General features: G+C 60.8%; 52 protein-coding genes and 1 tRNA gene (1 of these 53 cut by a window edge). 20 read left to right on the top strand and 33 right to left on the bottom strand.

What is annotated here, in order from left to right:
- Positions 1-14 precede the first annotated feature (14 nt).
- The 4 genes from ACVHNU_RS22580 to ACVHNU_RS22565 form a co-directional block, all read right to left on the bottom strand.
- Positions 15-398: a DUF3757 domain-containing protein gene (locus tag ACVHNU_RS22580; RefSeq protein ID WP_103521268.1), complete on the bottom strand. Its 384-nt coding sequence runs from the start codon at positions 396-398 to the stop codon at positions 15-17.
- 161 nt (positions 399-559) lie between these two features.
- Entirely contained in the window at positions 560-862 is a 303-nt protein-coding gene (locus ACVHNU_RS22575; RefSeq protein WP_473018333.1) for a hypothetical protein, read from the bottom strand.
- Between the two features lie 128 nt (positions 863-990).
- Positions 991-1,665: an anti-sigma factor gene (locus tag ACVHNU_RS22570; RefSeq protein ID WP_473018332.1), complete on the bottom strand. Its 675-nt coding sequence runs from the start codon at positions 1,663-1,665 to the stop codon at positions 991-993.
- Positions 1,662-2,297, bottom strand: coding sequence for an RNA polymerase sigma factor (locus ACVHNU_RS22565; protein WP_473018331.1), 636 nt, complete (start codon positions 2,295-2,297; stop codon positions 1,662-1,664). The genes ACVHNU_RS22570 and ACVHNU_RS22565 overlap by 4 nt, the downstream gene beginning before the upstream one ends.
- 148 nt (positions 2,298-2,445) lie before the next feature.
- Between ACVHNU_RS22565 and ACVHNU_RS22560 the strand changes: the two genes are divergently transcribed.
- Positions 2,446-3,003, top strand: a complete 558-nt coding sequence (locus tag ACVHNU_RS22560) for a DUF2780 domain-containing protein (protein ID WP_103521264.1) — start codon at positions 2,446-2,448, stop codon at positions 3,001-3,003.
- A gap of 1 nt (position 3,004) precedes the next feature.
- Here ACVHNU_RS22560 and ACVHNU_RS22555 read toward each other — a convergent pair whose 3' ends face one another.
- Positions 3,005-3,901, bottom strand: coding sequence for an acyltransferase (locus ACVHNU_RS22555; RefSeq protein ID WP_473018330.1), 897 nt, complete (start codon positions 3,899-3,901; stop codon positions 3,005-3,007).
- A 310-nt stretch (positions 3,902-4,211) separates the two neighbouring features.
- Between ACVHNU_RS22555 and rloA2 the strand changes: the two genes are divergently transcribed.
- The 4 genes from rloA2 (at position 4,212) to creD (ending at position 8,459) form a co-directional block, all read left to right on the top strand.
- Complete coding sequence (rloA2, locus tag ACVHNU_RS22550; RefSeq protein WP_003228948.1) at positions 4,212-4,718, top strand: retropepsin-like aspartic peptidase RloA2; 507 nt, start codon at positions 4,212-4,214, stop codon at positions 4,716-4,718.
- A gap of 68 nt (positions 4,719-4,786) precedes the next feature.
- Complete coding sequence (gene creB, locus ACVHNU_RS22545; RefSeq protein WP_103486457.1) at positions 4,787-5,467, top strand: two-component system response regulator CreB; 681 nt, start codon at positions 4,787-4,789, stop codon at positions 5,465-5,467.
- The gene (gene creC, locus ACVHNU_RS22540) at positions 5,467-6,885 is read left to right on the top strand and encodes a two-component system sensor histidine kinase CreC (protein ID WP_473018329.1); all 1,419 of its coding nucleotides are present in this window, start codon (positions 5,467-5,469) and stop codon (positions 6,883-6,885) included. The genes creB and creC overlap by 1 nt, the downstream gene beginning before the upstream one ends.
- 203 nt (positions 6,886-7,088) lie before the next feature.
- Positions 7,089-8,459: a cell envelope integrity protein CreD gene (gene creD, locus ACVHNU_RS22535; RefSeq protein ID WP_473018328.1), complete on the top strand. Its 1,371-nt coding sequence runs from the start codon at positions 7,089-7,091 to the stop codon at positions 8,457-8,459.
- 172 nt (positions 8,460-8,631) lie between these two features.
- Here creD and ACVHNU_RS22530 read toward each other — a convergent pair whose 3' ends face one another.
- From ACVHNU_RS22530 to ACVHNU_RS22495, 8 genes are all read right to left on the bottom strand, one after another.
- Entirely contained in the window at positions 8,632-9,261 is a 630-nt protein-coding gene (locus tag ACVHNU_RS22530; RefSeq protein WP_003228939.1) for a glutathione S-transferase, read from the bottom strand.
- 193 nt (positions 9,262-9,454) lie between these two features.
- The gene (locus ACVHNU_RS22525) at positions 9,455-9,634 is read right to left on the bottom strand and encodes a hypothetical protein (RefSeq protein WP_003228937.1); all 180 of its coding nucleotides are present in this window, start codon (positions 9,632-9,634) and stop codon (positions 9,455-9,457) included.
- Positions 9,631-10,755, bottom strand: a complete 1,125-nt coding sequence (locus ACVHNU_RS22520; protein ID WP_473018327.1) for a PepSY-associated TM helix domain-containing protein — start codon at positions 10,753-10,755, stop codon at positions 9,631-9,633. The genes ACVHNU_RS22525 and ACVHNU_RS22520 overlap by 4 nt, the downstream gene beginning before the upstream one ends.
- A 75-nt stretch (positions 10,756-10,830) precedes the next feature.
- Complete coding sequence (locus tag ACVHNU_RS22515; protein WP_226500953.1) at positions 10,831-13,257, bottom strand: TonB-dependent siderophore receptor; 2,427 nt, start codon at positions 13,255-13,257, stop codon at positions 10,831-10,833.
- Positions 13,258-13,503: 246 nt separating this feature from the next.
- Positions 13,504-14,475, bottom strand: a complete 972-nt coding sequence (locus ACVHNU_RS22510; RefSeq protein ID WP_473018326.1) for a FecR domain-containing protein — start codon at positions 14,473-14,475, stop codon at positions 13,504-13,506.
- Positions 14,472-14,990, bottom strand: a complete 519-nt coding sequence (locus ACVHNU_RS22505; RefSeq protein ID WP_262143362.1) for an RNA polymerase sigma factor — start codon at positions 14,988-14,990, stop codon at positions 14,472-14,474. The genes ACVHNU_RS22510 and ACVHNU_RS22505 overlap by 4 nt, the downstream gene beginning before the upstream one ends.
- A 207-nt stretch (positions 14,991-15,197) precedes the next feature.
- On the bottom strand, positions 15,198-15,905 hold the full coding sequence (locus ACVHNU_RS22500) for a 3'-5' exonuclease (RefSeq protein WP_338800166.1): 708 nt from the start codon (positions 15,903-15,905) through the stop codon (positions 15,198-15,200).
- The gene (locus ACVHNU_RS22495; protein WP_473018325.1) at positions 15,902-17,836 is read right to left on the bottom strand and encodes a DUF294 nucleotidyltransferase-like domain-containing protein; all 1,935 of its coding nucleotides are present in this window, start codon (positions 17,834-17,836) and stop codon (positions 15,902-15,904) included. The genes ACVHNU_RS22500 and ACVHNU_RS22495 overlap by 4 nt, the downstream gene beginning before the upstream one ends.
- Positions 17,837-18,095: 259 nt before the next feature.
- Between ACVHNU_RS22495 and ACVHNU_RS22490 the strand changes: the two genes are divergently transcribed.
- Positions 18,096-18,542, top strand: coding sequence for a response regulator (locus ACVHNU_RS22490; protein WP_003228923.1), 447 nt, complete (start codon positions 18,096-18,098; stop codon positions 18,540-18,542).
- Positions 18,543-18,784: 242 nt separating this feature from the next.
- Here ACVHNU_RS22490 and ACVHNU_RS22485 read toward each other — a convergent pair whose 3' ends face one another.
- Complete coding sequence (locus ACVHNU_RS22485) at positions 18,785-20,962, bottom strand: malate synthase G (RefSeq protein ID WP_473018324.1); 2,178 nt, start codon at positions 20,960-20,962, stop codon at positions 18,785-18,787.
- A 606-nt stretch (positions 20,963-21,568) separates the two neighbouring features.
- Between ACVHNU_RS22485 and ACVHNU_RS22480 the strand changes: the two genes are divergently transcribed.
- Positions 21,569-22,087 carry a glycine cleavage system transcriptional repressor gene (locus ACVHNU_RS22480; protein WP_003228919.1) on the top strand — a complete coding sequence of 173 codons (519 nt, stop codon included), beginning with the start codon at positions 21,569-21,571 and terminating at the stop codon, positions 22,085-22,087.
- A 222-nt stretch (positions 22,088-22,309) separates the two neighbouring features.
- On the opposite strand, the gene rarD is transcribed toward ACVHNU_RS22480, so the two are convergent.
- From rarD to ACVHNU_RS22455, 5 genes are all read right to left on the bottom strand, one after another.
- Complete coding sequence (gene rarD, locus ACVHNU_RS22475; protein WP_003228916.1) at positions 22,310-23,197, bottom strand: EamA family transporter RarD; 888 nt, start codon at positions 23,195-23,197, stop codon at positions 22,310-22,312.
- 193 nt (positions 23,198-23,390) lie between these two features.
- Positions 23,391-24,365, bottom strand: coding sequence for a serine/threonine protein kinase (locus tag ACVHNU_RS22470; RefSeq protein ID WP_027610685.1), 975 nt, complete (start codon positions 24,363-24,365; stop codon positions 23,391-23,393).
- A 209-nt stretch (positions 24,366-24,574) separates the two neighbouring features.
- Positions 24,575-26,476, bottom strand: coding sequence for a PhoX family protein (locus tag ACVHNU_RS22465; RefSeq protein ID WP_473018323.1), 1,902 nt, complete (start codon positions 26,474-26,476; stop codon positions 24,575-24,577).
- A gap of 71 nt (positions 26,477-26,547) precedes the next feature.
- A complete protein-coding gene (locus tag ACVHNU_RS22460; RefSeq protein ID WP_400497165.1) occupies positions 26,548-27,312 on the bottom strand; it encodes a TOBE domain-containing protein in 765 nt (254 codons plus the stop codon).
- A 189-nt stretch (positions 27,313-27,501) separates the two neighbouring features.
- Positions 27,502-28,236, bottom strand: coding sequence for a phosphoribosyltransferase family protein (locus tag ACVHNU_RS22455; protein ID WP_473018322.1), 735 nt, complete (start codon positions 28,234-28,236; stop codon positions 27,502-27,504).
- A 91-nt stretch (positions 28,237-28,327) separates the two neighbouring features.
- Here ACVHNU_RS22455 and bioB point away from each other — a divergent pair, with 91 nt between their 5' ends.
- The 9 genes from bioB to ACVHNU_RS22410 all read left to right on the top strand — a co-directional run bounded on the left by bioB (position 28,328) and on the right by ACVHNU_RS22410 (position 38,841).
- Positions 28,328-29,383, top strand: a complete 1,056-nt coding sequence (gene bioB / locus ACVHNU_RS22450) for a biotin synthase BioB (protein WP_103486447.1) — start codon at positions 28,328-28,330, stop codon at positions 29,381-29,383.
- 138 nt (positions 29,384-29,521) lie between these two features.
- Positions 29,522-30,700, top strand: a complete 1,179-nt coding sequence (bioF, locus tag ACVHNU_RS22445; protein ID WP_400497161.1) for an 8-amino-7-oxononanoate synthase — start codon at positions 29,522-29,524, stop codon at positions 30,698-30,700.
- Entirely contained in the window at positions 30,693-31,424 is a 732-nt protein-coding gene (locus tag ACVHNU_RS22440; RefSeq protein WP_473018321.1) for an alpha/beta fold hydrolase, read from the top strand. The genes bioF and ACVHNU_RS22440 overlap by 8 nt, the downstream gene beginning before the upstream one ends.
- Complete coding sequence (gene bioC / locus ACVHNU_RS22435) at positions 31,417-32,229, top strand: malonyl-ACP O-methyltransferase BioC (protein WP_003228902.1); 813 nt, start codon at positions 31,417-31,419, stop codon at positions 32,227-32,229. Before ACVHNU_RS22440 ends, bioC begins: the two co-directional genes overlap by 8 nt.
- The gene (gene bioD, locus ACVHNU_RS22430) at positions 32,226-32,906 is read left to right on the top strand and encodes a dethiobiotin synthase (RefSeq protein WP_003228900.1); all 681 of its coding nucleotides are present in this window, start codon (positions 32,226-32,228) and stop codon (positions 32,904-32,906) included. The genes bioC and bioD overlap by 4 nt, the downstream gene beginning before the upstream one ends.
- 108 nt (positions 32,907-33,014) lie before the next feature.
- Positions 33,015-33,311, top strand: coding sequence for a pyrroloquinoline quinone biosynthesis protein PqqE (locus ACVHNU_RS22425; RefSeq protein ID WP_473018320.1), 297 nt, complete (start codon positions 33,015-33,017; stop codon positions 33,309-33,311).
- Between the two features lie 276 nt (positions 33,312-33,587).
- Positions 33,588-35,393, top strand: coding sequence for a phenylacyl-CoA dehydrogenase (locus ACVHNU_RS22420; RefSeq protein WP_103486450.1), 1,806 nt, complete (start codon positions 33,588-33,590; stop codon positions 35,391-35,393).
- 191 nt (positions 35,394-35,584) lie between these two features.
- Positions 35,585-36,874, top strand: a complete 1,290-nt coding sequence (locus ACVHNU_RS22415) for a GGDEF domain-containing protein (protein WP_003228895.1) — start codon at positions 35,585-35,587, stop codon at positions 36,872-36,874.
- Between the two features lie 188 nt (positions 36,875-37,062).
- Positions 37,063-38,841, top strand: a complete 1,779-nt coding sequence (locus ACVHNU_RS22410) for an acyl-CoA dehydrogenase C-terminal domain-containing protein (protein ID WP_027610696.1) — start codon at positions 37,063-37,065, stop codon at positions 38,839-38,841.
- Between the two features lie 227 nt (positions 38,842-39,068).
- Here ACVHNU_RS22410 and ACVHNU_RS22405 read toward each other — a convergent pair whose 3' ends face one another.
- Positions 39,069-39,998, bottom strand: a complete 930-nt coding sequence (locus tag ACVHNU_RS22405; RefSeq protein WP_045122656.1) for a LysR family transcriptional regulator — start codon at positions 39,996-39,998, stop codon at positions 39,069-39,071.
- A gap of 169 nt (positions 39,999-40,167) precedes the next feature.
- On the opposite strand from ACVHNU_RS22405, the gene ACVHNU_RS22400 reads away from it, so the two are divergent.
- From ACVHNU_RS22400 to ACVHNU_RS22385, 4 genes are all read left to right on the top strand, one after another.
- Positions 40,168-41,451 (top strand): aspartate aminotransferase family protein, encoded by a 1,284-nt coding sequence (locus ACVHNU_RS22400; RefSeq protein WP_103486452.1) that lies wholly within the window; start codon positions 40,168-40,170, stop codon positions 41,449-41,451.
- 236 nt (positions 41,452-41,687) lie between these two features.
- Entirely contained in the window at positions 41,688-42,044 is a 357-nt protein-coding gene (locus ACVHNU_RS22395) for a type II toxin-antitoxin system RelE/ParE family toxin (RefSeq protein WP_226500968.1), read from the top strand.
- Positions 42,037-42,357, top strand: a complete 321-nt coding sequence (locus ACVHNU_RS22390; RefSeq protein WP_003228888.1) for a helix-turn-helix domain-containing protein — start codon at positions 42,037-42,039, stop codon at positions 42,355-42,357. Before ACVHNU_RS22395 ends, ACVHNU_RS22390 begins: the two co-directional genes overlap by 8 nt.
- Positions 42,358-42,466: 109 nt before the next feature.
- Entirely contained in the window at positions 42,467-42,625 is a 159-nt protein-coding gene (locus tag ACVHNU_RS22385) for a YqaE/Pmp3 family membrane protein (protein ID WP_003228885.1), read from the top strand.
- A 136-nt stretch (positions 42,626-42,761) separates the two neighbouring features.
- Here ACVHNU_RS22385 and ACVHNU_RS22380 read toward each other — a convergent pair whose 3' ends face one another.
- The 13 genes from ACVHNU_RS22380 to ACVHNU_RS22320 all read right to left on the bottom strand — a co-directional run.
- Positions 42,762-44,573, bottom strand: coding sequence for a S9 family peptidase (locus ACVHNU_RS22380; RefSeq protein WP_473018319.1), 1,812 nt, complete (start codon positions 44,571-44,573; stop codon positions 42,762-42,764).
- Positions 44,539-45,711 (bottom strand): pyrroloquinoline quinone biosynthesis protein PqqE, encoded by a 1,173-nt coding sequence (pqqE, locus tag ACVHNU_RS22375; RefSeq protein WP_473018318.1) that lies wholly within the window; start codon positions 45,709-45,711, stop codon positions 44,539-44,541. Before pqqE ends, ACVHNU_RS22380 begins: the two co-directional genes overlap by 35 nt.
- The gene (pqqD, locus tag ACVHNU_RS22370) at positions 45,683-45,958 is read right to left on the bottom strand and encodes a pyrroloquinoline quinone biosynthesis peptide chaperone PqqD (RefSeq protein ID WP_003228880.1); all 276 of its coding nucleotides are present in this window, start codon (positions 45,956-45,958) and stop codon (positions 45,683-45,685) included. Before pqqD ends, pqqE begins: the two co-directional genes overlap by 29 nt.
- The gene (pqqC, locus tag ACVHNU_RS22365; RefSeq protein ID WP_003228879.1) at positions 45,955-46,707 is read right to left on the bottom strand and encodes a pyrroloquinoline-quinone synthase PqqC; all 753 of its coding nucleotides are present in this window, start codon (positions 46,705-46,707) and stop codon (positions 45,955-45,957) included. Before pqqC ends, pqqD begins: the two co-directional genes overlap by 4 nt.
- A gap of 137 nt (positions 46,708-46,844) precedes the next feature.
- Complete coding sequence (gene pqqB, locus ACVHNU_RS22360) at positions 46,845-47,756, bottom strand: pyrroloquinoline quinone biosynthesis protein PqqB (RefSeq protein ID WP_225136533.1); 912 nt, start codon at positions 47,754-47,756, stop codon at positions 46,845-46,847.
- An 81-nt stretch (positions 47,757-47,837) separates the two neighbouring features.
- Positions 47,838-47,912, bottom strand: a complete 75-nt coding sequence (pqqA, locus tag ACVHNU_RS22355) for a pyrroloquinoline quinone precursor peptide PqqA (RefSeq protein ID WP_003422658.1) — start codon at positions 47,910-47,912, stop codon at positions 47,838-47,840.
- A 158-nt stretch (positions 47,913-48,070) separates the two neighbouring features.
- Positions 48,071-50,488, bottom strand: a complete 2,418-nt coding sequence (gene pqqF / locus ACVHNU_RS22350; RefSeq protein ID WP_473018317.1) for a pyrroloquinoline quinone biosynthesis protein PqqF — start codon at positions 50,486-50,488, stop codon at positions 48,071-48,073.
- A 48-nt stretch (positions 50,489-50,536) separates the two neighbouring features.
- Positions 50,537-51,331 carry a carbon-nitrogen hydrolase family protein gene (locus tag ACVHNU_RS22345; RefSeq protein ID WP_201136422.1) on the bottom strand — a complete coding sequence of 265 codons (795 nt, stop codon included), beginning with the start codon at positions 51,329-51,331 and terminating at the stop codon, positions 50,537-50,539.
- A 12-nt stretch (positions 51,332-51,343) separates the two neighbouring features.
- A complete protein-coding gene (locus ACVHNU_RS22340; RefSeq protein WP_103484834.1) occupies positions 51,344-53,026 on the bottom strand; it encodes a flavin monoamine oxidase family protein in 1,683 nt (560 codons plus the stop codon).
- 207 nt (positions 53,027-53,233) lie between these two features.
- Positions 53,234-53,695, bottom strand: coding sequence for an Lrp/AsnC family transcriptional regulator (locus ACVHNU_RS22335; protein WP_458834085.1), 462 nt, complete (start codon positions 53,693-53,695; stop codon positions 53,234-53,236).
- A 296-nt stretch (positions 53,696-53,991) separates the two neighbouring features.
- Entirely contained in the window at positions 53,992-54,558 is a 567-nt protein-coding gene (locus ACVHNU_RS22330; RefSeq protein WP_262143343.1) for a PBECR2 nuclease fold domain-containing protein, read from the bottom strand.
- Between the two features lie 202 nt (positions 54,559-54,760).
- Positions 54,761-54,837, bottom strand: a tRNA-Ile gene (locus ACVHNU_RS22325).
- Between the two features lie 15 nt (positions 54,838-54,852).
- On the bottom strand, positions 54,853-56,368 hold the 3' end of the coding sequence (locus tag ACVHNU_RS22320; RefSeq protein ID WP_473018316.1) for a bifunctional diguanylate cyclase/phosphodiesterase. 2,231 nt of this gene lie beyond the right edge of the window; 1,516 of the gene's 3,747 nt are visible here — the last part of the coding sequence; the start codon falls outside the window, past its right edge; the stop codon is at positions 54,853-54,855.

The following is a 56,368-nucleotide window of genomic DNA, read 5'->3' as shown; positions in this document are numbered from 1 at the left end:
CGGGTCGCCGTTTTTTATGGTGTCTGGAATGCGCAGGCGGAGAGCTTGTCGCTGAGGCATTCACCGTCCTTCCAGTTGCTCTGGCTATTGGGTTGTACTTTGTCGGTGACTTGTAACTGCAATTGCAGTGTGACGTCCGCTTGATTCCTGTAGTTGCAGGCAAGCAAGGTCGAGTTGATAGAGGCACCGGTGAACTGCAATGTGTTCAAATCGATCGCGCCGGCTGTTTTACCCAGCCATTTCGCATTATTCGGCGCCAGTGCGCCGTAACTGAAATCACCATCGACAGCGCTTTCTTGTTTGATCCGGTCAATCTTGGGGCAAAGAAGCGATTGGGCGTGCACGCTTCCGATGCCTGCGACTATTGCAGCGACAGCCAGCGTTTTTGAAATTTTCATCACTCTGTTTCCTGTAGTCCATGGCGTAGCGATGACTAATGGCGAACTCGCCTTTGACAACTGTCAGGTCTGACAGGTGCACCGGTTACTTCAGCTGGGCGTGGGTTTGAACAATAAAGGGCAACCTATGGGCTGCCCTGTTGATTCTCGAATAAATAGTTCTATTTGAACTCGCACTGGTTGGCATCATTGCTGGCGCATTGATCGTTTTTCCAATTGTCTCCAGTGCCTTTCACAGCATGTCCAAGCTTGAGACCGGCTGACGCGCCTTCATCATCCGCGCCGTCATAGCGGCAGATGACAACTGATTTTTCACTGTCTTTGTCTTTCAGGCTTACTGAGGTGAACTTGAACTCAGTAGCACCCTGAGCACTGCTGACCGTGAAAGTGGGGCAAGTCGCCGCATAGGCAGTGCTCATCATTGCGAGGCACAGAACGGCCCCTGTAACAATTCTTGGTTTCATTGTTTGTACTCCGTTACATTGATTGGAGTACTTATGCTTGCATTGTCATGATTAGCTGTGAACTGTCATTTATGACAGTCTGTTAGTTGGGTTCGCTATGGAAGTGGAGGTTTAAATAACGCGTAGTGCTATAGCTCTGCCAATGCTCCCTGATACAACACTGGCCCGGTCGGCTGCCCGGTCGGCGAGCCACCTTTCGGCTCAAGGCTCACTGCCAGGGCAATCGGTTTACCGATCAACGCCCGCTGCGCTTCGCTCAACTCAACCTTGCCCTTGCCTCCCGCCGGAATCACCCCCAGCGAAATCGGCTTGCCATCCGCTGGAATCGCCCACAATTCCAGGCTGCGATCAGGCCCGACTGCCGCCAATGTCAGCGGCTCGACTTGCAGATAATCGGCATGCGCCTCGACCTTCAGTGCCGGCTGCGCGTCGGCGGTCAGCAGGGTGGCGCGGTAGCGGGCGTCATCGCGGTTGTACAGCGAGCCGAGGAATACCAGGATCACGATCGAACACAGCGCGGCGGTGACCCGTAGCCAGTTCCAGAACGGACGTTTTTCCGGGACGTGCAGCACTTGCGGTTCGATCCGCGCGGTGATGCCTTGCCAAACCCGATCCGGCACCGGGTGCTCCGGCAGCGTTTCGGTAAGGCTGGCAAGGCTCTCCTGCCACTGCGCCAACTCGCTTCGCAGTGCTGCGTCATCCAGCAGCAATTGTTCAAAGCGCCTGCGCGCTGCCGCAGACATCAGGCCAATGGCGTAATCGGCAGCGAGGGCGCGGCGCAGGGAGGGGGTCTGGTAGTTCATGATTCAAGGCACCTGCGCAGACGCTCCATGCCGCGGCGAATCCACGACTTCACCGAGCCCAGCGGTGCGGCCAGGTGTTCGGCCAGTTCCGAGCAGGAAAGGCCCTGGAAGTAGGCGACGCTGATCGACTGGCGCTGCATGCCGTCGAGGGTGTCCAGGCAGCGGTGCAGCGCGCTGGCTTCGCGGCTGCTGTTCAACAGGTCGTGGGCTGAAGGGCCATCGTCCGGCAGGGTGTCCTGTTCGAAGTCGGTCAGCGGCCGTTCGCGCTGTTTGCGTAATTGGTCGATGGCCTGATTGCGAGTGATGTTGATCATCCAGGTCAGCGGCGCCGACAAGTGGGCTTCGTAGCGCGAGGCGTTGTTCCAGATCCGCACGAAGCTTTCCTGCACCACGTCCTCGGCCAGATCCGCACGGCCCATGATGCGCAGGGCCACGCCGTGCAGACGCGGGCCGACGCTGCGATAGAGCGTTTCGAACGCAGTACGGTCACCCAGTGAGCACTGGGCCAGCAGCTGGCGCAACTGATCAGGGTCGGCGATGGAAATGACGGCTCTCCAGGCAATGGGCGGGCGACGAGGGCGGTGCTCGGGCTGTTCACAGGCTAGTTCAGGGACAGCGCTTGTGCCATTCATCTCGGGTTATCCGCGGTTTCACGTTTTATATACGTGGGCATGCTGAAAATGGATGCGCCGGCGAGGAACATGCTGGCTGAAACCCGGTCAAATCGGCAGTTTTGCCGCCCATTGAGGGGCGGTCACCACAGCGCAAGAGGATGTCTGAATGAAGATTTCACGCGGTATTGCCTTGGCTTCACTGATGACCCTTGCGGCTGGCCCGGTGTTCGCAGGGTTCAGTCTGGACGACGTGACCAAAGCGGCTTCGAGCATGCAGGGTGGCAACGCTGCCACCGCCGCCGCGCCGACCTCGGAAACGGCTGGTTTGCTGAAAGCGGTCACCGATCTCGGCGTTACGCCGCAGCAAGCCGTCGGTGGCACCAGCGCCATGCTTGGCCTGGCCAAGAACCAATTGAGCAGCACCGATTATTCGCAGTTGGCCAAAGAAGTGCCGGGCATCGACAAACTGTCGGGCGGTAGCGGCAACCTGGCGGCGTTGAGCGGGTTGCTCGGCTCGTCGGGCAAATCAGCCGGGCTGGAAAACGCGCTGGGTAACGTCAAGAACACCAGCGACCTGAACAATGCCTTCGGCGCGTTGGGCATGGACAGCGGCATGGTCGGCCAGTTTGCCCCGGTGCTGCTCAAGTACCTGGGTGATCAAGGCGTCGGCGGCCCGCTGCTGCAGAGCCTGGGCAGCATCTGGGGCGCCGGCACCGGTAGCTGATTCAGGCGCGCTCGTAGCGCTCGCCGCGCAGTTGGCTGATGCGTTGATCCTTCTCGGTCCAGAGCTGGTTGACCCAGTTCTGGACCTGCTGGCGAAACAGCGGATCATTCTCGTAATCGCCCTGCGACAGCGCCGGGTCGAGTTCGCGGGTCTGGATGTCGACGATCACCCGCGGCACGCTGCCGCTGATCAAATCCCAGAATCCCGGGATCTTCTGCTGTGGATAGACCACGGTCACGTCGAGCAGCGCGTCCAGCTGTTCGCCCATCGCCGCCAGAACAAATGCCACGCCACCCGCCTTGGGTTTGAGCAGGTGCTTGAACGGTGACTGCTGCTGCGCGCTTTTCGCCGCGGTGTAGCGAGTACCTTCCAGATAATTCACCACCGTTACCGGCTGGCGCTTGAACAGCTCGCAGGCCTGTCGGGTGATTTCCAGATCCTTGCCCGCCAGCTCCGGGTGCCTGGCGAGGAACGCCTTGCTGTAGCGCTTCATGAACGGGTAATCCAGCGCCCACCACGCCAGACCCAGGAACGGCACCCAGATCAGTTCTTTCTTGAGGAAGAACTTGAAGAACGGCGTGCGCCGGTTGAGGGTCTGGATCAACGCCGGAATGTCGACCCACGACTGGTGGTTGCTGACCACCAGATACGAGGTGTCACCACGCAGGTTGTCACCGCCGCGAATGTCCCATTGAGTGGGGATGCACAGGCGAAAGATCAGCTTGTCGATTTCCGCCCAGGTCTCGGCAATCCACATCACCGCCCACGAGGCGTAATCGCGCCAGCGCCCCGGCGCAATCAGTTTGAGCAGGGCAAAGACCAGCAACGGCCCGATCAGAATCAGGGTGTTGAGCAACAGCAGCAGGGTGACGAAACAGCCGGTGAGCAGGCGGCGCATAAGCAACTCTATGAAGGCGGATGGGCGCGCCATGATAAGTGGCTTCGGGTGAGAGGCCAAATCGATGGTGACGAATGTTTCACTTTTGGCTGGCTATGCTGGAGCTGATTACTGTGCTGGCAGGGCTGGCCTCTTCGCGAGCAAGCCCGCTCCCACAGTGGATCTTCAGTGTGCATGCCATCTTCAACAGAACCCCGATCCCCTGTGGGAGCGGGCTTGCTCGCGAAGGCGGATTCAGGGCGAACGAATTGCCCAATGGCTGTCTAAAATCTCGCGTCTGACGCCCTCATTTTCCAAGGAAGCCCTCTACGTGAAATCCCTCCTTGCACTGTTTGCCCTCGTCGCCCTGCCGGTCATGGCCGCCGAGCCGACCCTGTACGGGCGTTACGAATACATCGCGCTGCCGGAAATCGGTGGTGAGGTGCTCAAGGCCAAGATGGACACCGGCGCACTGACCGCTTCGCTGTCGGCCAAGGACATCGAGACCTTCACCCGTGATGGCGAAGACTGGGTGCGTTTTCGCCTCGCTACCAAGGATGCCGATAACAAGGTCTACGAGCACAAGGTCGCGCGGATCAGCAAGATCAAGAGTCGCTCCGACGAGGACGATGAAGAGCGCGACGTCACCGAAGTCGCCAAGCGTCCGGTGGTCGATCTGGAGCTGTGCCTGGGCAACGTCAAGCGCACCGTTGAGGTCAACCTGACCGACCGCAGTCACTTCAACTATCCCCTGCTGATCGGCGCCAAGGCCCTGCGCGAGTTCGGCGCGGCAGTGAACCCGGCACGGCGTTTCACCGCCGACAAGCCGGACTGCTAAGTGGTCTCATTGACGTAAGGTCAGGCTTGGGGCACCGTTCGCGCACTTAACCCATGGGCTCGGACGCCATGCCTCATATCCTGATTGTCGAAGACGAAGCGGCAATTGCCGACACGCTGATTTTTGCCCTGCAGGGCGAGGGGTTTGCCACCACGTGGCTGAGCCTCGGCGCGGCGGCACTGGAGCATCAACGGCAGACCCCGGCTGACTTGATTATTCTCGATATCGGCTTGCCGGACATCAGCGGTTTCGAAACCTGCAAACAGCTGCGGCGCTTCAGTGAAGTGCCGGTGCTGTTCCTCAGCGCCCGGGACGCCGAGATCGACCGGGTGGTGGGGCTGGAAATCGGCGCCGACGATTACGTGGTCAAGCCGTTCAGCCCGCGCGAGGTCGCCGCGCGGGTCCGGGCGATTCTCAAGCGCATGGCGCCGCGTCCCGTGGTTGAAGCCTCCTCGGCGCTGTTTCGCATCGATCCCGAGCGCGTGCAGATCGTCTACCGGGGCCAGCCGCTGAATCTGACCCGCCACGAATTCCGCCTGTTGCAATGCCTGCTTGAACAACCGCAGCGGGTGTTCAGCCGCGAGCAATTGCTCGACGCGCTGGGGGTTGCCGCCGACGCCGGCTACGAGCGCAGCATCGACAGCCACATCAAGAGCGTGCGCGCCAAACTGCGTCTGGTGCGGGCCGACGCCGAGCCGATCCAGACCCATCGCGGCCTCGGTTACAGCTACAGCCCGGGGCACAGCTGATGTCGCTGGGGCTGCGGATTTTTCTGGTGTATGTGCTGTTTGTCGGCCTGACCGGTTACTTCGTGCTCAACACGGTGATGGAAGAAATCCGCCCGGGTGTGCGCCAGTCCACCGAAGAAACCCTGGTCGACACCGCCAACCTGATGGCGGAAATTCTCCGTGATGATTTCAAGGCCGGCACGCTCAGCGAGAACCGCTGGCCCGAATTGCTGCGCGCCTACGGTGAGCGCCAGCCACAGGCGACGATCTGGGGCCTGGCGAAAAACCAGGTCAACCATCGCATCTACGTCACCGACGCCAAAGGCATCGTGGTGCTGGATTCCAGCGGGGTGGCGGTCGGGCAGGATTATTCGCGCTGGAACGACGTCTACCTGACCCTGCGCGGCGAATACGGCGCTCGCTCGACCCGCAGCGATCCGAACGACCCGGCGTCCTCGGTGATGCACGTCGGCGCGCCGATCCGCGACAACGGGCGGATCATCGGTGTGGTCACGGTGGCCAAGCCCAACAGCTCATTGCAGCCTTATGTCGATCGCACCGAGCGGCGCTTGCTGTTTTACGGTGCCGGGCTGATCGGCCTCGGCCTGCTGTTCGGCGCCTTGCTGTCGTGGTGGCTGAGCCGCGCGCTGCACCGTTTGACCGGGTACGCCAAAGCGGTGAGTGAAGGGCGCCGGGTTGAAGTGCCGCATTACCGTGGCGGCGAGCTGGAGCAACTGGCCACGGCGCTGGAGCAGATGCGCACCCAGCTCGAAGGCAAGGCTTACGTCGAACGCTACGTGCACACCCTGACCCATGAATTGAAAAGTCCGCTGGCAGCAATTCGTGGTGCGGCGGAATTGCTGCAGGGTGACATGCCAGCGATTCAGCGCCTGCGTTTTGTCGGCAATATCGACAGCGAAAGCGCGCGGATGCAGCAGTTGATCGAGCGCCTGTTGAACCTCGCGCAAGTCGAGCAGCGGCAGGGGCTTGAGGAGCGGGTGGCGGTGCCGCTGGCGGCGTTGGTTGATGAACTATTGCAGGCGCAGGCAGCGCGGATCGAAGGCCGGCGGCTCAAGGTCGAGCAGACGATTGCGTCGGATCTGTTGCTGATCGGCGAGCCGTTTCTGCTGCGTCAGGCGTTGGGCAATCTGCTGGAGAATGCGCTGGATTTCACCCCGATCGGCGGGTTGCTGCGTTTCAGTGCCGAGCGTGTTGGAGAGCAGGTCGAGTTGCGCTTGTTCAACGAAGCGGCGGCGATTCCCGAATACGCCTTGCCGCGGTTGAGTGAACGGTTTTACTCATTGCCGCGTCCGGACAGTGGGCGCAAGAGCACCGGTTTGGGGCTGAACTTCGTTGAGGAGGTGATGAAGTTGCATGGTGGCTCGATGCATATCCGCAATGTCGAGAGCGGTGTGGAAGTGATTTTGCGCCTGCCTTGAAACCGCGTCGCTGCCTTCGCGAGCAAGCCCGCTCCCACAGGGGGGGGTGTTGAAACACAGGTCTCTGTCACACCAAAGATCAACTGTGGGAGCGGGCTTGCTCGCGAAGGGGCCGGTGCAGTCTCCACACAATCTCCATATTCCCCCCACATTCCCCTCATACATCAACACCAGACTCTGCCCATCCAAACAGGGAGAGTCCTATGAACAAGAATCTGACCATAAAGCTCGGGGCGATTGCCCTGCTGATCCTGCTGTTGCTGATACCGCTGCTGATGATTGACGGCATCATCGATGACCGCCAGCAACGGCGCGATGGCGTGCTTGAAGACATTGCCCGCAGCTCCAGTAACAGCCAGCAACTGAGCGGGCCGGTGATGGTGGTGCCGTATCGCAAAGTGATTCACAACTGGAAGCTCAACGACAAAACCAACCAGCGCTACGACGAGCCAAGTGAAGAACGCGGTCGTCTGTATTTTTTGCCGGAGCGCTTCGAGCTCGATGGCCAGGTGCAGACCGAGTTGCGCAATCGCGGTATTTACGAAGCGCGATTGTTCCACGCCGACAACCGCATCAATGGGCATTTCTCGTTGCCGGCGCAGTTGGGGATCCAGGAAGATTTTGCCGACTACCAGTTCGATGCGCCGTTTCTGGCGGTGGGCATCAGCGATATTCGCGGCATCGAAAACGCGCTGAAACTGGAACTCGATGGTCAACGCCTGGATTTCGTACCCGGCACCCAGGTCGGCTGGCTCGGCGAAGGTGTACGGGTCACGCTGCCGGTGCTGGACACTCGCAACGCTACCGAGCTGACCTTCGGTTTCGACCTGCGTCTGCAAGGCACCGGTTCGTTGCAGGTGTTGCCGGTGGGCAAAAGCAGTCACGTCAGCCTTGCCGCCAACTGGCCGCATCCAAGCTTTGTCGGCAACTTCCTGCCGGGCAAACGCGAGATCAGCGATCAGGGTTTCAGCGCCGATTGGCAGACCACGTTCTTCTCCACCAACCTGCAAGAAGCCATGAGCCGTTGCGTGATGGGCAATGACTGCGAGGCGTTCAACGGGCGCAGCTTTGGTGTGAGCTTCATCGATCCGGTGGATCAGTACCTGAAGAGTGATAGGGCGATCAAATATGCGCTGTTGTTCATCGTCCTGACGTTCGCCGGTTTCTTCCTGTTCGAAGTGCTCAAGAGTCTGGCGGTGCACCCGGTGCAATACGCATTGGTCGGGGTGGCGCTGGCGTTCTTCTACCTGTTGCTGTTGTCGTTGTCGGAGCACATCGGCTTTGCTCTGGCGTATCTGCTGTCGGCCAGTGGCTGTGTGTTGTTGATCGGGTTTTATGTCTGCCACGTGCTGCACAGTGTGCGCCACGGCCTGAGTTTTTCCGCGGGATTGGCGGCGTTGTATGGCCTGCTGTATGGCTTGCTGAGCGCCGAGGATTACGCGTTGCTGATGGGCTCGCTGCTGTTGTTCGGCCTGCTCGGGGTGTTCATGGTGCTGACGCGCAAACTCGACTGGTACGGGATCGGGCAGAAACCGGCCAAGCCGCTGGAGTTTGATGTGGGGGGGATGCAATGAGTGGATTGCGAGAGGAGCAGCGGGAGGCAGAGGTGTTGGTGACGCTGATTGTTGCAGCACTGCCGCCGGAACCCAGGTGGTGCCATCGCGAGCAGGCTCACTCCTACAGGGGAATGCGGTCAACTGTAGGAGCGAGCCTGCTCGCGAAGGGGCCGGATCAGACGCCGCAGCCTTAAGGCTTGGGCATGGTGGCGACCATGGACGGTCGCTGGCTCACGTCGAAATACCAGTTGGCCAGTTGTGGATTGGCGCTGCGCCAGTCCAGATCCGGATGACGCAGATCGATGTAACCCAGTGCACAAGCGACGCTGATCGCCGCCACGTCGAAGTGGCTGGTCAGCTCGGCAATGGCGTCACTTTCCAGATAGGCCAGGGCGCGACGAATCTTGTCGCGCTGGGCGTCGAGCCATTCATCCCAGTGCTTTTCCGGGGCGCGCAGCACCAGTTCGTAACGCACCATCACCGAGGCGTCCATGATCCCGTCAGCCATCGACGCCAGGGTCAGACGCCGCCAGCGGGCCGCACCTTCGCGGGGGATCAGCGGATTGCCGACGTGCTGCTGGTCGAGGTATTCGAGAATCACGCGACTGTCATGAATCACGCTGCCGTCGGCCAGACGCAGGGCCGGAATCTTGCCCAGCGGGTTGTCGGCGTTGAGCGCCGGATCCGGGCTGACCGGGCTGAGGACGCAGTCTTGCAGAGCGACACGATCCTGCTGGCCGGTCTCGTGCAGCAGTACCATCACTTTGCGCACGAACGGGGAGAGCGTGTTGTGGAACAGGGTCATGCTGGGGGCGGACATTGGCAAACCTCGGTGGTCATCGAAGAGCAGGAGGTTAGCCTAGTCAGATACAGAGCGGCTGGCGAGGGATTTGCGGGTGCTCATGAGGCCGCCTTCGCGAGCAAGCCCGCTCCCACACTGGATCTGTTTCGTTCACAAATCCCCTGTGGGAGCGGGCTTGCTCGCGAAGAGGCCCTGTCAGGCAGCACAAAAATCACCCACGCGGCAGCAAGCCTCTTACGGCCAGAAACGCCGGCACACCCAGCCCGACCCAGCTCAACGCATCCCAGATTCCATCCCCCAACAACGCCGCGAACAGCCCCGCCGCACTCAGCAGCGCGATCACCAGCGGGGTGCTGAAGACTTTCCAGAAACTCGACTGACGCGGCTTCATGCAGCAGCCTCCGCCGTCACCGGTTTCGCCGCTTTACGCCGCACCACCCACAGGTACACGCCGCTGCCGAGCACGATGATGGTCAGCACGTCGAGGGTCGCCCAGAGGATTTTCATCGGCATGCCGCCGTAGTCGCCGAAGTGCAGCGGCTGTGACATGCCCATGGCGTCCATGTACCACGGGCGTTCACCGACGGCGGTGACTTGCAGGGTGCTGGCATCGATCAGTACCGGCGTCAGCAGGTGCGAGGTCAGGTGCGTGCCGCCCTTCATGAAGACTGAATAATGATGCTCGCTGGAAAACCGCGTGCCGGGGAAAGCGATGAAATCCGGGTTCATGCCCGGCGCCACGTCGCGGGCGATGTCCAGCAGGCGGGTGGCCGGGGCCAGTCGGGTCAGCGGCGGGGCATCGCGGTAGGGCGCGACCATGGCGGTCAGCGTGTCATTGCGCCACGCGGCGATGATCAGATCGGCGCAGGCGCTGATTACTCCGGTGACGCCGACCACCAAGGCCCAGGTCAGGGTGACGACGCCGATCAGGTTGTGCAGATCGAGCCAGCGCAGGCGGGTGGACTTGTCCTGACGCACGGTGCCGAACGGCAAGCGGCGCATGAATGGCAGATAAAGCACCGTCCCGGAAATGATCGCGACCACAAACAGCAGGCCCATGAATGCCAGCAGCAACTTGCCCGGCAACCCGGCGAACATGTCGACGTGCAGGCGCAGGATGAACAGCATCAGGCCGCCATTGGCCGACGGGGTTTCCAGCGCTTCACCGGTACGCGCATCGAGCATGAAGGTGTGCGAAGAGTTCGGTTCGGTGCCGGCGGTTTTCGCCATGATCGTCAGCACGGCGTTGGGCTCGTCGTCTTCGAAACCGAAGTACTGCACCACTTCACCGGGGCGATGTTTTTCTGCGGCGTCGACCAGTTGCGCCAGATTCAGGCGCGGCGTGTCGGCGGGCATCTCGCGCACTTGCGGCGCATCGCCGAGCAAATGCTCGATCTCGTGATGGAAAATCAGCGGCAGGCCGGTCAATGCCAACAGCAGCAGAAACACGGTGCAGATCAGGCTGGTCCAGGTGTGGATGAACGACCAGCGGCGGATGGTTTTACTTTTCATTTCGTGACCTTCAAAAACACCAAAGCCGTCCCCGCAGGGACGGCCTGATGACAGGACCGGTTGGCACTCAGTCGCTTACCACTTGTAGGTGGCGCTGGCGACGACGCTGCGCTGGTCGCCGTAGTAGCAGTAGAAGCCGTCGCAGGTGGAGATGTAGTCCTTGTCGAACAGGTTGGTGGCGTTGACGGCCAGCGACGCACCTTTGAGGCTGTTGTCCAGACGCCCGAGGTCGTAATGCACGGAGGCATCGAACACGGTGTAGGCATTGGCCTTGCCCAGCCAGGTGTTGCCCTGATCGCCATAGGTGTTGCCGGTGTAACGCACGCCACCGCCGATACCGAAGCCGTCAAGCACACCGCTGTGCCAGGTGTAATCAGTCCACAGCGAGGCTTGCTGGTTCGGCATCAGTTGCAGGCGGTTGCCTTTGTAGTCGCCTTTCTGCACTTCGGACTTGGCCAGGGTGTAGGCGGCAATCACTTTGAGGTTATCGGTGACGTCCGAGGTCGCCTCCAGTTCCAGGCCTTTGACTTTCACTTCGCCGGTCTGGCTGGTGATCGGGGTGTTGCCGACGGTGGTGGTGACCGCGACGTTTTTCTGCGTCAGGTCATACACGGCGGCGGTCAGCAGGGTTTTGCTGCCCGGTGGCTGGTACTTGACGCCCATTTCCCATTGCTTGCCTTCGGTCGGTTTCAGCGAACCGCTGGAGGAGGCGTCGGCGCCGGTGGTTGGCTGGAAGGATTCGGCGTAGGAAATGTACGGGACGAAGCCCGAGTCGAACACGTAGCTGAGCGCTGCGTTACCGCTGAAGTTCTTGTCGCGCTGGGTGTTGGTCGCGTCGGCCTTGTTGAAGAACGTGGTGCCGGTGTGGACCCAGTCTTCACGACCGCCCAGCGTCAGGCGCCATTGGTCGAGGGCCATCTGGTCCTGCACGTAAAGGCCGGTCTGGTAGGTCTTCTGGTCGTAGTCGTAATACGCCGTCGAGCGATCCGGACGAACGATCGGCTGGCCGTAGATCGGGTTCAGCACGTTGGTTTTCAGGCCGTCACCGTAGATCGACAGGTAGTTGGTGTTGCTGCGCTGGTGATCCAGCCCCAACAGCACGGTGTGGCGAATATCACCGGTGGCGAAGTCGGCCTGGAAGTTGTTGTCCACCGCGAACTGGCTGATGTCTTCGTCAACGCTGGTGCTGGTGCGCCCGACGTTACCTTGATCGTCCACCATGGTGTACGGGTAAGAACCGACGGTCAGGGCCTGGAACGACAGGTCCGACTTGGTGTAACGCAGGTTCTGCTTGAACTGCCAGACATCGTTCAGCCGGTGTTCGAAGGCATAACCGAGCGCGTAGTAAGTGCGGTCGTAGTATTCCCAATCCGGATCGCCGAGATTTTTGTGGTGCGAGACGCTACCGAACGGCATGTCGATCTTGGTGCCCTGCACCGGCAGGAACTGGCTGGTGATGCCGGTATCGTCGCGAGTGAACTGGCTCAGCAGGGTGAATTTGGTGTCGTCGTCGATGTTCCAGGTCAGGCTCGGCGCGATGTTGTAGCGCTTGTTGTCGATGTGGTCGATCTGGGTGCCGCTGTCACGCACCACGCCGCTGATGCCGTAGAGGAACTGGCCGGCGTCGTCGATCTTGCCGGTGCTGGCGAAGTTGATCTGACGGTGGTTGTCGCTGCCGTACTGCAACTGGATTTCGCTGCTGGCGTCGCTGCTCGGGCGTCGGCTGACCATGTCCAGCAGGCCGCCCGGCGGGGTCTGGCCGTAGACGGAAGAGGCCGGGCCACGCAGCAGGGCGAGACGGTCGAGGTTCCAGGTTTCCTGTTTCGGGTTGGCGTACACGCCTTTTGGCAGGGGCAGGCCGTCGAGGAACTGGGTCGGCTCGAAACCGCGCACGCGCAGCCAGTCGGCGCGCGTGTCGCTGCCGTAGCTGCTGGCGGTGATGCCCGGCATGTAGCGCACGGCGTCATCGAGGCTGTGCACGCTGCGGTCGTCCATCTGCTGACGGGTGGCGACCGAAATCGAGCGCGGTGCTTCGACCAGCGCGGTGTCGGTCTTGGTGCCGGCGGCAGTGCGGGTGGCGGTGTAGCCTTCGACCGGGCCCCAGGCGGTTTCCAGGTTTTCCACGCCGATGACTGCGGTTTCCGGCAGCGCCAGTGTCCCTTCCGGCACCGCCACCAGGGTGTAAGTGCCGGTGCTGCTTTGTTCCAGTTGCAGACCGGTGCCACGCAGGGCAGCGCGTAGCGCACCGGCGGCATCGTATTGGCCGCTGACCGGCGCGGAGGTCTTGCCCGCCGCCAGCGACGGATTCAGTGACAGCGCGAGGCCGCCCTGGCTGGCGATCTGGTTCAGGGTGGTCGACAGCGGCGCCGCCGGCAGGTTGTAGGCGCGGACGCTGGAGGCCTGTTCGGCGGCGAGCAGCGGGCTGCTGATCAGCGGCGCGCTGAGGGCGATGGCGACGGCCAGCAGACTGGGGCGCAGCAAGGTGTCTAGCGAACGGGACATGCGAAGGCTCCTGAATGGAAATATTTCTCAATTGCCTGTGTGCCGGACGAGAATTGAAAAGTGATAGGGCTGGATGAAAATAATTTCGATTGACTGAAAAGTGACCGAGACCCTGTGGCGAGGGAGCTTGCTCCCGCTAGAGCGCGAAGCGGTCCCTGCTGTCTTTCAGATAAATCGCACTTACTGATTGGACGACTGCTGCGCAGCCGAGCGGGAGCAAGCTCCCTCGCCACAGGTTGTGCCGCCTCAGGGTTTGTTATCAGCCTTCGCCACCGTGACCCAATACGGCGTGTGCTGCTCGATCTGCACCGGCAGGGTCGGCAGCAGGGCGCTCAGGGCCTTGTCGGTGTCGTGCAGCGGGAAGCTGCCGGTAATGCGCAGGTCAGCGACTTCCGGCGCCACGCCCAGATATCCGCGGCGATAACGAGCCAGTTCATGCACGAGGTCTGCGAGCCGCGCGTTGTCCACCACCAGCATGCCGCGGGTCCAGGCATCGGCGCCGGGCGTGAGCGCAGCGACTGTGTCGAGGCCGTCGTTGCGAATCAGCACTTGCTGGCCTTCGCGCAGGATCTGCTCTTCGGGGTGACTTTGTGGATGCGCCGCCACCGCCGATTGCAACACGCTCAGGCGCGTGCCTTGTTCCTCGCGCTTGACCAGAAACCGTGTGCCCAATGCGCGCATGCTGCCTTCGCGGGTTTCGACGATGAACGGCCGCGCATCGCCGTGACCGGTCTCGACCATGATCTCGCCTTCCTGCAACACGATCAGCCGCTGCCTGGCATCGAAACGCACATCCACCGCGCTGTGGGTGTTGAGGTTGAGCACGGTGCCATCGGCCAGGCGCACGGTACGCTGCTCGCCGGTGGCGGTGCGTTGATCGGCGAGCCAGTAATCCAGCGGCAAGTAGCGATCACCGGCAAACAACGCCAGACCGACGAGCGCCACCACGCTGGCCAATCCGCTGCCGAGCTTGCGCACGCGCCGCCGAATGCCTTCGCGCGATTGCAGCAGGGCCGCGCGGGCCGGGCCATTGGCGACGCTGAAGCGCTGATCGAGCATGCCCAACTGCCGCCAGGCGCGGGCGTGTTCTTCATTCGCGGCATGCCATTTGGCGAACTCCTCGCGCTCCAGCGGACTGCCGGAATCCAGCGACAACTGCCAGGCAATCGCCGCATCCAGCACCTGCGCGGAGACCGGTTTGGAGCTGGCCGGACTCATGTCGGCTCACCGTACAGGGCGATGTAGCACTGGCGGATGCCCTGCGCGAGGTACTGCCGCACACGGGGCACGGAGACGCCAAGCTTCTCGGCGATTTCAGCATGGCCGAGGCCGTCGAGGCGATTATAAAGGAAGGCGGCGCGGGCCTTGGTCGACAGCTTGCCGAGCAGGCGGTCGATAGCCTTGAGGTCTTCGAGGATCAGTTGCTGCTCTTCGACCGACGGTTGTTCGCCTTCGGGGATCAGCATCAGCTCGGCGAGGTAGGCCTGCTCCAGTGCGGCGCGGCGGAAGTAGTCGAACAGCAGGCCCTTGGCAATCGCCACCAGAAACGCCCGGGGTTCGCGCGGCGTCAGCAACTCATCGCGACTGAGCAGACGGACGAAGGTGTCCTGGCTCAGGTCTTCGGCCCGTTGCGGGCAAGCCACATTGCGCCGCAACCAACTCAGCAGCCAACCGCGATGGTCACGATACAACGCACCGACGAGTTCACTGTGAGGGCTTGGGACTGACGACACCAGACGCACCGATTGGGAAATGTTAACCAACGAGAATTGTTCGCGATTCTCGCAGAGGTGGGAATGGTTAGCAATTGGCCACTGGTCGGGTGGTATCAGCAGGACCGCGTCATCGTTCTTCGCGAGCAAGCCCGCTCCCACAGGGGGAATGCATTCCAGGGTGGGAGCGGGCTTGCTCGCGAAGGGGCCGGAGCAGGCGCCGAAAATCTACAAGGAAGGCGCCTGCTGACGACGTTTCCACTGACTCAAACGCTGCTGCAGGTTCAGCGGACTATGAATCTGCTGCTGTCGCGCGCGGCTGAACAGAATCAACGCCAGCTCTGCCGTGGCCAGCGCATCGGCACTCGCGTTGTGCCGCTCGAACACCTCAAGCCTGAACCAGTCGATCCATTCGTCCAGCCCGGCCTCGCGGATATTCGCCTGCGGACACAGCAGCGGCGCCATGTCCGCGACATCCAGAAACACATTCTGCAGCTTGTAACCCAGGTGTTCCCGCAGCGCGCGCCCAAGCATGTGCTGATCGAAGGGCGCATGAAACGCCAGCACCGGGCTGTCATCGATAAATTCCATAAGCTCCAGCAACGCCTCGGCCGGGTCGCTGCCGGCGGCAATCGCGTTCGGCCCCAGGCCATGGATCAACACGCTCGGGCTGAGCTTCAGCTCCCGACATTGCAGAGTGCGCTCGAACTGCTGACTGAAGTCGATCGCGCCGTCTTCGATGACCACCGCGCCGATCGACAGCACGCGATCCTTGTTCAGGTTCAGCCCGGTGGTTTCCAGATCGAGCACCACCCAGCGCTGTTCACGCAGGCTGCATTCTTTCAGTTCGCTGATCGCCGGCAGTTTTGCCAGACGTTGTTGCAGGTCTGCCGACAGCAGAGGGCTGGCCGGCCGCAGCCACGAGAACAGGCTCATAGCTGATACCGCAAGGCCAGGCTGCTTTGCAGGCGCTGCGCCTGGCGCAGGGATTCACGCAGGATGCGCCGGTCCAGATGATTGAGGCTGTCGGGGTCGACCCGGTTCGACCATGGCAGATTCTCACGCGTCTGGATCTGATGCTGCTGCATGCGTGTCTGCTGGATGAAATGGTAGGCCTCTTCATACGCAGCGCCGTCGAGACGTTCGATTACCTCTTTTTCAACCAGTTGGCGCAAGCGTTCGAGGGTGTTGTTGGTTTCGATGCCATTGGCCAGTGCCAACAGGCGTGCGCCGTCGACGAAGGGCGTCAGGCCCTGAACCTTGAGATCAAGGGTGGCTTTCTCGCCGTTTTTGCGCGCCAGCACAAACTCGCGGAAACGCCCTACGGGCGGGCGATTGCGCAGGGCGTTCTCGGCCAGCATGCGCTGGAACAAACGGTTGTCGCCGACCTGATCGAGAATCCCCCGGCGCAGTTGAGCGCAGCCTTTCTCGTCGCCCCAGACCACCCGCAGGTCGAAGTAAATGCTCGAACCGAGCAGGTTCTCCGGCGTCGCCTCGCGGATGAACGCCGCAAAGCGCCGCGCCCATTCTGCTCGCGACAGACACAGCTCTGGGTTGCCGGCCATGATGTTGCCCTTGCACAGACTGAAGCCGCACTGCGCCAGGCTCTGGTTGATCTGCTGGGCGATTGGCAGCAGCTTGCCACGAATCTCCGCCGCGTGTGCCGCGTCCCGCGCTTCGAACAGAATGCCGTTGTCCTGATCGGTGTGCAGCGTCTGTTCGCGCCGGCCTTCGCTGCCGAAGCACAGCCAACTGAACGGCACGCCGGGGTCGCCTTTTTCGGCGAGGGTCAGTTCGATCACCCGGCACACGGTGTGGTCGTTGAGCAGGGTGATGATGTGGGTGATCTGCGTCGAAGACGCACCGTGGGCGAGCATGCGTTCGACCAGTTGGCCGATCTCGCCGCGCAGGCTCACCAGTTGCTCGATGCGCTGGGCACTGCGGATGGTCCGGGCCAGGTGCACCAGATCGACCCGTTGCAGCGAGAACAGGTCGCGCTCGGAAACCACGCCACACAGACGCTGATCCTTGACCAGACAAACGTGGGCGATGTGCCGTTCGGTCATGGCAATCGCCGCGTCGAATGCGCTGTGATCCGGCGACAGAAAAAACGGCGAACAGGTCATGTGTCGCTCGATGGTTTCGCTGAAATCACCGCTGCCATTGGCGACCACTTCGCGCAGATCGCGCAGGGTGAAAATCCCCAGCGGCGTCTTGTGTTCATCCACCGCGACGATGCTGCCGACCTGTTGCTCGTGCATCCGCTTCACCGCTTCGCGCAGTGGCGTGTCCAGGCTGCAGGTCACCGGATGGCGCATCGCCAATTCGCCGAGGCGGGTGTTCAGCGAGTACTGGGTGCCGAGGGTTTCCACGGCTTTTTGCTGGACTTGCTGGTTGACCTGATCGAGCAGGCTGCTGACCCCGCGCAAAGCGAAATCACGGAAGCTGTTGGACAGGGCGAACAGTTTGATGAACGCCGGTTTGTTCAGTTGCAGGCAGAAGGTGTCTTCGCTGGCCAGATGCTCGGTGCGGGTCGCCCGTTCGCCAATCAGCGCGGCCAGCGGGAAGCATTCCCCGGTGGTGATCTCGAAGGTGGTTTCGGTGCCGGGCCGGGTGATGTGCTGGCGTTCGCCGACCACGCGACCCTGTTTGACGATGTAGAAATATTCGACCGGCCCGTCGGCGGGTTTGATGATGCTCTCGCCCTGGCCATAGAAACGCAGCTGACATTGTTCCACCAGATAAGCCAGGTGCGCGTGTTCCATCTGATTGAAGGGCGGGAAGCGCTGAAGGAATTGCAGGGTGCCCTGAATGTTCTGCAACACCGCGGTTTTCCCTGCCTGGGTGAAGGCGTCCGCTTTACTCATAACCATTACCGCAGTCTTTTTTGAATTGTTGTTGTCGGATCGTTGCAGCCATGGTCGGCCCCTGCGCGCGGGGTGCCCATTGGACGTAAGTCTAGGTTTGCGCTGCCGTTCGGCACATTTGGGAAGTGCCCTACAAAAACAGTCGGAAATTCTCCCACCAGCCTCTTGGAAAAAAATCCGACGAAGTGCACATTGAAGCTCTGCTTAGCGATGTCTGACGACTGTGCCAGGTGACTGAATTGAAAACGTAGAGAATCCCATGTCCGACCACGATATTTTGAGCGACGCCGAGCGTGAAGCGCTCAGTGCTGTAATGCTCGAACCCGATCTGCCGCCGCAGCGTGTACTGATCGTCGATGACGACAAGGACGCCCGGGAGCTTTTGTCGGAGATACTCGCGTTGGATGGCATTCATTGCATGACCGCCGCCAGCGGTGAAACCGCGCTGAAGATGCTCGCGGAAAAACCCTCGATTGGCTTGGTGATCACTGATCTGCGCATGGGCCACGTCGGTGGGCTGGATCTGATTCGGCAGGTGCGTGAGTCGGAGCGGGCGGCGTTGCCGATCATCATTGTTTCCGGCGATGCCGATGTGAAGGACGCGATTGCCGCGATGCACCTGAGCGTGGTGGATTTTCTGCTCAAGCCGATTGATACGGCGAAGTTGCTGGGGTTGGTCAAACACGAATTGGGCATTGATCCGTAATCGTGTTTAGCCGCTACCCTTGTGGCGAGGGAGCTTGCTCCCGCTGGGCTGCGAAGCGGCCCCAAACCCTGCATCCACATCAATCCTGACACATCGCATTCGCTGAATTTACGACGGCTGCGCCGCCGAGCGGGAGCAAGCTCCCTCGCCACAGGGATTACTGCCTGTTTGGGATTTCAGTCCAAACAAAAAAGCCCTGATCGCAAGATCAGGGCTTTTTCATGTCCGGCATTCAGCGCTAGTTACAGGCCGTTGGCCTTCTTGAACTCGCGACGACGACGGTGCAGTACCGGCTCGGTGTAGCCGTTCGGCTGTTTGGTGCCTTCGATCACCAGTTCGACCGCCGCCTGGAAGGCGATATTGCTGTCGAAGTTCGGTGCCAGCGGACGATACAGCGGGTCGTTCGCGTTCTGACGGTCGACCACCGGCGCCATGCGCTTGAGGCTTTCCATCACTTGCGCTTCGGTAACGATACCGTGGCGCAGCCAGTTGGCGATGTGCTGGCTGGAGATCCGCAGCGTTGCACGGTCTTCCATCAGGCCGACGTCATTGATGTCCGGCACCTTCGAACAACCTACGCCCTGGTCGATCCAGCGCACCACGTAACCGAGAATGCCCTGGGCGTTGTTGTCCAGTTCGTTCTTGATCTGCTCAGGCGTCCAGCTTGGGTTGACCGCCAGCGGAATGGTCAGGATGTCGTCCACCGAAGCACGGGCACGCTTGGCCAGTTCGGCCTGACGGGCGAACACGTCGACCTTGTGGTAATGCAGCGCGTGCAGCGCAGCCGCGGTCGGCGATGGCACCCAGGCGGTGTTGGCACCGGCCAGCGGGTGAGCGATTTTCTGTTCGAGCATCGCCGCCATCAGGTCGGGCATCGCCCACATGCCTTTACCGATTTGCGCACGACCCTGCAGGCCGGTGCTCAGACCGATATCGACGTTCCAGTTTTCGTAGGCGCCGATCCACTTCTCGGCCTTCATGTCGGCCTTGCGCACCATCGGGCCGGCTTCCATGGAGGTGTGGATTTCGTCGCCGGTACGGTCGAGGAAACCGGTGTTGATGAACACCACGCGCTCGCTGGCAGCCTTGATGCAGGCCTTGAGGTTGACCGTGGTGCGGCGCTCCTCGTCCATGATCCCGACTTTCAGGGTGTTGCGCTTGAGGCCCAGCACATCTTCGATGCGACCGAACAACTCGTTGGTGAACGCCGCTTCTTCCGGGCCGTGCATCTTCGGTTTGACGATGTAGACCGAGCCGGTGCGGGTGTTCTTGCGCGAGGTGTTGCCGTTGAGGTTGTGCATCGCCGCGAGGCACGTCACCAGACCGTCGAGGATGCCTTCCGGCACTTCGTTGCCGTCCTTGTCCAGGATCGCGTCTATGGTCATCAGGTGACCGACGTTACGCACGAACAGCAGCGAGCGACCGTGCAGGGTCAGTTCACTGCCATCGACCCTGGTGTAGGTGCGATCCGGGTTCATGGTGCGGGTGAAGGTCTGGCCGCCCTTGGCGACTTCTTCGGACAGGTCGCCCTTCATCAGGCCGAGCCAGTTGCGGTAGATCACCACTTTGTCGTCGGCATCGACGGCGGCCACGGAGTCTTCGCAGTCCATGATGGTGGTCAGTGCCGCTTCCATCAGGATGTCTTTGACGCCGGCGGCATCGGTCTGGCCGACCGGGGTGCTGGCGTCGATCTGGATTTCGAAATGCAGGCCGTGGTTCTTCAGCAGGATCGCGATCGGGGCATTGGCATCGCCCTGGAAGCCGATTAGCTGTGCATCGTTGCGCAGGCCGGTGTTGCTGCCGCCCTTGAGGGTGACCAGCAGTTTGCCGTCAACGATCTTGTAAGCCGTCGAATCGACGTGGGAACCGGCAGCCAGGGGCGCCGCTTCGTCGAGGAACGCACGGGCGAAGGCGATGACTTTATCGCCACGCACCTTGTTGTAGCCTTTGCCTTTTTCCGCGCCACCGTCTTCGCTGATCGCGTCGGTGCCATAGAGGGCGTCGTACAGCGAACCCCAGCGGGCGTTCGAGGCGTTGAGGGCAAAGCGGGCGTTCATCACCGGCACCACGAGTTGCGGGCCGGCGGTACGGGCGATTTCATCATCGACATTTTGCGTCGTTGCCTGGAAATCAGCCGCTTCTGGCAGCAGATAACCGATTTCTTGCAGGAAGGCTTTGTAAGCCACGGCGTCGTGCGCCTGGCCGGCATGTTCCTGGTGCCAGGCATCAAGGCGAGCCTGGAAGTCATCGCGTTTGGCGAGTAGGGCTTTGTTCTTCGGCGCCAGGTCATGAATGACCTTGTCGGCACCTTCCCAGAATTTTTCGGCGGTGAGGCCGGTACCGGGAATGGCTTCGTTGTTCACGAAGTCGAACAGGACTTTGGCGACCTGCAGGCCACCGACTTGAACGTGTTCAGTCATTGCTTGCCTCACTCTGCTCAGCTATTTCGCTTTTCAGCTCTTCAATTTGACAATGAAGCCTCTGGCCATTTAAACCACAAACCTTCCGACCAGTACATGCCATTGCTGGCGGCTGGGCTGGGACCAATCAACGGCTTGGGGGCCTTGCTGACGGGGCTTTCAAGGTTGCGAACGTGCCTTGGGCAGACATCGATCCAGCGTTATGTAGTGCGTGCCGAGGCATACTACATGATGCGTTGCGCTTGTGAAAATCAGACTAATTACGTCGTTCTGCGACCTCATGACGCATTGCGGTCACGTCGCGGAACGGGATGTTCTCAAAAAACCATCGGATTGTTCCAGCTAAATATAAAAAGTTGTACACATAAATCCTGTGCCGCTTCCATTCAGCGTCGCTGAGTCTGCATTTGTGGCGAGGGAGCTTGCTCCCGCTCGGGTGCAAAGCACCCGCAAAAGCTATGACTGACTGGAGAGGGCGTCCTGCGGCCGCCAGCGGGAGCAAGCTCCCTCGCCACAGGTGTTGTTCACTTGAGCATGGCGGCTGAATGTCGGTGCTTGCCTATACTTGCCTTTCTATAACAAAAGTCATGACAAGAGGGCGGCGCCATGGACCATCTCGTACTCACTGTGTTTGCCCCGGACAAGCCCGGGCAGGTCGAGCGCATCGCCCAATGCATCGCCGAACACGGCGGCAACTGGCTGGAAAGCCGCATGTCACGGATGGCCGGGCAGTTCGCCGGGATTCTGCGGGTGGGCGTACCGGCGGAGGCTTACGACGAATTAGTCGATGCCTTACAAGCACTGGCGGCACAGGGCATTCGCGTGCTGATCGCCGAGAGTGGCATCGAGCAGTCCTGCACCTGGAAACCGATCGCCATGGAGCTGGTGGGCAATGACCGCCCGGGCATCGTGCGCGACATCACCCGGTTGCTCAGCGAGCAGGGGGTGAACCTCGAACGGCTGGTGACCGAAGTGCGCCCGGCACCGATGAGCAGCGAGCCGTTGTTTCACGCCGAAGCGATTCTGGCGGTGCCGCTGACCCTGTCGCTGGACGTGCTGCAATCGCGGCTGGAAACCCTGGCCGATGATCTGATGGTCGAACTGGTGTTACGCACAGACCTTTAAGCGCCGCCGGGTTATCCAGTTTTAACGTGCACCTGCCTGTGGATAACCTGTAGAGACCGGGCGCAACCCCGCGTCAGCCGTGGCTTGCCGGGAACTGATCAAAAAACCGCCAGCATTCAGTGACTTGCGCACAAACGGCGGGGATCACGCTGTGGATAACCTTGGGAAGGAACGTTGCAGGCCACGAGAACCGTGGCCTGCGAAGCTTTGTGCGTTTTTTGATCAGCTGCGCCGACGCAAACTGATCACTGCATCGACGCTGTAAACGGCCAGACCGGCCCAGATGAAAATGAACGCGATCAGCGTGCTCGACGACAAATGCTCACCAAACAGCAGCACCGCCTGCAGCAGTACCAGCGTTGGCGCCAGGTATTGCAGGAAGCCGATGGTGGTGTAGGGCAGGTGGCGGGTAGCGGCGTTGAAGCACACCAGCGGCACCAGCGTGACCGGGCCGGCAGCCACCAGCCACCAGGCTTGGGAGGTGGTCCAGAATTCCGGTTGTGCGCTGGTCGCGGTCTGGTTGAACAGTAACCAGGCGAAGGCGATCGGCACCAGCATCCACGTTTCCACCACCAGCCCCGGCAAGGCCTTGACTGGCGCCTGTTTGCGGATCAAACCGTAGAAACCGAAGGTCAGCGCCAGCACCAGCGACACCCACGGCAGGCTGCCGACCTGCCACACCTGCTGCGCCACACCGATGGCCGCCAGGCCCACCGCGACCCACTGCATGCGCCGCAGACGTTCACCGAGAATCAGCATCCCCAGCAGCACGTTGACCAGCGGGTTGATGTAGTAACCAAGGCTCGCTTCGAGCATGCGCCCGTTGTTCACCGACCACACGTATGTCAGCCAGTTGGCCGCAATCAAGGTGCCACTCAAGGCCAGAATCGCCAGACGTTTCGGGTTGTCGAGCAACTCACGCAACCAACCGGGATGCTTCCACACCATCAGCAGCAAGGCGCCGAACAGCGCCGACCACAGCACGCGGTGAATGATGATCTCGACAGCGGGAACTTCGGCGATGGCTTTGAAGTAGATCGGGAACAGGCCCCAGATGATGTAGGCACTCAGGCCCAGAATGTACCCGCGACGCGGGTTGGCGGCTTGCATGCAGAATCCTTGCTTAGGCAGCTGACAAAGCAGGGATTGTAAGGAGATTTGGTGGCGAATGAGTTTTGAATTTGTGAACACTGGCCAAATGTGGGAGCGGGCTTGCTCGCGAATGCGGTGTATCAGCAGCAGAATAATTGCCTGACACACCGCCTTCGGGAGCAAGCCCCCTCCCACAATGGTTTGTGGTGAATCAGAACAGTTTCAGGGGTTCTTCATTGAGCGCCGAAAGCTGTTCACGCAACGCCAACACCTGATCGCCCCAATAACGCTCGGTGCCAAACCACGGAAAGCTGTGCGGAAACGCCGGGTCGTCCCAGCGCCGCGCCAGCCAGGCGCTGTAGTGCATCAGGCGCAGGGCGCGCAGCGGTTCGATCAGCGCCAGTTCACGCGGATCGAAGTCGTGGAATTCGTTGTAGCCGTCCATCAGCTCCGAGAGCTGGCCCAGGCATTCCTGACGGTCGCCGGCGAGCATCATCCAGATGTCCTGCACGGCCGGGCCCATGCGGCAGTCGTCGAGGTCGACGATGTGGAACATTTCATCGCGGCACATCATGTTGCCGGGGTGGCAGTCGCCGTGCATGCGGATGTTCTGGTGCGGCGTGGCGGCGTAGACGTCTTCGACACGCTTGAGCAAGTCGCGGGCCACGGACTCGTAGGCTGGCAGCAGGCTCTTGGGGATGAAGTTGCCTTCAAGCAATGTTGCCAGCGAGGCATGGCCGAAGTTCTGCACGCCGAGTGCTTCACGGTGTTCGAACGGCTTGGTCGCGCCGACCGCATGAATGCGCCCGAGCAATTGGCCGAGGCGGTACAGCTGATCAAGGTTGCCCGGCTCCGGCGCGCGACCGCCACGACGGGGGAACAGGGTGAAGCGGAAACCCGCGTGTTCGTGCAGGGTCTGGCCGTTGTGGATCAGCGGCGCCACCACCGGGATTTCGACGTCGGCCAGCTCGAAGGTGAACTGGTGTTCTTCGAGGATGGCTTCGTTGGTCCAGCGCTGCGGGCGATAGAACTTGGCGATCAGCGGTTCGGAGTCTTCGATACCGACCTGATAGACGCGGTTCTCATAGCTGTTGAGCGCGAGGATGCGCGCATCACTGAGAAACCCGATGCTTTCGACGGCATCGAGTACAAGGTCGGGGGTAAGGGTTTCAAACGGGTGGGCCATGCTGACTCCTGCGCGCAGCAGGCTGCCGCGTCCGGCCCAGCATGGTAGCGCAGACTGTGGAGGTTGAGGGTTTTGCCTTGAATAGTGGGCTGCCTGGAAGGGCCTCTTCGGGAGCAAGCCCCCTCCCACAGTGGATCTCCGGTGTGCCGACCATCTCATGCACTCAGACGATCCAATGTGGGAGCGGGCTTGCTCGCGAAAGCGGTTTATCAGGCGCCGACGATCCCGCCATCCTCACGAGTAATCGCCATCACCGAAGACCGTGGCTTGCCATTCGGCAGATGCTCGGGGAAGGTTGAACCGCCGTTTTCGCCCGGGTGCTGAATCCCGACAAACAGGGTTTTCTGATCCGGCGAGAAGCTGATCCCGGTGACTTCGCAACCAATCGGCCCGACCATGAACCGGCGAATCTCGCCGGTCTTGGGATCGGCACAGAGCATCTGGTTGTTGCCCATCCCGGCGAAGTCGCCGGCGTTGCTCGAGTCGCCGTCAGTCAGAATCCACAAGCGCCCGGCCTTGTCGAAGCCCAGACCGTCCGGGCTGTTGAACATGTTCTGCGGGGTGATGTTCGACGAGCCGCCCTTCGGCGTGCCGGCATGCACACCCGGATTGCCGGCGACCACAAACAGATCCCAGGCAAACGTCTTCGACGCGTGATCGTCGCGGTCGGTGCGCCAGCGCAGGATCTGCCCGTAGACGTTCTTCGCGCGCGGGTTCGGCCCACCCACTGGCTGCCCGTCTTCGCCGCGCTTGGCGTTGTTGGTCAGGGTGCAATAAACCTGGCCGTCCTTCGGGCTGACCACGATCCACTCCGGGCGGTCCATGCGCGTGGCGCCGACGACACTGGCGGCGAGGCGGGCGTGGATCAGCACTTCGGCCTGATCGGCGAAACCGCTGCTGGCGTCGACGCCGTTCTTGCCGTGGGTCAGTTCGATCCACTGGCCCTGGCCCTTCGGGTGATCCGGGTTGCCGTCACCGGCGTCGAACTTGGCCACGTACAGCGTGCCGTGGTCGAGAATGTCGCGGTTGGCTTTCGGGTTGCGATGGTTGATGCGGTCGCGGCTGACGAACTTGTAGATGAACTCGCCGCGTTCGTCGTCGCCCATGTACACCACGGCGCGACCGTCATCGGTCTCGGCGAGGGCGGCGTTTTCATGCTTGAAGCGACCCAGCGCCGTACGCTTGACCGGGGTCGATTGCGGATCGAACGGATCGATCTCGACCACCCAGCCGTGACGGTTGAGTTCGTTGGGGTTCTTGGCCATGTCGAAACGCGGGTCGAACGGGTGCCAGTTGATTTCGCGACTGGCGGCCGACACGCCGTAGCGCTTTTGTGCCGGGTCGAACTGCTGCTGCGCGTTGCTGCTGCCGAAGCAGTCGGTGAAGTTCTCTTCGCAGGTCAGGTAGGTGCCCCACGGCGTCTTGCCGTTGGCGCAGTTCTGGAAGGTGCCGAGGACTTTTTTGCCGTGCTTGTCGGCGGCCGTCTTCATCAGCTCATGACCGGCCGCCGGGCCGCTGATGCGCAGCGGCGAGTTGCCATGGATGCGGCGGTTGTAGCGCGAGCCCTGGACGAACTGCCATTGGCCGTTCTTGCGCTGCACTTCGATCACCGACACCCCTTCGCAGGCCAGCGCCTTGCGCACGTCTTCGGCCGATTGCGGCATGCCGCCGTGCGGGTAGAGGTAGCGGTAGTTGGTGTATTCGTTGTTGATCGCCATCAACGCACGGTTTCGGTCGTCGGGGAATTCGAACAGGCTCATGCCGTCGTTGTTGTCGCCGAACTGCACTTCCTGGGCGGCGGCGGTGCCATTGCCGCTCGGGTCGAATGCCGGGCCGTTCTTGTGCAATGGCTGACCCCAACTGATCAGCACCGAGGACTTGTAGCCCTTGGGCAGGCTGATGACGTCGGTGGTCGCGGCGGGAATGCTCTCGAAACCGAGCAGGCGGCTGTTGCCGGCGCTGATGCCGGTGGCCAGCGCGCTGCGGCTCAGCAGGTTGCCGCCGAGGAACATGGCGGCGCCGCACAGTGCCCCGGCACTGATGAAACCGCGACGGCTGAGGCCGACCATTTTTTCCAGATCAGTCGATTGGTTTTCTTCTAATAGGCTCACATCAGGCTCCCTGCTTGGTTTTGGCAGCAACCTTAATGGGGGGCGATGAATCTTTTGTTGCAGAAAGTCCGTTACAGCGGCGTGCCGATCAGCACATTGGACGGCGAGAATTGAACCTGCACCGGTTGCTCGACACTCAGCTTGCGGGTGCGAAGCTGCAGCGGCTCCGCCAGAGCGCAGAGCGTCTGGCCGTTGGGCAGGGTGATGCGCACTTCGCTGGGGCCGTCCTCGGCATCGAGAATGGCTTCAATGGTGCCCTGCAGAAGATTGTGTCCAGATGTTGCAACTTGCTCCGGGGCCAGCAATTCAAGCCAGCCGGCCTTGATCAGTGCCACCACTTCGGTGCCCGGTTGCAGTTCCAGGTGCACGGTGCTGTCGTGGGTGATCTGCGCGTTGATCCACAGGCCTTCGGCCAGTTCGAGGCGAATCAGGTCATTGCGACCCTGACCTTCGATGGCGACGACTTTGCCGTGCAACTGGTTGCGCGCGCTGGTGCGCAGCATCAGGCGCCCGAGCAGGTCCAGATCGCTGGCGTCTTCGGCGGCTTCCAGCACCTGTGCCTGCAAGGCCTGCAGCTTTTGATAAAGGCGCAACACCCGTTCACCTTCGCTGGACAGTTTGGCGCCACCGCCGCCCTTGCCACCGACCGCACGTTCCACCAGCGGTTTCTGCGCCAGGTTGTTCAACTCATCGATTGCATCCCAGGCGGCTTTGTAACTGAGCCCGGCGCTTTTCGCGGCGCGGGTGATCGAGCCCTGCTCGGCAATGTGTTGCAGCAGGGCGATGCGCTGCGGGCGGCGGACGATGTGCTGGGACAACAGGGTGGGCAGGGACATGGATGGGGGCTTTTTCACAGTGACGGTGGGAAGTGAAGTTGGCGGCTTGCACCACAAGAGTCAAGCCACACGCTGTCCCCCGGTGGGAGCGGGCTTGCTCGCGAAGGCGGTGTGTCAGTCGCCATAGATGCTGAATGTACAGGCCCCTTCGCGAGCAAGCCCGCTCCCACAATGGGATTGTGCCGATTCTCAAGTCCCCGGCTTTGGCGTGCGCGCCAGGCAATACACGTCAACCCGCGCTGCACCGGCATCTTTTAACAGTCGCGCCAGTGCCTGGGCCGTGGCGCCGGTGGTCAGCACGTCATCGATCAATGCGAAGTGCCGACCTTTCACCTCTGCGTCAGGGGCCAGGGCGAAGGCGTGACGCAAGTTGCGCTTGCGCGCCTTGGCGTCGAGATCCTGTTGGGCGCTGGTGTCGTGAATCCGCCTTAGAGCCTGTTCCTCAAAAGGCAGATCCAGCTGTTGGCTCAACCATCGCCCCAGCATTGCCGCTTGATTGAACCCACGTTGACGCAGACGTTTGCTGGCCAGTGGCACCGGCACCAACAGGTCGGGTCGCGGCAAACCTTCGTCGAAGCGATGTTGCAGGTATTGTCCGGCAACGTCGGCGAGAAGGTGACCAAACGGCCATTTCGCGTTGTGTTTAAAGCGCGTAATCAAACTGTCCACCGGGAAGTCATAGCGCCATGGCACCACCACCTGTTCGAACGCCGGCGGCTCTAGCAGGCACCCGCCGCAGGTCAGGCCAGTGCTGGGCAGCGGCAAGGCGCAGCTCTGGCATTGGTCGCCGAGCCAGGGCAGATCGGTTTCGCAGGCGACGCAGATTGGCATTTCTGCTTCTGCGGGCTCATCGCACAGCAAGCAGGTCTGTACGTTTTTTAAACAGATGTAAACCTGTTGTTCGTGTCGTGGTTGACAGCGCATGACTCTTCCTTAAATATGCCGAACATCCGTGTCGCGCCTGTGGGTATTCCGTTCCCGCAGCCGCCAGCCAAGCATAACCAAGGAACTGCCCATGAGCGCCAGCACCTCTGCCACCCTGCGTCACGACTGGTCTTTAGCCGAAGTCAAAGCGCTCTTCGTACAGCCATTCAACGACTTGCTGTTCCAGGCGCAGACGGTGCACCGCGCCCATTTCAACGCCAACCGCGTGCAGGTTTCCACGCTGCTGTCGATCAAGACCGGTGCCTGCCCGGAAGACTGCAAGTACTGCCCGCAGTCCGGTCACTACAACACCGGCCTGGAAAAAGAAAAGCTGATGGAAGTGCAGAAAGTCCTCGAAGAGGCTGCCCGCGCCAAAGCCATCGGCTCGACCCGTTTCTGCATGGGCGCGGCGTGGAAGCACCCGTCGGCCAAAGACATGCCGTATGTGCTGAAGATGGTCGAAGGCGTGAAGGCCATGGGCCTGGAAACCTGCATGACCCTCGGTCGTCTCGATCAGGAACAGACCGAGGCGCTGGCCAAGGCTGGCCTCGATTACTACAACCACAACCTCGACACCTCGCCGGAGTTCTACGGCAGCATCATCACCACCCGCACCTACAGCGAACGCTTGCAGACGCTGGCCTACGTGCGTGAGTCGGGGATGAAGATCTGCTCCGGTGGCATTCTCGGCATGGGCGAGTCGCTGGACGACCGCGCCAACCTGCTGATCCAGTTGGCCAACCTGCCTGAGCATCCAGAGTCGGTGCCGATCAACATGCTGGTGAAGGTCGCCGGCACGCCGCTGGAAAACGCCGATGACGTCGATCCGTTCGACTTCATCCGCATGCTCGCCGTGGCGCGCATCCTCATGCCGCAATCCCACGTGCGCCTGTCCGCCGGCCGTGAGGCGATGAATGAGCAGATGCAAGCGTTGGCATTCCTTGCCGGTGCCAACTCGATTTTCTACGGCGACAAACTGCTGACCACCGCCAACCCGCAGGCCGACAAGGACATGCAACTGTTCGCGCGCCTGGGCATTCAACCGGAAGCGCGCGAAGAGCATTCCGACGAGGTGCATCAGGCCGCAATCGAGCAGGCGTTGGTGGAGCAGAAGAGCAGCGAGCAGTTCTATAACGCTGCGGTCTGATCTTCGCTCGAAACGCAAAACCCCCTGTAGGAGCTGCCGAAGGCTGCGATCTTTTGATCTTGCTGTAAAAAATCAACATCAAAAGATCGCAGCCTTCGGCAGCTCCTACAGAGCTATCACTGACTTTTCGAGGCCTGCATGTCTTTCGATCTCGCCGCACGCCTTGCTGCCCGCCGTGCCGAAAATCTCTATCGCCAGCGCCCGCTGCTCGAGTCCCCGCAGGGGCCTGAAGTGGTGGTCGACGGCCAGCCGTTGCTGGCGTTCTGCAACAATGACTACCTTGGCCTGGCCAATCATCCGCAAGTGATCGAAGCCTGGCGCGCCGGTGCCGAGCGCTGGGGCGTGGGCGGCGGCGCGTCGCATCTGGTGATCGGTCACAGCGGTCCGCATCACGCACTGGAAGAAGCCCTTGCCGATCTCACCGGCCGGCCCCGTGCGTTGCTGTTCACCACCGGCTACATGGCCAACCTCGGTGCGGTCACGGCGCTGGTCGGGCAGGGCGATACGGTGCTGGAAGACCGGCTCAACCACGCGTCGTTGCTGGATGCCGGTCTGTTGTCCGGTGCGCGTTTCAATCGTTACCTGCACAACGACGCCGACAGCCTCGCCAAGCGGCTGGAGAAAGCCACCGGCAATACGCTGGTGGTGACTGACGGAGTGTTCAGCATGGACGGCGATCTCGCCGATCTGCCGGCGCTGGCGCGCGAGGCCAAAGCCAAAGGCGCGTGGCTGATGGTCGACGATGCCCATGGCTTCGGCCCGCTCGGCGCCAATGGCGGCGGGATCGTCGAGCATTTTGGTCTGAGTCAGGAGGATGTGCCGGTGCTGGTCGGCACCCTTGGCAAGGCGTTCGGTACTGCTGGCGCTTTTGTCGCTGGCAGTGAAGAGCTGATCGAAAGCCTGATCCAGTTCGCCCGGCCCTACATCTACACCACCAGCCAGCCGCCAGCGCTGGCCTGCGCGACCCTGAAAAGTCTGGAATTACTGCGCACCGAGCATTGGCGGCGTGAGCACCTTAACCTGCTGGTCCGCCAATTTCGTCGAGGGGCCGAGCAGATCGGTCTGCAACTGATGGACAGCTTCACCCCGATCCAGCCGATTCTGATCGGCGATGCCGGTCGCGCCGTGCGCCTGTCGCGGATGCTGCGCGAACGCGGCTTGATGGTCACGGCCATCCGTCCGCCTACCGTTCCGGCGGGAAGTGCACGCCTGCGCGTGACCCTGACCGCCGCCCACAGCGAGGCGCAGGTGCAGCTATTGTTAGAAGGACTGGCCGATTGCTTTGCCCAACTGTCGTCGGAGCCAAGCCATGCGTGATCGCCTGATTCTGCTGCCCGGCTGGGGCCTCGGCGTTTCGCCGCTGGAGCCCTTGGCCGCGGCATTGCAAGGGCTCGACGAGCACCTGCATGTCGAGATCGAGCCGTTGCCGGAACTCGATTCTTGCGACTTGCAGAATTGGCTCGACGAACTCGATGAACGGATCCCTCAGGACGTGTGGCTGGGCGGCTGGTCGCTTGGCGGCATGCTTGCCGGCGAGTTGGCGGCGCGACGTGGAGAACATTGCTGCGGGCTGCTGACACTGGCGAGCAATCCTTCGTTTGTCGCCCATGAACAATGGACGAGCGCGATGCCCGGCGAGACGTTCGATGCGTTTCTCGCCGGCTGCCAGACCGACCCGCGAATGACCCTCAAGCGTTTCTCGCTGCTGTGTGCCCAAGGCGCGCAAGATCCGCGCGGCTTGTCGCGGCTGATGCTGGGCGGGGCGCCGAATGCAGCCCCCGAGACCTTGATGGCCGGCCTGGAATTGCTCGCACAACTGGATACCCGTGAAGCGTTGCAGGCCTTTCGCGGCCCGCAGTTGCATCTGTTCGCCGGGCAGGACGGCCTGGTGCCGGCAGAAGCAGCAGGGGCGTTGTTCGCGTTGTTGCCGGATATCGAAATTGGTCTGATCGAACAGGCCAGTCATGCATTTCTTCTGGAAGACCCCCATGGCGTGGCGGGTGCGATCCAGGCTTTTCTACACGAGTGCGGTGATGACTGATTTGTCTCTTGTTGCGCTGCCTGGTGGCTTGCCTGACAAGCGCCAGGTCGCGGCGTCTTTCTCACGTGCGGCGGCCAGCTACGACAGCGTTGCCGAGCTGCAGCGTGATGTCGGTTCGCAGTTGCTCGCACGCTTGCCAGCGGGTTTTGTGCCGGCGCGGTGGCTGGATCTGGGCTGCGGCACCGGGTATTTCACTCGCGCAATGGCCGAGCGATTTGTCGAGGGTCATGGTCTGGCACTGGATATCGCCGAGGGCATGCTCAATCACGCCCGTCCTTTGGGGGGGGCGCAGCATTTCATCGCTGGCGATGCGGAACGTCTGCCGTTGCAGGATTCGACCTGTGAGCTGATCTTTTCCAGCCTTGCGGTGCAGTGGTGTGCGGACTTCGAATCGGTGCTCAGTGAGGCTTTTCGTGTACTGAAACCCGGTGGGATTTTTGCGTTTGCTAGTCTTTGTGTAGGGACGTTGTACGAGTTGCGGGACAGCTGGCGGCAGGTCGATGGTCTGGTGCACGTCAACCGCTTTCGCGAGTTCGCCCGGTATGAGCAGTTGTGTGCCGCCAGTGGCTTGCGTACGGTGAGTCTGCAGAATCAGGCGCATGTGCTGCACTACCCGGATGTGCGCAGCCTGACCCATGAACTCAAGGCGCTCGGCGCGCACAATCTGAACCCTGGTCGGCCGGGTGGCTTGACCGGGCGCGCGCGGATTCTCGGCTTGATCGAGGCTTACGAGCAGTTCCGTGAGGCGCAGGGATTGCCGGCGACTTACCAGGTGGTCTACGCCGTTTTGGAGAAACCCTTATGAGCGCAGCCTATTTCATCACCGGGACTGACACCGATGTCGGCAAGACCACCGTGGCTGCCGGGTTGCTGCATGCTGCGCGCTCGGCAGGGCTGAGTACGGCGGCGGGGAAACCGGTTGCTTCGGGCTGCGAGGTCACCCCCAAGGGTTTGCGCAATGCCGATGCGCTGGCGCTGCTGGCTGAATGTTCGGTGCCGCTGACCTATCAACAGGTCAATCCGGTGGCATTCGAACCGGCTATCGCGCCGCATCTGGCAGCGCGTGAGGCCGGCGTCGCGCTGACCGTGCAATCGTTGCTGGCGCCGATGCGCGAAATTCTGGCGCTGAATGCCGATTTCACGTTGATCGAAGGGGCGGGTGGCTGGCGGGTGCCGTTGGCCGATCAGGACAATCTGTCGGATCTGGCCATCGCGTTGAAGCTGCCGGTGATTCTGGTGGTGGGTGTGCGCCTGGGTTGCATCAGCCATGCGTTGCTGACGGCCGAGGCAATTGCTCGCGATGGCCTGCAACTGGCGGGTTGGGTGGCGAATATCATCGATCCGAAGACGTCACGGCTGGAGGAGAATCTGGCGACGTTGGCCGAGCGGCTTCCGGCGCCGTGTCTGGGGCGGGTACCGAAACTGAAGTCGCTCAGCGCCGAGGCTGTGGCCGATCATCTGCAACTCGATCTGCTGGATTAATGTTTTTGGCTATGACAAGGCACTGTGCCATCAGTATTTTTGACGGGTGTTTTTCTGGCGCCTCTGCTTCAATGACCACCATTGATCCTTCCCAAGGATGAGAGCGCTATGGAAATCTCCGGTAACACAGCTTTTTATGCAGGTTTGAGCACTATTCAGACCGGGCAGAACCGTGTCGACCAGGCCGCGAGCGAGATCGCCAACAACACCATCGAGCGTTCGGTCACCAGCCAGTCTTCCGAGGCTCAGGTCGATCGTCTGCGTGGTATCGACCGCAGTCAGCAAATGGATCCGGGCAGCGCCATGGCCGAGATGGCCCAGGGCAAGTTTCAGGTAGAGCTGGGCACCAAGGTCGCGAAGGCTTCCGATGAAATGCTCGGTACGATCATCGATACGTTTGCCTGATTTTTCGCGTCTCTCGCCTGCTGAACGCCGCGCCTTGTCGCGGCGTTTTTCGTTGTAAGTCCTTCTCCCTCAACTAATCTTTTTTTATGGCCCGTGGCTCTGTGCAGTCCATGGCGGTTTGCTGTGTCCGGCGTTTGAAAAAAGTGATGACGAACGGCAAAAGATCGACGCTTGACAAGATTTCGGCGTAAACGTATGTTTCAAACAACTGTTTGACCGTCACAACAAATCAACACGGTCGTTCATTCCCGGTTACATCAGCAGAGGTTTATCGCTATGCCTGACTACAAGGCCCCCTTGCGTGATATTCGCTTCGTTCGTGACGAACTGCTCGGCTACGAAGCGCACTATCAGAGCCTTCCGGCTTGCGCCGACGCAACGCCAGACATGGTTGACGCCATTCTCGAAGAAGGCGCCAAGTTTTGTGAGCAGGTACTGGCACCGCTGAACCGCGTGGGCGACCTCGAAGGCTGCACCTGGAGCGAGTCCGGCGTGAAGACCCCGACTGGCTTCAAAGAAGCCTACAAGCAATTCGTCGAAGGCGGCTGGCCAAGCCTGGCGCACGACGTCGAGCACGGCGGTCAAGGCCTGCCGGAGTCGCTGGGTCTGGCCGTCAGCGAAATGGTCGGTGAAGCCAACTGGTCGTGGGGCATGTACCCAGGCCTGTCGCACGGCGCGATGAACACCATCTCCGAGCACGGCACCCCTGAGCAGCAAGAAGCCTATTTGACCAAACTGGTTTCCGGCGAGTGGACCGGCACCATGTGCCTGACCGAACCGCACTGCGGCACCGACCTGGGCATGCTGCGTACCAAGGCCGAGCCTCAGGCTGATGGTTCCTACAAAGTTTCCGGCACCAAGATCTTCATCTCGGCCGGTGAACACGACATGGCCGACAACATCGTCCACATCGTATTGGCTCGTCTGCCGGACGCACCGGCTGGCACCAAAGGCATTTCCCTGTTCATCGTTCCAAAGTTCCTGCCGAACGCCGATGGCACCCTCGGTGCGCGCAACGCAGTGAGCTGCGGTTCGCTGGAACACAAGATGGGCATTCACGGCAACGCCACTTGCGTGATGAACTTCGACGGCGCGACCGGTTTCCTGATCGGCCCGGCGAACAAAGGCCTGAACTGCATGTTCACCTTCATGAACACCGCACGTCTGGGTACCGCGCTGCAAGGTCTGGCCCACGCCGAAATCGGCTTCCAGGGTGGCCTGAAATACGCTCGCGATCGTCTGCAAATGCGCTCCCTGACTGGCCCGAAAGCGCCGGACAAGGCTGCTGACCCGATCATCGTGCACCCTGACGTACGTCGCATGCTGTTGACCATGAAGGCCTTCGCCGAAGGCAACCGCGCGATGGTGTACTTCACCGCCAAGCAGGTCGACATCGTCAAATATGGCGTGGACGAAGAAGAGAAGAAGAAGGCCGACGCTCTGCTGGCGTTCATGACGCCGATCGCCAAAGCGTTCATGACCGAAGTCGGTTTCGAAGCCGCCAACCACGGTGTGCAGATCTACGGTGGCCACGGTTTCATCGCCGAATGGGGCATGGAGCAGAACGTTCGCGACAGCCGTATTTCGATGCTGTACGAAGGCACCACCGGCATCCAGGCACTCGACCTGCTGGGCCGTAAAGTGCTGATGACTCAAGGCGAGGCTCTGAAAGGCTTCACCAAGATCGTCCACAAGTTCTGCCAGAACAACGAAGGCAACGAAGCCGTCAAAGAATTCGTTGCACCGCTGGCTGCACTGAACAAGGAATGGGGCGAGCTGACCATGAAGGTCGGTATGGCAGCCATGAAAGATCGCGAAGAAGTCGGCGCGGCCTCCGTGGACTACCTGATGTACTCCGGTTACGCCTGCCTGGCCTACTTCTGGGCCGACATGGCACGTGTGGCGGCCGAGAAGCTGGCAGAAGGCACCGGCGACGCAGCGTTCTACACCGCCAAGCTGCAAACCGCGCGCTTCTACTTCCAGCGCATCCTGCCACGTACCCGTACTCACGTGGCCACCATGCTGTCGGGCGCCAACAACCTGATGGACATGAAAGAAGAAGACTTCGCACTGGGCTACTAAGCCTCAACGCGGTCTGACGAAAACCGCTGCTCCCATGGGGCAGCGGTTTTTTTGTTTCTGAATCGCTCAGAAACCCGAGTTTTCTGCCGTTAAAGAGACTGCGTGTGATCTGGATCACATTGTGTGTGCTTAACTGGCCACATTGCAGGCACAATGCCATCTCTTTGATATGACGGGTCGGAGCTTTACCCTTGCCGCGTTCTTCTGCTGTACGTTTCAGCCATTTCCTACCTTCACTGCTGTTGTTACTTGCGGGGTTGGCGGCTGCGTACGTCAAAGACCTCAACGTATTTTTCACTTCGCTGTTCAACGTGTTGCCGACCCTGGTGCTGTTGTTGGGCGGCGCTTACTGTGCGGTTTACCGACGTCAGCGCGAACTATTTCTGATGCTCACGGTGTACATCGCCTACTTTTTGCTCGACACCCAGACCGACTATTACCGCGACAATGGCAAAGTGCGCGAAGACGCCGCCGTGGTATTCCACCTTGTCTGTCTGCTGTTGCCGCTGCTGTTCGGGCTGTTCGCCGCGTGGCAGGAACGTACCCATCTGTTTCAGGACATGGTGGCGCGGTTCGCCGTGTTGCTGGCCTTCGGCAGCGTCGCCCTCGGCCTTGAGCAGAGTTATCCCCAGGCTCTGCTCATGTGGCTCTCGGAAATCCGCTGGCCGGCGCTGCATGGCGCCTGGATGAGCCTGATCCAGATGTCCTATCCGGTATTCCTCTCGGCATTTCTGCTGCTGGCCTGGCAGTACTGGCGCAACCCGCGCCCGCTGCATGCGGCGCAGCTGGTCGGCTTGCTCGGTTTGTTCTGGATGCTGCCGAAAACCTTCATCCTGCCATTCACCCTGAACATCATGTGCAGTCAGGTGATGCTGATGGTTGCGGCTGCCGTGGCGCATGAGGCCTATCAAATGGCCTTCCGCGATGAACTCACCGGTCTGCCGGGGCGCCGTGCGCTCAATGAGCGGATGCAGCGCCTGGGGCGCAACTATGTGCTGGCGATGAGCGACGTCGATCACTTCAAGAAATTCAACGACACTCACGGTCACGATGTTGGTGACCAAGTGCTGCGACTGGTCGCCAGCAAACTGTCGAAAATCAGCGGCGGCGGTAGGGCATATCGCTATGGTGGTGAGGAATTCGCCCTGGTTTTTGCGGGCAAAACCCTCGAGGAATGCATGCCGCACCTGGAAGTGATCCGCGAGTCGATTGCCTCCTACAACATCCAGTTGCGCAATCAGGAGAACCGCCCGCAGGACGACCAGCAAGGTCGCCAGCGCCGTAGCGGCAGCGGTGCTTCCAGTGTCTCGGTCACGGTCAGTATCGGCGTTGCCGAACGGGTCGAGCAGCGGACGCCGGAAGAAGTCCTCAAGTCCGCCGACCAGGCGTTGTACAGCGCCAAGGGCGCCGGGCGTAACTGCGTCATGGCGTTCGGACAGAACCGTCGCGGCGCAGTGCGCATGGACAGCGCCGCTGGCTGAATCCAGGCACAGCCATCACTAAAGAGCCCGCTGATTGCGGGCTTTGTTTTATCGCTGAATGCTGGTGACCAAAAATAACAAATCAGTCACCGGTTGACCCTATGTGTCGCAAAAGTTGTTGAGGTACACTCGGCCTCAACGAAAACACTCTTCCACGAATCACCTGTTTAGATCTTGCGAGGTTTGCCATGGCTGACTACAAAGCGCCGCTGCGCGATATGCGCTTCGTCCTCAATGAAGTATTCGAAGTCGCCAAACTCTGGGCCGAACTGCCGGCCTTGGCCGAGACCGTCGATGCAGAAACCGTAGAAGCCATTCTCGAAGAAGCCGGCAAGGTCACCAGCAAAAGTATTGCCCCCCTGAGCCGCGCAGCCGACGAAGAAGGCTGCCACTGGAAGGACGGTGCTGTCAGCACCCCGGCCGGTTTCCCACAGGCCTATCAGACTTACGCTGAAGGCGGCTGGGTCGGCGTCGGTGGCGATCCGGCCTACGGCGGCATGGGCATGCCCAAGGCTGTCTCGGCGCAAGTCGAAGAAATGGTCAACTCCGCCAGCCTGTCGTTCGGCCTGTACCCGATGCTGACCGCCGGCGCTTGCCTGTCGATCAACGCCCACGCCAGCGAGGAGCTGAAGGCCGCGTACCTGCCGAACATGTACGCCGGCATCTGGGCCGGTTCCATGTGCCTGACCGAGCCGCACGCCGGCACCGACCTGGGCATCATCCGCACCAAGGCCGAACCGCAGGCCGACGGTTCCTACAAGGTCAGCGGCACCAAGATCTTCATCACCGGCGGTGAGCACGACCTGACCGAGAACATCATTCACCTGGTGCTGGCGAAACTGCCGGACGCCCCGGCCGGCCCGAAAGGCATTTCGCTGTTCCTGGTACCGAAGTTCATGGTCAATGCCGATGGCAGCCTGGGCGCGCGCAACCCGGCGAACTGCGGTTCGATCGAGCACAAGATGGGCATCCAGGCGTCCGCGACCTGCGTAATGAACTTCGACGAAGCCGTGGGTTATCTGGTCGGCGAGCCGAACAAGGGTCTGGCGGCGATGTTCACCATGATGAACTACGAGCGTCTGGGCGTCGGCATTCAAGGCCTGGCCAGCGGCGAGCGCTCTTATCAGAACGCCGTCGAATATGCGCGTGATCGTCTGCAGAGCCGTTCGCCGACCGGCGCGCAGAACAAGGACAAGGTTGCCGACCCGATCATCGTCCACCCGGACGTGCGTCGCATGCTGCTGACCATGAAAGCCTCGAACGAGGGCGGTCGCGCCTTCTCCACCTACGTGGCGATGCAACTCGACACCGCCAAGTTCAGCGAAGACGCGACCACCCGCAAGCGCGCAGAAGACCTGGTCGCGTTACTGACTCCGGTGGCCAAGGCATTCCTCACGGACCTGGGCCTGGAAACCACCGTGCACGGCCAGCAGATTTTCGGCGGCCACGGCTACATCCGCGAGTGGGGTCAGGAGCAACTGGTGCGTGACGTGCGCATCACCCAGATCTACGAAGGCACCAACGGCATTCAGGCGCTGGACCTGGTCGGGCGCAAGATCGTCGGCAGCGGCGGCGCGTTCTACAAGCTGTTCGCTGACGAGATCCGCCACTTCACCGCAACGGCCAGCGCTGACCTCGGCGAATTCACCAAGCCGCTGAACGATGCCGTCAGCACCCTCGATGAACTGACTGCATGGCTGCTGGATCGGGCGAAAACCAATCCGAACGAAATCGGCGCAGCCTCGGTCGAATACTTGCAAGCGTTTGGCTACACCGCTTATGCCTACATGTGGGCACTGATGGCGAAAGCCGCGCTGGGTAAAGAAGCCCAAGACGATTTCTACGCCAGCAAGCTGGGCACCGCGCGCTTCTATTTTGCCCGTCTGCTGCCGCGTATCCACTCACTGAGTGCATCGGTGAAGGCTGGCAGCGAGTCGTTGTTCCTGCTGAACGCTGAACAGTTTTGATGATGTAACGTCATGTAAGCATTCTCTTACATGACGTGCTGCTGTTCTCCCATAGGCGCAGATTGGATCCACAGCTAATCTACAACTCATGGACGTCGCGCAGGAAGCGCAAAGCAACAACACGGACACGTAGGATTCTGCCAGGGTGGCGGAGTGAAATGGATGTCAGGGAAACAGTCTGCAAAGCCCCGCTTCGGCGGGGTTTTCTTTTGCCTGCAGAAAAGTTTTCAGGCCAGCGGATCCAGTGGCGGCGCAGCTTTAAGCGGTTTGTCCTCACGCTGAATCACCTCTTCCAGCAACGTACGCAGCAACGCCAAAGACGCCTGCTGGCGCTGCACGTCGCGGCATACCAGCCCAACCTTCAGCGGCACCCGTGGTTCGCTCAACGGCTTCCACAGCAGATCCTGTTCGTCGTATTCCCTCTGTGAGCGACCGGGCAACACCGTCGCCAGTTTGGTGTGCGGCAGACTGTCGAGAATCCCCAGCATGTTGTTCAGCTCAGCCTGTACTTGCGGGCGCCGACCCAGGCTGGTCAGTTGCGCCTGCCAGATCTGCCGGATCTGAAACTCCTCGCCCAGCAGCAGCATGGGCAATTCCGCAGCCTGGCGCATCGAGACTTTCTTGAATTCACGCAGCGGGTGATCCGCCGGGATGACCAGCGTCAGTTCGTCTTCGTACAGCAGCACGCCATGCAGCCCCGGTTGGCGCGGCGGCAGGTAGCTGATGCCGATGTCCAGAGAGCCGTTGAGCAAACGGCGCTCGATCTCCAGCCCCGTCAGTTCATAGATCTGCACCACAAGATGCGGCTGCGCCTTGCGCACCCGTTCGAGCATTTGCGGCACGAGGCTGGTGTGCACGGTTTGCAGTACGCCGATCGCCAGCGTGCGCAGGGCCTGTCCCTTGAAGTTGCCCAGCGCTTCCCGCGCCCGCTGCAGACCGTCGAGCAGCGGCAGGGCGTGGTTGTACAGCGTGTGCGCGGCGAGTGTCGGCAACAGACGTTTGCTGCTGCGTTCGAACAGGGTGACGTCGAGGTTCTGTTCGAGCTGGCGAATCTGCTGCGACAGCGCCGGTTGCGAGATCGACAGGCGCTCGGCAGCGCGGCCGACATGGCCCTCTTCGTAGACCGCGACGAAATAACGCAGTTGTTTGAAATCCATAAGTAGCGCTTATCGAAAATGCTGGTAAATCGAAATGGCCCGAAGCCGTCAGTGAGCCTAGTCTAACCGCAATCACAAGGCTTACAGGGCCAGACAGCGCGATGAATAGCGTTTGCTTCGACAGTGTTTACATAGGCAGTTCAAAAAACCTCAATCGAGGTTTTTTTCAATGAATCTGTTCAGTTTGCGGCGCCAGGCGCCGAGTCTTGATGACCTCGCTTTCGAGGCCGCTTCACCCCAGGCAGGCGACAGCCTGAATGCCGAGCGCCTGATGCCCAGTGTCGAACGGCCGCAGCAGGTGTTCGTTCGCGGTCAGGGCTCTTGGCTGTGGGACAGCAATGACCGCGCCTACCTCGACTTTTCCCAGGCCGGCGGTGCCAACAGCCTCGGCCACAGCCCTTCGGCACTGGTCAAAGCCATCGCCGGCCAAGCCCAGGCGCTGATCAACCCCGGTTTCAATCTGCACAATCGCGGCATGCTCAGCCTTGCCGAGCGCCTGTGCGCCAGCACCTCCAGCGATCAGGCTTACCTGCTCAACAGCGGCAGCGAGGCCTGTGAAGCGGCGATCAAACTGGCGCGCAAATGGGGCCAACTGCATCGTGGCGGCGCCTCGCGGATCATTGTTGCCAGACAAGGCTGTCACGGCCGTAGTCTGGCGACGATTTCCGCGTCGGACAGTTGCAACCTGCACAACCGCTTCGCACCGTTGCTGCCGGGTTTCGATCGGGTGCCCTTCAACGATTTGCCGGCGCTGCATGCCGCCGTCGATGCGCAAACCGTGGCGATTATGCTCGAACCGATCCAGAGCGATGCCGGGGTGATTCCGGCCACCGAGCATTACCTCAAAGGCGTCGAACGCTTATGCCGCGAGCTGGGCATTCTGCTGATCCTCGACGAAGTGCAGACCGGCATCGGCCGCTGCGGCACTTTGCTCGCGGAAGAGTCCTACGGCGTGCGCGCCGACATCGTCGTACTCGGCAAGGGCCTTGGTGGTGGTGTTCCTCTGGCGGCGTTATTGGCCCGTGGCAAGGCCTGCTGCTTTGATGCGGGGGAACTGGGCGGCACTCATCACGGCAATGCACTGATGACCGCGGCCGGTCTGGTGGTGCTCGACAGCGTGCAGGACCGAGCATTTCTCGAGCAGATCAAAGACCACGGCCAGCACTTGCGCGAGGGACTCGCGCGACTGGCGCACCGTTACGGACATGGCGAGTTGCGCGGGCAAGGTCTGTTCTGGGGACTGAGCCTGTCAGAGGATTCCGCCGATGCCGTAGTCAAAGCCGCCTTGCATGAAGGCCTGCTGCTCAACGCGCCGCAGGCCAACTGCCTGCGTTTCACCCCGGCACTCACCGTCAGCAAGGCCAACATCGACGAAATGCTCCTGCGCCTGACCCGCGCCTTCTCACGAGTGCGCACCGCGCAACTGCAATGCCGTAAAGGGATTGCCGTCTGAGCTGAAGTTTCCTACCCGATTTCAAGAACCGTCTCGCGGTATAACGCACGCCCCACGCCTGATTCTTTTCGCGTGGGGCGTTTTTTTTGTGCCCGGGTTTTGCCAAGTGCTTTCTGGCACTTGAGAACTTATCGGACGAATGCTCTTTTAGAGGGTGCCGACAGGGAGTGCGGTGTCACCAAGACTGGCTTTGTAATATGTACCACCAGGTGGTATGTTTTTTGGAAGGGATACCGATGTCATTCAGATTGTTCAAGACCAAAGGCTTTGCGGTACAGGCTAGTAAGGCATGGATCACGGATGAGGAACTACTGGAGGCATTCGCCGAGATGCTCGATGGACAGGCTGACAATCTTGGCGGTGGGGTCTGGAAGAAACGTCTGAATGCCAATCGCCACCGCTCGATTGTTCTGGCGAAGGGCGGTCGTTACTGGATTTATCAAGTGCTGTTCGCCAAGAAGGACCGGAGCAATATCAGTACCGCAGAGCTAAAGGATTTACGCAAATTGGCCAAGGCTTATGCGCAACTGTCGCATGAGCAGCTTCAGGGATTGCTGGCGATGAAGGAGTTTGTGGAGATTTCCCATGAGTAAGAAATACAAAAGTGAAGTTTTTCAGTCGGTACATGAGTCGGCCAAGGCTTTGCTCGCGGTCGGAGCCATCAGCAAGGCGACGATGCGTGAGTTTGACGAGTCCTGCCTGGCGACGGTGCCTGACGCGATCCCGGCGGAACAGATCAAGGCGCTGCGCGAGCGTAATAACGTCAGCCAGCCGGTATTTGCACGCTACTTGAATACCAGTGCATCGACAGTCAAGCAATGGGAGTCGGGAGATAAACATCCCAGCGGAATGGCGCTGAAACTGCTGAGCATCGTGCAGAAGCATGGGCTGCAAATTCTTGCCTGAGCCATCAATTTGGCACTGAGACTTTGATTGGCAGTGAACCCTGAAGAACGGCGCAGGTCGATTAGCTTGTATGGCTCATGTGAGCCAACCCCCATTCAGGAGCTGACCCATGGACTTCATTCGTATCATCATCGCCATTCTGTTGCCGCCACTGGGTGTGTTTCTGCAGGTCGGGTTCGGCGGGGCGTTCTGGCTGAACATTCTGCTGACGCTGTGCGGTTATATCCCGGGGATCGTGCATGCGGTGTACATCATCGCCAAGCGCTGAGTATTGCCGAGTCAGATAAACAGCCATCGCGAGCAGGCTCACTCCTACAGGAGATTTGTGTTGTGAACACGGTCAACTGTAGGAGTGAGCCTGCTCGCGATAGAGGCACCGATATTTTGAATTGTGAATGCGGGTGTCAGTCAGCCAACCCCATCACCCGCCGATAAAACCTCCACTCCTGTTCCAGCGCATGCGCCTGGTTCACCGCCCGGCGGAAGCCATGGCGTTCCTCGGCGTAGTAATGCGCCTCGACCGGGATGCCGTTGTGCTCCAGCGCCGCGACCATGTCGCGCGTCTGTTGCGGCACCACCACCGCATCCAGCTCACCCTGAAAGAAAATCACTGGCACACGGATGTTGCTCGCGTGCAGTAGCGGCGTGCGGGCGGCGTAGCGCTCGGCATCCTGTTCGGGATCGCCGATCAGCCAGTCGAGATAATCACCTTCGAATTTGTGGGTCGCCCGGGCCAGTGCCACCGGGTCGCTGACGCCATAGAGGCTGGCGCCCGCGCGGAACACTTGCTGAAACGCCAGCGCGCACAGCGTGGTGTAACCCCCGGCGCTGCCACCGCGAATAAATGCCCGCTCGCCATCGATCAGACCTTGTTCGGCCAGATATGCCACCACCGCGCAGGCGTCCTCGACATCCACCTCACCCCAACTCAAATGCAACGCCTGACGGTATTCGCGACCGTAACCGCTGCTGCCGCGATAGTTGAGGTCGGCGACGGCGAAACCACGCTGCGTCCAGTACTGAATGCGCGGGTCGAGCATCGGGTAGCAGGCCGAGGTCGGGCCGCCGTGGATGAACACCACCAGTGGCGGTCGCGCTTCGTCGTTCATCGCCGGATAAAAGAAGCCGTGAGCCTCACCGCGGCCACTCGGGTAGCGCAAGGTCTGCGGGCGGCTGATGCGCTCCGCCGGCAGAGGTGCAACACCACCGGCCAGCACTTGCACCGAGCGGGTCGAGCGATCGATGGCGATCACCGCCGAAGGGCTGATCGGCGAAGCGGCGATGCAGTAGATGAACTGCTGATCCAGCGCCAGATGCCGGAAGCGGCTGTAGTCGCCAGTAAAGTCCTCGCCGTCGAGCGCCAGACGACCAAAACCGCCTTCGCTCCAGCTCGCCAGAAACGAATCGCCCACCGGCAACCAGGTGCAGCCACCCATCTGCCACGGGGCGGGCGCATGATCGGCCTCGGCACAGGGCAGTCGATGCAAACCGTCGGACGTTTCGCCCCACGGCTGCCAGAAACCGCCGCGATCAGTCAGGCACAACAAGCGTCCTTTCGCGTCGAACCGCGGTTGCTGGATCGACTCTTCAAGGTCAGCCCCCGCCACGCAACGCGGTGCGCCAAAGCCACCCTCAGCCAGACGCTCGGCCACCATCAATCGCGTGGAGGTCCAAGGCTGATGCGGCCGACTCCACTCGATCCACGCCAACCGCGAACCGTCCGGGCTGATCACCGGTGCTGCATAGAAATCTGCACCTTCAGCCAGCAAATGCCGGGTGCCTTCAGCCAGATCAATTGCTACCAGTCGATGCTGGTCGCGCAGCTCCTCAACCGTCAGCACCTGGCCGAAAGCAAAATGCAGATCGCCATAACGACACTCGCCAGACGTCAGCGCTTCAGGCGCGCCATCCAGCGCTTGCCGATACAACTGCTGATCCGCCTCATTGACGAAAACCACTCCGTCAGGCGTCAGACAAAACGCGCCACCGCCATATTCGTACACCCGGCTACGCACACTGAAGCCATTCGGCGTCAGACATTTCGCCACGCCGTCGCGCCAGTGCCAGATCCGGCACGCGGCGTCTTGCGGGCGATATTCATTCCAGAACAAACCGTGGACGCCGAGTTGCAGCTCGGCGAAATCCATTCCGGCGGCGACGGCCTGAGCGGCGCTGAAAGGCTCAGCCCTTGGCGATGAGGCGTGAGTTTCGTTCATTACGGAAGGCCAGTTGTTCGATGGTCTGGGTGGCGGTCTCGGCTTCTTCGCGGGCCTTGAGAATCACGCCGTGATGTTCGGACTTGCTGCACACCGGGTCGGCATTGCTCGCGTCCCCCGTGAGCATGAACGCCTGACAGCGGCAGCCGCCGAAGTCCTGTTCCTTCTCGTCGCACGAGCGGCACGGCTCGGGCATCCAGTCGTAACCGCGAAAGCGGTTGAAGCCAAACGAGTCGTACCAGATGTGCTGCATGCTGTGGTCGCGCACGTTGGGAAATTGTACCGGCAGCTGTCGGGCGCCATGACAGGGCAGGGCAGTGCCGTCCGGAGTAACCGTCAGAAAGATGCTGCCCCAGCCGTTCATGCAGGCTTTCGGGCGTTCTTCGTAGTAGTCCGGGGTGACGAATATCAGCTTGCACGGATGCCCTTCGGCTTCCAGTTTGGCGCGGTATTCGTTGGTGATGCGTTCGGCACGCACCAGTTGTTCCTTGGTCGGTAACAGGCCGACACGGTTGAGCTGCGCCCAGCCGTAGAACTGGCAGGTGGCGAGTTCGACGAAGTCTGCTTCGAGCGCAATACACAGCTCGATGATGCGGTCGATCTTGTCGATGTTGTGCCGGTGGGTGACGAAGTTCAGCACCATCGGATAGCCGTGGGCCTTCACCGCCCGGGCCATTTCCAGCTTCTGCGCGAAGGCCTTTTTCGAGCCGGCGAGCAGGTTGTTTACCTGTTCGTCACTGGCCTGAAAACTGATCTGGATGTGATCGAGGCCAGCCTTTTTGAAGTCGCTGATTTTCTGCTCGGTCAGGCCGATGCCGGAAGTGATCAGGTTGGTGTAGAAACCCAACTGCCGCGCTTCACGGATCAGTTCGGCGAGGTCCTGGCGCACCAGCGGCTCACCACCGGAAAAGCCCAGTTGCGCCGCGCCCATCTCCCGCGCTTCGCGGAACACCTTGATCCACTGCTCGGTGCTCAGCTCTTTGCCCTGCTCGGCGAAATCCAGCGGATTGGAGCAGTATGGGCATTGCAGCGGGCAGCGGTAAGTCAGCTCGGCGAGCAGCCACAGCGGCAGGCCGACTTCAGATTTAGGCGGTACTTGCGCCGATGCCTCAGGCAAGTTCGATCCAGTGCTGCGCACGGGCAACCTCCATGAATTGCTCGATGTCTTCACCGAGCTCAGGCACGCCGGGGAACTGCTCGTCGAGTTTGGCGATGATCGCCGCGACATCGCGTTCACCGTCGATCAAGCCGCCGATCAGCGCGGCGCTGTCGTTGAGCTTGATCATGCCCTCGGGGTAGAGAAGCACGTGGCCTTTTTGCGCCGGTTCATACTGAAAACGGTAGCCGGGACGCCAGGTCGGGATCTTGCTGCGATCAAAACTCATAGGGTGATTCCTTTGTGCCAGACCCGCTGCTCGGTGACGCTGTGATAGGGCGGGCGGTTCAGTTCGTAAGCCATGCTCATGGCATCGAGCATGCTCCAAAGAATGTCCAGTTTGAACTGGAGAATTTCCAGCATGCGCTCCTGGCCCTCGCGGGTCTTGTAGTGCTCGAGCGTGATCGCCAGACCATGCTCGACATCGCGCCGCGCCTGACCGAGGCGGGTGCGGAAATATTCGTAACCGGCCGGGTCGATCCACGGGTAATGCTGCGGCCAGCTGTCGAGGCGCGACTGGTGGATCTGCGGCGCGAACAGTTCGGTCAACGAGCTGCTGGCGGCTTCCTGCCAACTGGCACGGCGGGCGAAGTTGACGTAGGCGTCGACGGCGAAACGCACGCCGGGCAGCACCAGTTCCTGGGAGCGCAGTTGATCCGGGTCGAGGCCGACCGCCTGACCGAGACGCAGCCAGGCTTCGATCCCGCCGTCTTCACCGGGAGCGCCGTCGTGGTCGAGCAGGCGTTGAATCCACTCGCGGCGGATTTCGCGATCCGGGCAATTGGCGAGGATCGCCGCGTCTTTCAGGGGGATGTTCACCTGATAGTAGAAGCGGTTGGCGACCCAGCCCTGAATCTGCTCGCGGGTGGCACGGCCCTCGTACATCGCCACGTGATACGGGTGGTAGATGTGGTAATAGGCGCCTTTGGCGCGCAGGGCCGCTTCGAATTCGGTGGGGGACAGCGGGGTGTCGGTCATTGCGGTTCTCCGGGGGAACAACCGTTGGAATTCTGGGTGTCTGTTCGGACGTCTTCGCGAGCAAGCCCGCTCCCACAGGGTTTGTGAACGCCACAGATCCAATGTGGGAGCGGGCTTGCTCGCGAAGAGGCCATCCGCTACAGCACAATACTCATGCCGTCATAAGCCACTTCAACATTACGCCGCGCCAGCTCCGCGCGCTCCGGCGAATCCTCATCGAGAATCGGGTTGGTGTTGTTGATGTGGATAAGCACCTTGCGCTGCTCAGGCAATTGCTCCAGCACTTCGAGCATGCCGCCGGGGCCGTTCTGCGCCAGGTGGCCCATCTCCCGACCGGTGCGGGTGCCGACGCCACGGCGTTGCATTTCATCGTCGTCCCACAGCGTACCGTCAACCAGCAGGCAATCGCTGCCGGCCATGATCTCCAGCAGCGGCGCGTCGACCTTGCCCAGGCCCGGGGCGTAGAACAGTTTGCCGCCGGTGTTGAGGTCTTCGACGATCAGGCCGATGTTGTCGCCCGGGTGCGGGTCGAAACGGTGCGGCGAATACGGTGGCGCGGCGCTGCGCAACGGCAGCGGGGTGAAGCGCAGGTTCGGGCAGGCAGCGACAGTGAAGCTCTGGTCGAGCTCGATGCGATTCCAGTTCAGTCCGCCGTTCCAGTGGGTCAGCATCTTGAATAGCGGGAAACCGGTGCTCAAATCCTCGTGAACCATGTCCGTGCACCAGACCTGATGCGGGCAGCCTTCGCGCAGGCTGAGCAGGCCAGTGGTGTGGTCGATCTGGCTGTCCATCAGGATGATCGCGCTGATGCCGGTGTCGCGCAGTGCACGGCCCGGTTGCATCGGGGCGAAGCTCTGCAGTTGCGCGCGGATGTCCGGCGAAGCGTTGCACAGCACCCAGTTCACGCCGTCATCGGAAATCGCGATGGACGATTGGGTGCGGGCCTTGGCATTCAGGCTGCCGTCGCGAAAGCCTGCGCAATTGACGCAGTTGCAGTTCCACTGCGGAAATCCGCCACCGGCGGCCGAACCCAGAATCTGGACGAACATGAACGCTCCCATCTTTCAACGCTGAAAATAAAACGCCCCGGCGAGCCGAGGCGTTGCACTGCAAGTCTGCGTAGGCAGAACTCAGCGGCTGGCGAAGTACATGGTGACTTCGAAGCCGATACGCAGGTCGGTGTAAGCCGGTTTTGTCCAGGACATAAGGTGACTCCTCATTGGGTGGGTGGGATAGCGCTATCCATAGGTATAGTCCATGGCCGCGCCGGGATGTTCCAAATAGTTAGGCTGCTATGTTACTCAAAATTTCAGCACGATTGCCCGTGAATCTTTGAGAAAGCTCCTTGCAGCCTTGGTAATGATCATTTTGTCGCTTGCCAAGGTGCGCCGGGTACCGATTCGCTGGCCAGGCACAGCCGGCCGCCCTCGGCGTTGAGCAAGCGCTGCGCTGCCGCCAGCAATGTTGAGCGTTCCAGTTGACCAATGGCTGTGTGCAGTTGCGCCAGATAATCCGACGAGTGGCCGGCGAGCTTGGCCTGCCACAGCAACTCGGCGGCGTCTTTGCCGGACAGATGACTCTCATCGAACTGATCCGCGAGTGACTGGCGTTGCTGGTTGAGGTCGTCTTCATCGAGGTTTTCGATCAGCGCAGGAATGCCCTCGAGGAACTGCTGGATATGCCCAAGCAGTTCAACTGGCGCAGTATTTGGCGACTGCACACAAAACAGCAATCCACTCTGGCCATGCATCTGCCGCAGGGCGCTGAACACCGCGTAGCCCAATTGCAATTCGACCCGCAGACGCTGATAGATCGGGGTCTGGCACAGTTGCGCGAGCAGGCGCCAGGCGGCCTCATCGGCAATCTCGTGGCTGGCGGTCGGGCAGAACAGCAGCAAGGCGTGCTCGCTGGACGCGGTGTCGATGTGGCTCCATAGATGTTGCGTGTTGATCGCGGGCGTTGCCGGCAATTGATTATCGGGTGTGCCAGGGATGCGGCTCAGCGCCAGGCCCATGGCCGATTGCGTCTGCGCGTTGAGGCCAAGGGCCAGTCCGTCCCAGCTCGAAGTTGTCCACAGCTGTCTGACGTCGTCCGACTCGACGGCCGATGGCAGGCAATGCTCAGGCAATGCCTTGAGCAACTGGCGGATCGGTATCAGCGGTGCTTCCGGCTCTGCGTTGGCGGAATCGACGTCAATTTGCGTCAGGCATTTCAGCGCGTGTTCGAGGACACTGGGCATCGGCTCCTGCAGGCCGGTCAGTTTCAGTAGCCACTGCGTACCGGTGGCACTGAACGCCAACTCGACGCCGGCCTGCCGCGCATCTTCCTGCGTTTCCCGCAGACTGCGTTGCAGCTTGGCTTGCAGTTTTACACTGGCCACCGCTTCGGTTTGCCAGCGCAGGTAAATCGCGCCGAGATCACTGGTGTCCGGCAACGCCTGGCTGAATTGCATCGGTGAACGCTCACGCCGCCCGCGCGAGCGATCCTGAGCGAAAGTCCGCAAACCACGATGGGCGCTGGTCTGGCCGCGAATCAGGCCGGCGTTGGCCAGCGGCTCGTTGGAACCCAGAAAAGGGTTGGCGGCAGGCAGATGCCAATGGTCGCTGAAGTTATCCACAACACCGAGGTCGCGCAGGATCTGTTTGAGCGCAACGACGCCGTTTTCCGACAGACCGCTTTCGCGTTGTTCACTGTCGAGCCGCGCCAGTGGCAGAGCACCGCTGATTTGCTGCTGACGCTCAAGTAACTTGATGTACTCCTCGCGCAACGCTGCCCAGTCCTGTTGCGCGGCAAAGAAGCTCAACCAGTCCAGCAGCTGTTCGCGAATGGCGTTGAGGGATTCGGCGGGGGCGGTGAATTGCAGATGCAGCAGCGCTTGCCCGGCGAACTGATACAGCGGCACGGCTTTCAAACCGTCCGCGAGGCTTTGTTGTTGCAGATGGGCGAACAGCCCGCCGGGCTTGGCGCTGTTCAGCCAATGGCAGAGAAACGCCAGTGCTTCGGCGGATGAGTCGGGCAGTGCTTCGAAAGCGAACAACAGATTGCTGCTTCGCTCGCCGACCTGTTGATAACTGTTCACCGTCAATGGCAGCGGCGCTGCCTGCTGGACTTTATCCCCAACCGGCAGCGCCACGGCGAACTGCTGTGCCAGTACGCTCAACTCCTCAATGCTCTGCGGCCCGACCAGGCTCAGCGTCATTTGCCCGGTGCGATAAAACTGCTGATGGAAATCCTTCAGTGCCTGCTGAAACGCTGGTAACTCAACTTTCAGGCTATCGCGATTCCCCGCATGAAACCCGCGCAACGGATGTGTGGCCGGCAATCCCTCGTACAGCGCCAGTTCCTGCTGAGCCGTCGGATCTTGCGACCACGCGACGAATTCCGCGTCCAGCACTTCCCGTTCGCGCAACTGATCGTGCGGATTCATACGCGGCTGGGCGAGCATGTCTGACAGACGCTCAAGCCCGGCGCTGAAGGCCGAGGTCGGCAATTCGAAGAAGAAGTCGGTGCTGCGTTCACGGGTACTGGCATTTACTTGCCCACCGTGACTTTGCACGTAGGCCATCAGCGCCTGACTCGCAGGAAAACGCTCAGTGCCGAGAAACAGCAGATGCTCAAGGAAATGCGCCAGCCCCGGCCACTCCAGTGGCACATCATGGCTACCGGCCGCCACCCGCAACGCAACGGCGCTGCGCTTCAAGCCGGGCACCTGACGCAGGGTCACGCGCAAGCCGTTGGCCAGGGTTTCAGTGTGGGGGCGAGGGGGAGTTGGCGCAGGCATGGGCACTTCCAGAACAGTGAAGTGCCAATGCTAGCGGATTGCGTGGGGTCAGCGCTTGTTCAACGCGTGGTAAAGCTCGGGACGACGGTCGTTGAGGTAGCGATTGGCGGCGCGGGAGTCGGCCATCAACTGGCGATCCAGCTCACCGACGATCAATGCTTCATCGAGGCCAGCCTGGGCGATACGGCTGCCGTCCGGCGCGGCGATGCTGCTTTGCCCGCAATAGTGGATCTCGCCTTCATGCCCGCAATAGTTGGCGTACGCCACGTAGCACTGGTTTTCGAAGGCGCGGGAGCGCACGGTGACGTCAGCGACGAAATCGAACGGAATCATGTTCGCCGTCGGCACCACAATCAGCTCGGCGCCGGCCAGCGCCAGACGCCGCGCGTTCTCGGGAAACTCCAGGTCGTAGCAGATCAGGAAACCGAGCTTCCAGCCGTTGAGCTCGACCAGCGGAAACGCATCTTCGCCGGGGCTGAACATCGAACGATCCAGGTCGCCGAACAGATGGGTCTTGCGGTAGTTGCACAGGCGCTCGCCGTGCGCGTCGATCAACTGCACGGCGTTGTAGATCTGCCCGTCGGCCGTGCGCTCGGGGTACCCGTAAGCAATTGCCAGCCCGGCGGCTTTGGCGATTCGACCGATCTGTTGCGCCCATTCGCCGTTGTAGACCTCGGCCAAGGTGCTGACCGCTTCCTTGCCGATGTTGTAGCCGGTCAGAAACATTTCCGGCAGCACCAGCAGGTCGGCACCCTTGGCCTCCATCGCCAGTTGCTGCAGGCGATGCAGGTTGGCGGCGGGATCCAAAGGCAGCGGTGGGCATTGGTAAAGGGCTACGCGCATCGGGGAATCCTCTTACTCGGGCAGGGCGATAGGGCCGATGTCTTTGAACACATCACCCGGGCCCGGGTTCGCTTTATGTGTCGACCCGCCGAAGTGTTTCATGATGCCCCACACCGCGTTGAGCGAGGTCTGCACCGCGCCTTCGACCCATGCCGGCGTCCACGATACGTCATCGCCGGCGATGAAAATCCCGCGCTGTTCGGCTGGCATGTCGTCCTGCATAAAGTGCGCGTACATCCGCTGGTTGTAGCGATAGTGGCCGGGCAGGGCGCCTTTGAATGCGCCGAGAAAATACGGGTCGGCTTCCCACGACACGGTGATCGGATCGCCGATGATCCGCGCGGCGATGTCGACTTTCGGGTAGATCTTCTTCAGCGCGTTCAACGCCAGTTCCACGCGTTTCTCGACCGGGTGCGGCAGCATCTTCAGCGCGTCGCTCATCCACGAGTACGACAGGCAGATCACGCCCGGCTTGTCGTCACCGTTATCGAACAGATAGGTGCCACGGGTCAGGCGATCGGTGAGGGTCATGCTCATCAGGTCGCGACCGGTTTCCGGATCCTTGTCCTTCCAGAATGGCCGGTCGACCATCACGAAGGTCTTCGACGACTGCATGTAGCGCGTGCGGTCCAGCGCCATCCACATCTTCTGCGAGAACAGGGTTTCGTCGCATTCGATCTGGGTGGTCAGCAGCCAGCTCTGGCAGGTGGTCAGCACGGCGGCGTATTCGCGGGTGTCGCCGTTGTTGTCGGTGACGGCGAAACGGCCGTCCGGCGCGTGGGCGATTTTCTTCACCCCGGAACGCGGCGCGCCACGGTGCAGGGATTTCAGGCTGGTGCCTTCAGGCCAGTGCACGCAGCGCTCCGGCACATGCCGCCAGATGCCTTGCGGCACTTGCTCCACACCGCCGACCACCAGATGCTGGTGATCATCGCAGTTGGTCATCACCACGCGGAAGATTTCCAGCATCGAGTTGGGGAAGTCCGAGTCCCAGCCGCCAGTGCCGAAACCGACCTGACCGAACACTTCGCGGTGATGAAACGAGAGTTTGGCGAAGGCCTTGGAGGTGGCAACGAAGTCGTAGAAGGTGCGGTCGTCCCACAGCGGAACGAGTTTGTTCCACAGTTCTTTGAGGCGTGGTACGTCGCGGTCACGGATCGCTTGCTGGATATCGGCGAACTGCGAGCCAGCCTCCAGTGCATCCGCCCAGGCGTCAGCCACTTCCTGGAACAGTGCAGGAAGATCCTTCAGGCTTTGTGCGTAATGGGTTTTGCCTTCGAGATCGATCACCGTGCTGCCGGAGGCCGGCGTCAGTGGGTTCGGGAAGGGTTTGGTCTCGAGACCGAGCTTGTCTACATAGTGGTAGAACGCAGTTGAGGACACGGGGAAACGCATGCCGCCCAGTTCCGCGACGATGCCATCGGTGCCGTTGAACGCTTGCGAACGCAGACGGCCACCCAGTTTCGAGGCCTCGTACACCACCGGTTTCAAACCGAGCTTCATCAGTTCGTAAGCGGCCACCAGGCCAGCGATACCCGCGCCGACAATCGCCACTTCAGCGCCATGGTGCTGTTCAGGAATACTGCCGAGACCGGCCGGGTGTTCGATCCAGTCGTCGAAGGCGAACGGGAAGTCCGGGCCGAAAATGGTGACTGGTTTCTTACCGTCTGCAGGATGGCGATTGTTCTTGTTCATGGCTGACCTTGCTGGCGACCCGACGCAGGATGCGCGTCTGAGTATAGGAAAAGATGCCAGCCATTCTAGGGAGCGTAGAACACGTTAATAAGACGCAAAGTGTCGTCGTTTTGCTAATTAATTGATCAATATGACGTTTGCTGACTACACACCGACCAAATGTAGGAGTGAGCCTGCTCGCGAAGAGGCCATCAAGCTCACCAGCACTCAAACCGGCTGCCCTCGATCAATCTTGCTACTCAAAATGATCGACGTCGTGGTCTTCTCCACCCCGTCCACACTGCCGATCTGATCCAGCAACTGATCCAGTTGCTCCGGCGAGTCCGTGCGCAGCCACGCCACATAATCAAATTCGCCACTCACCGCACACAACTGTTGCACCTGCGCCATTGCACTCAAGCGACGCAGCACGTCCTTGCCAGAACGCGGCTGTACCTTGATCCCGACATACGCCTGCAACCCGCCATCGACCACGCGCTGCCCCAGGCGCACGCCGTATCCGGTGATTACCTTGGCCTTCTCCAGCCGCGCCAACCGCGATGTGACGGTGGTCCGCGCAATACCCAACTGCCGGGCAAGCATGGCCACGCTTTCGCGGGCGTTGATTTGCAGGGCGGCGATCAGCTGGCGGTCGATTTCGTCGAGTGCGGGGGGGCGGGTGTCGGGCAACGGTGTAGCTCCATGACTGTCGAGGGCGGATGAGTTTGCATGTTACAGGCACTATCAGCGACACGCTGCTGGCGCTGACTGAGCACGTCACTTATGCGTGGAGGCACTCGTTGCGCCAAAACAAACATCAAATATTTGGTTTGACTTGCCTGGCCTATTTATCAAGAATGCCAACAAGAGCGCGAAATCTGCTGCCTTGCAGGGCTTTAGCGGACGTAGGTACCTCAGCGATGCTGCAACATCGGTGTAAGGTGAGACCTCTTCATCCCATTTCCTGAGGATGCAAATATCAGGATTCAAATATCAAGGGCAGCCAACGGGCTGCCCTTTTCTTTGTCTTCAAGAATGTACCGCTTGTACAAAAGATCGCCTTGGCGGTGCTTGTTCATTGCTCTTGACGGAGCGTGCATGAAATTCCAGAGGACGTGCCCGTTTCGCACATCGACCACGACGAGCATGTCGTTTTTTGCCTCATAGGCGTTGATGAATGCCAATCGGAAACCGCCGTTATCGTAGAGGACTTTCCATACTTCGAATGGTCCCGTGAGCGTATCGATGGCATGTCGAACATAGCGTTCTCGGGAGTCTGGACGTTTCTCGACGATATGGGCCAGTTTGTCTCGCATGACTGCAACGTTTCCAATAGGCGTGAGGATAGTAACGGCCAGCACGGAATCGTCGACGAACCCGAAGTGATTCAGAAGGATTTTGAGAGCGTCTTTTGCGTCGTCAGCCCTTTTGACTTCTCCGATTGCGGCTGACCGAATTTCTCTGGGCAATGTTCTCAGATCTGGTAGAGCAAGGTCGATCCAGGTTAGTTGGTCGGCTGCTTCCCTTATCAGTGGCGCAGCATTCACAAGCATAAAAACAATCCTGGACGGGCGGTGGCGTCCGGAGATTACTTGTCTGGAGAAACAGTCAACAAGGCACGGGGAGGGGAGAAAACATCGCTTCGGAACATTCCTACAGCCTTCGGGGAGGTCTTCCGAACATTGCGCTCGCAAAGATTGTCCCCTCAACCGATCGCCCAAGAAAAAGCCGCGCATATAGCGCGGCTTTCAAATGTGGTGGGCCCACACGGACTTGAACCGTGGACCAAAGGATTATGAGTCCTCTGCTCTAACCAACTGAGCTATAGGCCCTCAGTAGGCCGCGGATTATAGCGACGGTTTGGCGGCTGTGCTATCCGAATAATCCGATACGGTTACACGAAGAAACGTTGCGGCGAATTCATCCGGGGGCAGTGGCAGGCTGACGATGTAGCCCTGAATCTGCTCGCAGCCTTCGGCGGCGAGGAATTGTTGCTGGGCCTGGGTTTCCACGCCTTCGGCAATCACGGTGAATTGCATGCTCCGGCCCAGAGCGATGATCGCGCGGACAATCGCCGCATCGTGGGGGTCATCGGGCAGTCCGCGGACAAATGACTGGTCAATCTTGAGGATGTCCAGCGGCAGGCGTTTCAGGTAACTGAGCGAAGAATAACCGGTGCCGAAGTCGTCGATCGCCAGTTGAACGCCCAGATGTTTGAGCTGGTGCAGCACCGCCAGTGCTTCTTCGGCCTGGCTCATGATGAAGTTTTCGGTAATTTCCAGTTGCAGTAAATCCGGCTGCAGACGGTTGTCCCTGAGCAGTTGTTCGATGCGCCCGAGCAGATTCGGCTGCCGCAGTTGCGCGCCGGCCAGGTTGACCGACAGCGGGCCAAGGCTGTCGTAGATCTGATTCCACTCGAACATCTGCCGGCAGGCGGTCTCGAGCACCCAATCGCCGATCTGCAGGATCATGCCGTTCTCTTCGGCCAACGGGATGAAGTGCTCCGGCGGCACTTCGCCGAAGGTCGGGTGGCGCCAGCGGATCAGCGCTTCGGCACCGACCAGGCGATGGTCGTCGAGGCTGATTTTCGGCTGGTAATAAAGGAACAACTCTTCGCGCTCGATCGCCCGGCGCAGTTCGTGCTCCAGTGCCACGCGCTCGCTGGCCTGGGCGGTGAGGTCACGGGTGTAGCTTTCGACGCGGTTGCGGCCCTTGGCCTTGGAGCGGTACATCGCCGCGTCGGCGTTTTTCACCAGGGTGGCGACATCACAGCCGTCCCGTGGATACAGGCTGGTGCCGATGCTGGCGCTGATAAAAAACTCGTGCTCACCAGCCTGAAACGGTGCGCTAAAGCAGTTGAGCAGTTTGATTGCGATGTTGTCGGCATCGCTGACTTGTTGCAGGCCCGGCAGCAGGATGATGAACTCGTCGCCCCCCAGCCGCGCGACGGTGTCGATATCGCGCAGTTGTTCTTTCAGGCGCACGGCAATGCCCTTGAGCAGCAGGTCGCCGACCGGGTGGCCGAGGCTGTCGTTGATGTGTTTGAAACGGTCGAGATCAAGGAACAGCACGGCGCCCTGACCACCGTTTTCCTGCTGACTGTTCAGCGCGGTCAGCAGGCGGCTTTCGAACAGCGTGCGATTCGGCAGGCCGGTGAGCGGGTCATGGTGCGCTTGATAGTCGAGCTTGGCTTGCGCGTGTTTAAGGCTGGAGATGTCAGCAAATACCGCGACGAAGTGGGTGATGAACTTGTCGCGGTTGCGCACGGCGCTGATGGTCAGCCAGCTCGGGTACAGTTCGCCGTTCTTGCGCCGGTTGGAAATCTCGCCCTGCCAGTGTCCCTCGTCGGTCAACTGGTGCCAC

It is taken from the genome of Pseudomonas sp. Ors-4-3C (assembly GCF_055755035.1).
The sequence above is the reverse complement of the archived record's forward strand: the minus strand, read 5'-3'. Positions and strand labels throughout refer to the sequence as shown.

What these genes read in the sequence shown, in the direction of transcription:
- ACVHNU_RS22385 (WP_003228885.1), top strand. Translation starts at nt 42,467, where the DNA reads ATGGACTTCATTCGTATCATCATCGCCATTCTGTTGCCGCCACTGGGT.
- ACVHNU_RS22480 (WP_003228919.1), top strand. Translation starts at nt 21,569, where the DNA reads ATGGACCATCTCGTACTCACTGTGTTTGCCCCGGACAAGCCCGGGCAG.
- creC (WP_473018329.1), top strand. Translation starts at nt 5,467, where the DNA reads ATGTCGCTGGGGCTGCGGATTTTTCTGGTGTATGTGCTGTTTGTCGGC.
- ACVHNU_RS22380 (WP_473018319.1), bottom strand. Translation starts at nt 44,573, where the DNA reads ATGAACGAAACTCACGCCTCATCGCCAAGGGCTGAGCCTTTCAGCGCC.
- creB (WP_103486457.1), top strand. Translation starts at nt 4,787, where the DNA reads ATGCCTCATATCCTGATTGTCGAAGACGAAGCGGCAATTGCCGACACG.
- ACVHNU_RS22395 (WP_226500968.1), top strand. Translation starts at nt 41,688, where the DNA reads ATGTCATTCAGATTGTTCAAGACCAAAGGCTTTGCGGTACAGGCTAGT.
- pqqB (WP_225136533.1), bottom strand. Translation starts at nt 47,756, where the DNA reads ATGTTCGTCCAGATTCTGGGTTCGGCCGCCGGTGGCGGATTTCCGCAG.
- ACVHNU_RS22420 (WP_103486450.1), top strand. Translation starts at nt 33,588, where the DNA reads ATGCCTGACTACAAGGCCCCCTTGCGTGATATTCGCTTCGTTCGTGAC.
- ACVHNU_RS22470 (WP_027610685.1), bottom strand. Translation starts at nt 24,365, where the DNA reads ATGGCCCACCCGTTTGAAACCCTTACCCCCGACCTTGTACTCGATGCC.
- ACVHNU_RS22400 (WP_103486452.1), top strand. Translation starts at nt 40,168, where the DNA reads ATGAATCTGTTCAGTTTGCGGCGCCAGGCGCCGAGTCTTGATGACCTC.
- pqqD (WP_003228880.1), bottom strand. Translation starts at nt 45,958, where the DNA reads ATGAGTTTTGATCGCAGCAAGATCCCGACCTGGCGTCCCGGCTACCGT.
- ACVHNU_RS22530 (WP_003228939.1), bottom strand. Translation starts at nt 9,261, where the DNA reads ATGTCCGCCCCCAGCATGACCCTGTTCCACAACACGCTCTCCCCGTTC.
- ACVHNU_RS22565 (WP_473018331.1), bottom strand. Translation starts at nt 2,297, where the DNA reads ATGAATGGCACAAGCGCTGTCCCTGAACTAGCCTGTGAACAGCCCGAG.
- pqqC (WP_003228879.1), bottom strand. Translation starts at nt 46,707, where the DNA reads ATGACCGACACCCCGCTGTCCCCCACCGAATTCGAAGCGGCCCTGCGC.
- ACVHNU_RS22570 (WP_473018332.1), bottom strand. Translation starts at nt 1,665, where the DNA reads ATGAACTACCAGACCCCCTCCCTGCGCCGCGCCCTCGCTGCCGATTAC.
- ACVHNU_RS22425 (WP_473018320.1), top strand. Translation starts at nt 33,015, where the DNA reads ATGGAAATCTCCGGTAACACAGCTTTTTATGCAGGTTTGAGCACTATT.
- ACVHNU_RS22460 (WP_400497165.1), bottom strand. Translation starts at nt 27,312, where the DNA reads ATGTCCCTGCCCACCCTGTTGTCCCAGCACATCGTCCGCCGCCCGCAG.
- bioD (WP_003228900.1), top strand. Translation starts at nt 32,226, where the DNA reads ATGAGCGCAGCCTATTTCATCACCGGGACTGACACCGATGTCGGCAAG.
- ACVHNU_RS22405 (WP_045122656.1), bottom strand. Translation starts at nt 39,998, where the DNA reads ATGGATTTCAAACAACTGCGTTATTTCGTCGCGGTCTACGAAGAGGGC.
- ACVHNU_RS22340 (WP_103484834.1), bottom strand. Translation starts at nt 53,026, where the DNA reads ATGAACAAGAACAATCGCCATCCTGCAGACGGTAAGAAACCAGTCACC.
- ACVHNU_RS22555 (WP_473018330.1), bottom strand. Translation starts at nt 3,901, where the DNA reads ATGCGCCGCCTGCTCACCGGCTGTTTCGTCACCCTGCTGCTGTTGCTC.
- ACVHNU_RS22575 (WP_473018333.1), bottom strand. Translation starts at nt 862, where the DNA reads ATGAAACCAAGAATTGTTACAGGGGCCGTTCTGTGCCTCGCAATGATG.
- ACVHNU_RS22510 (WP_473018326.1), bottom strand. Translation starts at nt 14,475, where the DNA reads ATGAGTCCGGCCAGCTCCAAACCGGTCTCCGCGCAGGTGCTGGATGCG.
- pqqF (WP_473018317.1), bottom strand. Translation starts at nt 50,488, where the DNA reads ATGCCTGCGCCAACTCCCCCTCGCCCCCACACTGAAACCCTGGCCAAC.
- ACVHNU_RS22490 (WP_003228923.1), top strand. Translation starts at nt 18,096, where the DNA reads ATGTCCGACCACGATATTTTGAGCGACGCCGAGCGTGAAGCGCTCAGT.
- bioC (WP_003228902.1), top strand. Translation starts at nt 31,417, where the DNA reads ATGACTGATTTGTCTCTTGTTGCGCTGCCTGGTGGCTTGCCTGACAAG.
- ACVHNU_RS22525 (WP_003228937.1), bottom strand. Translation starts at nt 9,634, where the DNA reads ATGAAGCCGCGTCAGTCGAGTTTCTGGAAAGTCTTCAGCACCCCGCTG.
- ACVHNU_RS22580 (WP_103521268.1), bottom strand. Translation starts at nt 398, where the DNA reads ATGAAAATTTCAAAAACGCTGGCTGTCGCTGCAATAGTCGCAGGCATC.
- ACVHNU_RS22500 (WP_338800166.1), bottom strand. Translation starts at nt 15,905, where the DNA reads ATGAGCCTGTTCTCGTGGCTGCGGCCGGCCAGCCCTCTGCTGTCGGCA.
- creD (WP_473018328.1), top strand. Translation starts at nt 7,089, where the DNA reads ATGAACAAGAATCTGACCATAAAGCTCGGGGCGATTGCCCTGCTGATC.
- ACVHNU_RS22330 (WP_262143343.1), bottom strand. Translation starts at nt 54,558, where the DNA reads ATGCTTGTGAATGCTGCGCCACTGATAAGGGAAGCAGCCGACCAACTA.
- ACVHNU_RS22390 (WP_003228888.1), top strand. Translation starts at nt 42,037, where the DNA reads ATGAGTAAGAAATACAAAAGTGAAGTTTTTCAGTCGGTACATGAGTCG.
- ACVHNU_RS22520 (WP_473018327.1), bottom strand. Translation starts at nt 10,755, where the DNA reads ATGAAAAGTAAAACCATCCGCCGCTGGTCGTTCATCCACACCTGGACC.
- bioB (WP_103486447.1), top strand. Translation starts at nt 28,328, where the DNA reads ATGAGCGCCAGCACCTCTGCCACCCTGCGTCACGACTGGTCTTTAGCC.
- ACVHNU_RS22485 (WP_473018324.1), bottom strand. Translation starts at nt 20,962, where the DNA reads ATGACTGAACACGTTCAAGTCGGTGGCCTGCAGGTCGCCAAAGTCCTG.
- ACVHNU_RS22495 (WP_473018325.1), bottom strand. Translation starts at nt 17,836, where the DNA reads ATGAGTAAAGCGGACGCCTTCACCCAGGCAGGGAAAACCGCGGTGTTG.
- ACVHNU_RS22560 (WP_103521264.1), top strand. Translation starts at nt 2,446, where the DNA reads ATGAAGATTTCACGCGGTATTGCCTTGGCTTCACTGATGACCCTTGCG.
- bioF (WP_400497161.1), top strand. Translation starts at nt 29,522, where the DNA reads ATGTCTTTCGATCTCGCCGCACGCCTTGCTGCCCGCCGTGCCGAAAAT.
- ACVHNU_RS22345 (WP_201136422.1), bottom strand. Translation starts at nt 51,331, where the DNA reads ATGCGCGTAGCCCTTTACCAATGCCCACCGCTGCCTTTGGATCCCGCC.
- ACVHNU_RS22515 (WP_226500953.1), bottom strand. Translation starts at nt 13,257, where the DNA reads ATGTCCCGTTCGCTAGACACCTTGCTGCGCCCCAGTCTGCTGGCCGTC.
- ACVHNU_RS22410 (WP_027610696.1), top strand. Translation starts at nt 37,063, where the DNA reads ATGGCTGACTACAAAGCGCCGCTGCGCGATATGCGCTTCGTCCTCAAT.
- ACVHNU_RS22455 (WP_473018322.1), bottom strand. Translation starts at nt 28,236, where the DNA reads ATGCGCTGTCAACCACGACACGAACAACAGGTTTACATCTGTTTAAAA.
- ACVHNU_RS22440 (WP_473018321.1), top strand. Translation starts at nt 30,693, where the DNA reads ATGCGTGATCGCCTGATTCTGCTGCCCGGCTGGGGCCTCGGCGTTTCG.
- rarD (WP_003228916.1), bottom strand. Translation starts at nt 23,197, where the DNA reads ATGCAAGCCGCCAACCCGCGTCGCGGGTACATTCTGGGCCTGAGTGCC.